General features: G+C 64.8%; 52 protein-coding genes and 1 pseudogene (1 of these 53 running past the window's edge). 32 read left to right on the forward strand and 21 right to left on the reverse strand.

All coding sequences use genetic code 11. The annotated features are described in order from the left end of the window. Nucleotides 1-428: 428 nt before the first annotated feature. The 4 genes from QMC96_08500 to QMC96_08515 all read right to left on the reverse strand — a co-directional run bounded on the left by QMC96_08500 (nt 429) and on the right by QMC96_08515 (nt 4762). Nucleotides 429-938: a DUF2124 domain-containing protein gene (locus QMC96_08500; protein MDI6876795.1), complete on the reverse strand. Its 510-nt coding sequence runs from the start codon at nt 936-938 to the stop codon at nt 429-431. 552 nt (nt 939-1490) lie between these two features. Continuing rightward, nucleotides 1491-3683 carry an elongation factor EF-2 gene (locus QMC96_08505; protein MDI6876796.1) on the reverse strand — a complete coding sequence of 731 codons (2193 nt, stop codon included), beginning with the start codon at nt 3681-3683 and terminating at the stop codon, nt 1491-1493. A gap of 27 nt (nt 3684-3710) precedes the next feature. Continuing rightward, the gene (locus tag QMC96_08510) at nt 3711-4328 is read right to left on the reverse strand and encodes a 30S ribosomal protein S7 (GenBank protein MDI6876797.1); all 618 of its coding nucleotides are present in this window, start codon (nt 4326-4328) and stop codon (nt 3711-3713) included. Nucleotides 4329-4333: 5 nt separating this feature from the next. Then, nucleotides 4334-4762 (reverse strand): 30S ribosomal protein S12, encoded by a 429-nt coding sequence (locus QMC96_08515; protein MDI6876798.1) that lies wholly within the window; start codon nt 4760-4762, stop codon nt 4334-4336. A 158-nt stretch (nt 4763-4920) separates the two neighbouring features. Between QMC96_08515 and QMC96_08520 the strand changes: the two genes are divergently transcribed. From QMC96_08520 to QMC96_08530, 3 genes are all read left to right on the forward strand, one after another. Beyond that, nucleotides 4921-5334, forward strand: coding sequence for a 6-carboxytetrahydropterin synthase (locus tag QMC96_08520; protein ID MDI6876799.1), 414 nt, complete (start codon nt 4921-4923; stop codon nt 5332-5334). Then, nucleotides 5321-5926, forward strand: coding sequence for a radical SAM protein (locus QMC96_08525; protein ID MDI6876800.1), 606 nt, complete (start codon nt 5321-5323; stop codon nt 5924-5926). The genes QMC96_08520 and QMC96_08525 overlap by 14 nt, the downstream gene beginning before the upstream one ends. A gap of 315 nt (nt 5927-6241) precedes the next feature. After that, a complete protein-coding gene (locus QMC96_08530; GenBank protein ID MDI6876801.1) occupies nt 6242-6481 on the forward strand; it encodes a hypothetical protein in 240 nt (79 codons plus the stop codon). A gap of 442 nt (nt 6482-6923) precedes the next feature. Here the strand turns inward: QMC96_08530 and QMC96_08535 are convergent. Then, nucleotides 6924-7883 (reverse strand): annotated as a pseudogene (locus tag QMC96_08535) (IS5 family transposase). 378 nt (nt 7884-8261) lie between these two features. Between QMC96_08535 and QMC96_08540 the strand changes: the two are divergent. From QMC96_08540 to sepS, 6 genes are all read left to right on the forward strand, one after another. Then, the gene (locus QMC96_08540; protein ID MDI6876802.1) at nt 8262-8756 is read left to right on the forward strand and encodes an NUDIX hydrolase; all 495 of its coding nucleotides are present in this window, start codon (nt 8262-8264) and stop codon (nt 8754-8756) included. Next, on the forward strand, nt 8716-9615 hold the full coding sequence (locus QMC96_08545) for an alpha/beta hydrolase (GenBank protein ID MDI6876803.1): 900 nt from the start codon (nt 8716-8718) through the stop codon (nt 9613-9615). The genes QMC96_08540 and QMC96_08545 overlap by 41 nt, the downstream gene beginning before the upstream one ends. A 150-nt stretch (nt 9616-9765) precedes the next feature. Beyond that, the gene (gene prf1, locus QMC96_08550) at nt 9766-11049 is read left to right on the forward strand and encodes a peptide chain release factor aRF-1 (GenBank protein ID MDI6876804.1); all 1284 of its coding nucleotides are present in this window, start codon (nt 9766-9768) and stop codon (nt 11047-11049) included. Next, entirely contained in the window at nt 11049-12710 is a 1662-nt protein-coding gene (argS, locus tag QMC96_08555; GenBank protein MDI6876805.1) for an arginine--tRNA ligase, read from the forward strand. Before prf1 ends, argS begins: the two co-directional genes overlap by 1 nt. Next, entirely contained in the window at nt 12691-13584 is an 894-nt protein-coding gene (gene twy1 / locus QMC96_08560; GenBank protein MDI6876806.1) for a 4-demethylwyosine synthase TYW1, read from the forward strand. The genes argS and twy1 overlap by 20 nt, the downstream gene beginning before the upstream one ends. After that, complete coding sequence (gene sepS, locus QMC96_08565) at nt 13581-15188, forward strand: O-phosphoserine--tRNA ligase (GenBank protein MDI6876807.1); 1608 nt, start codon at nt 13581-13583, stop codon at nt 15186-15188. Before twy1 ends, sepS begins: the two co-directional genes overlap by 4 nt. A gap of 488 nt (nt 15189-15676) precedes the next feature. Here sepS and QMC96_08570 read toward each other — a convergent pair whose 3' ends face one another. Beyond that, nucleotides 15677-16075 (reverse strand): hypothetical protein, encoded by a 399-nt coding sequence (locus tag QMC96_08570; protein MDI6876808.1) that lies wholly within the window; start codon nt 16073-16075, stop codon nt 15677-15679. Between the two features lie 375 nt (nt 16076-16450). Between QMC96_08570 and QMC96_08575 the strand changes: the two genes are divergently transcribed. Beyond that, nucleotides 16451-16627 carry a hypothetical protein gene (locus QMC96_08575; protein MDI6876809.1) on the forward strand — a complete coding sequence of 59 codons (177 nt, stop codon included), beginning with the start codon at nt 16451-16453 and terminating at the stop codon, nt 16625-16627. Nucleotides 16628-17034: 407 nt separating this feature from the next. Then, entirely contained in the window at nt 17035-18813 is a 1779-nt protein-coding gene (locus QMC96_08580; protein MDI6876810.1) for a KUP/HAK/KT family potassium transporter, read from the forward strand. A gap of 478 nt (nt 18814-19291) precedes the next feature. On the opposite strand, the gene QMC96_08585 is transcribed toward QMC96_08580, so the two are convergent. The 8 genes from QMC96_08585 to QMC96_08620 all read right to left on the reverse strand — a co-directional run bounded on the left by QMC96_08585 (nt 19292) and on the right by QMC96_08620 (nt 30374). Beyond that, nucleotides 19292-19831 (reverse strand): nucleoside-triphosphatase, encoded by a 540-nt coding sequence (locus QMC96_08585; GenBank protein MDI6876811.1) that lies wholly within the window; start codon nt 19829-19831, stop codon nt 19292-19294. Next, on the reverse strand, nt 19828-20361 hold the full coding sequence (locus tag QMC96_08590; GenBank protein MDI6876812.1) for an archaemetzincin family Zn-dependent metalloprotease: 534 nt from the start codon (nt 20359-20361) through the stop codon (nt 19828-19830). Before QMC96_08590 ends, QMC96_08585 begins: the two co-directional genes overlap by 4 nt. Before the next feature lie 66 nt (nt 20362-20427). Further along, nucleotides 20428-22959, reverse strand: coding sequence for an oligosaccharyl transferase, archaeosortase A system-associated (locus QMC96_08595; protein MDI6876813.1), 2532 nt, complete (start codon nt 22957-22959; stop codon nt 20428-20430). A gap of 1001 nt (nt 22960-23960) precedes the next feature. Next, a complete protein-coding gene (locus QMC96_08600; protein MDI6876814.1) occupies nt 23961-25103 on the reverse strand; it encodes a glycosyltransferase family 4 protein in 1143 nt (380 codons plus the stop codon). Continuing rightward, entirely contained in the window at nt 25103-26251 is a 1149-nt protein-coding gene (locus QMC96_08605) for a glycosyltransferase (GenBank protein MDI6876815.1), read from the reverse strand. The genes QMC96_08600 and QMC96_08605 overlap by 1 nt, the downstream gene beginning before the upstream one ends. A 162-nt stretch (nt 26252-26413) precedes the next feature. Beyond that, complete coding sequence (locus QMC96_08610) at nt 26414-28678, reverse strand: DEAD/DEAH box helicase (GenBank protein MDI6876816.1); 2265 nt, start codon at nt 28676-28678, stop codon at nt 26414-26416. After that, nucleotides 28668-29744 (reverse strand): ribonuclease H-like domain-containing protein, encoded by a 1077-nt coding sequence (locus QMC96_08615; protein ID MDI6876817.1) that lies wholly within the window; start codon nt 29742-29744, stop codon nt 28668-28670. Before QMC96_08615 ends, QMC96_08610 begins: the two co-directional genes overlap by 11 nt. Nucleotides 29745-29876: 132 nt before the next feature. Continuing rightward, complete coding sequence (locus QMC96_08620; GenBank protein ID MDI6876818.1) at nt 29877-30374, reverse strand: hypothetical protein; 498 nt, start codon at nt 30372-30374, stop codon at nt 29877-29879. A 336-nt stretch (nt 30375-30710) separates the two neighbouring features. Here QMC96_08620 and QMC96_08625 point away from each other — a divergent pair, with 336 nt between their 5' ends. Further along, nucleotides 30711-31712, forward strand: a complete 1002-nt coding sequence (locus QMC96_08625) for a hypothetical protein (protein ID MDI6876819.1) — start codon at nt 30711-30713, stop codon at nt 31710-31712. A 102-nt stretch (nt 31713-31814) separates the two neighbouring features. On the opposite strand, the gene QMC96_08630 is transcribed toward QMC96_08625, so the two are convergent. Then, entirely contained in the window at nt 31815-32717 is a 903-nt protein-coding gene (locus QMC96_08630; GenBank protein MDI6876820.1) for a UbiA family prenyltransferase, read from the reverse strand. A gap of 206 nt (nt 32718-32923) precedes the next feature. On the opposite strand from QMC96_08630, the gene QMC96_08635 reads away from it, so the two are divergent. Then, nucleotides 32924-33433 carry a hypothetical protein gene (locus tag QMC96_08635; GenBank protein ID MDI6876821.1) on the forward strand — a complete coding sequence of 170 codons (510 nt, stop codon included), beginning with the start codon at nt 32924-32926 and terminating at the stop codon, nt 33431-33433. Here QMC96_08635 and QMC96_08640 read toward each other — a convergent pair. Continuing rightward, on the reverse strand, nt 33430-33657 hold the full coding sequence (locus tag QMC96_08640) for a DUF1724 domain-containing protein (GenBank protein ID MDI6876822.1): 228 nt from the start codon (nt 33655-33657) through the stop codon (nt 33430-33432). The genes QMC96_08635 and QMC96_08640 overlap by 4 nt on opposite strands. Nucleotides 33658-33675: 18 nt before the next feature. Beyond that, on the reverse strand, nt 33676-34242 hold the full coding sequence (locus QMC96_08645; GenBank protein MDI6876823.1) for a winged helix-turn-helix transcriptional regulator: 567 nt from the start codon (nt 34240-34242) through the stop codon (nt 33676-33678). 178 nt (nt 34243-34420) lie between these two features. Between QMC96_08645 and QMC96_08650 the strand changes: the two genes are divergently transcribed. After that, nucleotides 34421-35068, forward strand: coding sequence for a type 1 glutamine amidotransferase (locus tag QMC96_08650; GenBank protein MDI6876824.1), 648 nt, complete (start codon nt 34421-34423; stop codon nt 35066-35068). Further along, nucleotides 35062-35838: a TIGR01458 family HAD-type hydrolase gene (locus QMC96_08655; protein MDI6876825.1), complete on the forward strand. Its 777-nt coding sequence runs from the start codon at nt 35062-35064 to the stop codon at nt 35836-35838. The genes QMC96_08650 and QMC96_08655 overlap by 7 nt, the downstream gene beginning before the upstream one ends. Here the strand turns inward: QMC96_08655 and QMC96_08660 are convergent. Both QMC96_08660 and QMC96_08665 read right to left on the reverse strand, forming a co-directional pair. After that, nucleotides 35807-36748, reverse strand: a complete 942-nt coding sequence (locus tag QMC96_08660) for a site-specific DNA-methyltransferase (GenBank protein MDI6876826.1) — start codon at nt 36746-36748, stop codon at nt 35807-35809. The genes QMC96_08655 and QMC96_08660 overlap by 32 nt on opposite strands. Before the next feature lie 38 nt (nt 36749-36786). Continuing rightward, complete coding sequence (locus QMC96_08665; protein MDI6876827.1) at nt 36787-36924, reverse strand: hypothetical protein; 138 nt, start codon at nt 36922-36924, stop codon at nt 36787-36789. Between the two features lie 154 nt (nt 36925-37078). Here QMC96_08665 and QMC96_08670 point away from each other — a divergent pair, with 154 nt between their 5' ends. The 16 genes from QMC96_08670 to QMC96_08745 all read left to right on the forward strand — a co-directional run bounded on the left by QMC96_08670 (nt 37079) and on the right by QMC96_08745 (nt 55343). Further along, nucleotides 37079-37813: an ABC transporter ATP-binding protein gene (locus QMC96_08670; GenBank protein ID MDI6876828.1), complete on the forward strand. Its 735-nt coding sequence runs from the start codon at nt 37079-37081 to the stop codon at nt 37811-37813. Beyond that, nucleotides 37795-38910 (forward strand): SufD family Fe-S cluster assembly protein, encoded by a 1116-nt coding sequence (locus QMC96_08675; protein MDI6876829.1) that lies wholly within the window; start codon nt 37795-37797, stop codon nt 38908-38910. Before QMC96_08670 ends, QMC96_08675 begins: the two co-directional genes overlap by 19 nt. A 16-nt stretch (nt 38911-38926) precedes the next feature. Beyond that, a complete protein-coding gene (locus QMC96_08680) occupies nt 38927-39589 on the forward strand; it encodes a protein-L-isoaspartate(D-aspartate) O-methyltransferase (GenBank protein ID MDI6876830.1) in 663 nt (220 codons plus the stop codon). After that, nucleotides 39586-40227, forward strand: coding sequence for a cyclase family protein (locus QMC96_08685; GenBank protein MDI6876831.1), 642 nt, complete (start codon nt 39586-39588; stop codon nt 40225-40227). The genes QMC96_08680 and QMC96_08685 overlap by 4 nt, the downstream gene beginning before the upstream one ends. Further along, nucleotides 40211-40816 carry a hypothetical protein gene (locus QMC96_08690; GenBank protein MDI6876832.1) on the forward strand — a complete coding sequence of 202 codons (606 nt, stop codon included), beginning with the start codon at nt 40211-40213 and terminating at the stop codon, nt 40814-40816. The genes QMC96_08685 and QMC96_08690 overlap by 17 nt, the downstream gene beginning before the upstream one ends. A 38-nt stretch (nt 40817-40854) precedes the next feature. Next, nucleotides 40855-42105 carry a phosphopentomutase/phosphoglucosamine mutase gene (locus tag QMC96_08695; GenBank protein MDI6876833.1) on the forward strand — a complete coding sequence of 417 codons (1251 nt, stop codon included), beginning with the start codon at nt 40855-40857 and terminating at the stop codon, nt 42103-42105. A gap of 46 nt (nt 42106-42151) precedes the next feature. After that, nucleotides 42152-43351 carry a sugar phosphate nucleotidyltransferase gene (locus QMC96_08700; protein MDI6876834.1) on the forward strand — a complete coding sequence of 400 codons (1200 nt, stop codon included), beginning with the start codon at nt 42152-42154 and terminating at the stop codon, nt 43349-43351. A 7-nt stretch (nt 43352-43358) separates the two neighbouring features. Further along, nucleotides 43359-44510 (forward strand): sugar phosphate nucleotidyltransferase, encoded by a 1152-nt coding sequence (locus QMC96_08705; GenBank protein MDI6876835.1) that lies wholly within the window; start codon nt 43359-43361, stop codon nt 44508-44510. Next, entirely contained in the window at nt 44511-46250 is a 1740-nt protein-coding gene (glmS, locus tag QMC96_08710; GenBank protein ID MDI6876836.1) for a glutamine--fructose-6-phosphate transaminase (isomerizing), read from the forward strand. It abuts the gene before it with no gap. After that, the gene (locus QMC96_08715; GenBank protein MDI6876837.1) at nt 46247-46837 is read left to right on the forward strand and encodes an acyltransferase; all 591 of its coding nucleotides are present in this window, start codon (nt 46247-46249) and stop codon (nt 46835-46837) included. Before glmS ends, QMC96_08715 begins: the two co-directional genes overlap by 4 nt. After that, nucleotides 46837-47928: a DegT/DnrJ/EryC1/StrS family aminotransferase gene (locus QMC96_08720; GenBank protein ID MDI6876838.1), complete on the forward strand. Its 1092-nt coding sequence runs from the start codon at nt 46837-46839 to the stop codon at nt 47926-47928. The genes QMC96_08715 and QMC96_08720 overlap by 1 nt, the downstream gene beginning before the upstream one ends. Before the next feature lie 2 nt (nt 47929-47930). Then, nucleotides 47931-48878, forward strand: coding sequence for a Gfo/Idh/MocA family oxidoreductase (locus QMC96_08725; protein MDI6876839.1), 948 nt, complete (start codon nt 47931-47933; stop codon nt 48876-48878). A 34-nt stretch (nt 48879-48912) separates the two neighbouring features. Continuing rightward, nucleotides 48913-50385: a nucleotide sugar dehydrogenase gene (locus QMC96_08730; protein ID MDI6876840.1), complete on the forward strand. Its 1473-nt coding sequence runs from the start codon at nt 48913-48915 to the stop codon at nt 50383-50385. Between the two features lie 25 nt (nt 50386-50410). Beyond that, the gene (locus QMC96_08735) at nt 50411-51526 is read left to right on the forward strand and encodes a glycosyltransferase (protein MDI6876841.1); all 1116 of its coding nucleotides are present in this window, start codon (nt 50411-50413) and stop codon (nt 51524-51526) included. A 241-nt stretch (nt 51527-51767) separates the two neighbouring features. Beyond that, on the forward strand, nt 51768-54368 hold the full coding sequence (locus QMC96_08740; protein ID MDI6876842.1) for an oligosaccharyl transferase, archaeosortase A system-associated: 2601 nt from the start codon (nt 51768-51770) through the stop codon (nt 54366-54368). 3 nt (nt 54369-54371) lie between these two features. Next, a complete protein-coding gene (locus QMC96_08745) occupies nt 54372-55343 on the forward strand; it encodes a histone deacetylase (GenBank protein MDI6876843.1) in 972 nt (323 codons plus the stop codon). Between the two features lie 628 nt (nt 55344-55971). Here the strand turns inward: QMC96_08745 and QMC96_08750 are convergent. Further along, nucleotides 55972-57144, reverse strand: coding sequence for a YcaO-like family protein (locus QMC96_08750; GenBank protein MDI6876844.1), 1173 nt, complete (start codon nt 57142-57144; stop codon nt 55972-55974). 56 nt (nt 57145-57200) lie between these two features. Here QMC96_08750 and QMC96_08755 point away from each other — a divergent pair, with 56 nt between their 5' ends. After that, nucleotides 57201-57485: a DUF2098 domain-containing protein gene (locus QMC96_08755; protein ID MDI6876845.1), complete on the forward strand. Its 285-nt coding sequence runs from the start codon at nt 57201-57203 to the stop codon at nt 57483-57485. Here QMC96_08755 and nikR read toward each other — a convergent pair. Continuing rightward, nucleotides 57482-57671, reverse strand: the final stretch of a protein-coding gene (gene nikR / locus QMC96_08760) for a nickel-responsive transcriptional regulator NikR (GenBank protein MDI6876846.1). Its footprint extends 233 nt past the window's final position; the window shows 190 of its 423 coding nt (coding positions 234-423); its start codon lies off the right edge, out of view — the gene reads right to left on this strand; it ends in the stop codon at nt 57482-57484. The genes QMC96_08755 and nikR overlap by 4 nt on opposite strands.

A 57671-nucleotide genomic window follows, 5' to 3' on the forward strand; every position in this document is an offset into this window, starting at 1 on the left:
CCCCCCCCCCCCCCCCCCCCCCCCCCCCCCCCCCCCCCCCCCCCCCCCCCCCCCCGTTCCCCCACCCCCACAGGTACGATAGCCTCGAAGGGAGGGATGCGGCGGATCTCTTCGGACCCCATGATCCTTCCTCAATGCGAGCTCAAATCCAGACAATACGAGCATAAGAACCCCTTATCCTGCCGCTCCCTCTTCCCGGTCTTGCCGTATCAGGAGTGTGGTAAGGGATGTCCCCCCTATAAATATTCAAACGGAATCGCCCCGGACAAGCGCTCGGTGCAACAGGGTCTGCAGGATCGCGGAAGGATGCCCCGCTGTCGCCGCCCGCACTCCGCGAGAGGCAGAGGGCCCATTGCGTGCGATTCGGCGGAGCGGATGCGCCCGGGGGGTCCACCGCCATCGAAAAGGATGCGGAGAGAGCCCCGCTGTCAGTACCTTCCGCCCGCGATCGGGTGTTCCTCCCTCCACACGTCCACGGGGGAGATGGTGGCGTCGATGAGCAGGTCGAAGTCGAACGTCTTCAGCCAGCCCGCCTTTTCGAACATCTTCATGAAGCAGACCCCGACGAGCGAGGCCCCGTACTTGGCGATCGTGTCCGCCACCTGGTCCGCGGAGACGCCGGAGTTGGGCATGGAGAGCCCGCCCATCAGCACGATCACCCTGGGTCCCAGGGTCACGGAGTTCCGGCAGACCTGCATTCCCACGTCGGGGACCAGCTCCAGCCGGAACGCCCTATCCTCCTTCGTCAGCGGCACGAAGACCTGCTCGACGGGGAGTGCGCGGATGGCGAACCCCAGGAGCTCCACGAACGGGGTGCACGTACCCGGCACCCCGTAGTAGACGATCTGATCCCCCTCTTTGAGCCCGAGCCCCTCGATGAACGCCTTGAACGGGCGGAGGATTCCCGGTACGCTCTCAAACACCTCGTGCTTCTTCATGGTCAGTCCCTTCCGGTATTCACGCTCGATGCCTGAGCAGACACCGCTGACAGGTAATATCTGCGGAGGAGAATTTTAAAATTGCGGGAAATGGAGGGCCGGGCCGTTCTCCCCGGCAGACCGCCGCCCGTGCGCGCACAACGGCGATCGAGCGGGTACAAATGGCGACGGTTCTGCCCTGCAAATTGGCAGATGGAGGTTCAGAAATGCATTTATGGCTTATAATTATTCAATAATGCTTTAAAACCCAAAAATATAATATAGAAAAGTTTTAATAATATGATGCTGTAAAGACCTCCTAGGGACACGCCGCAGCGGACAGAGATGGCCTGGGCATGCGACGACTGTCCCTTGGCAAGTGGGGCAAATTGCCATACAGCACCTCAACCGACGCACAACCCCCTCTCAGCACGCCTCCTCCTCCACACGTACCCTCCTGAGGGGGGAAGAATATTTTTTGCGGGAAGGGCTCTCTCGATACCGGAATTTTTCCGCGGACCGGAGCGGTCCGCGCCCGAAAAGGGGGGACAGGTCGCCTTACTGCCGGTGAGATCAGGCGAGATAATCGTCCGGGCGGGGCATCTCCGCCTTCAAACCCTTGCGCTTGCGGATGCTCATCACGACATCCTTCACCAGGCTGGAGGGGACCAGCTCGAATCCGCCGAACTCCGTGCTCCACATCGCTCTCCCCTCGGTCGCCGAGCGGATGTCGCCCGCAAAGCCGAAGAGTTCGGCAACCGGCGCCTTGCCGATGACCGCGATGGAGTCCCCTTCGCTGACGATATCGAAGATCTGGCCGCGGCGCCCCTGGATCTGGGACGTCGCGTTGCCCATCTGGTCGGCGGGCACGTTGATCTGGATCTTCTGCACCGGCTCCATCAGGGAGTCGTTTGCCATCAGCATCCCCGCCTTGATCGCGGCACGCACCGCCGGGATCACCTGGGCGGGGCCGCGGTGGATCGCGTCCTCGTGCAGCTTGACGTCGACGAGGCGCACCTTGAGGTTCTGGACCGGTTCGTCGGCGAGCGGCCCGCCCGCAATCGCCTCGTGGAACCCCTCCAGTACCAGCTCCATCGTCTCGTTCAGGTACTGGATACCCTTCGTCATGTCGATGAAGATGTTCGTGCCCTGGATGTCCTTGACGCCCTTGGCCTCCTCCTTGTCCATGCCGGCCTGGATCAGGGCATTCCTCCGCTCCAGCTCCGGCATGGTCATGGACACGGCGCCGCTCTTGATCAGGTCCACGATGGCGTCCTCGAGCGGGCTGATCTCCAGGTAGAAGCGGTTGTGGCGGTTCGGGGACTTCCCCTCCACCGGGCCGGCCTTCTCCGTCACCGTCTCGCGGTAGACGACGATCGGCTCGGAGGTGACGATCTCCACGCCCTTGTCGCGCTTGATCCGCCCGGTGATGATCTCCAGGTGGAGCTCGCCCATGCCGCTGATCAGGTGCTCGCCGGTCTCCTCGTTGATCGAGACCTTCACGGTGGGATCCTCTTTGCCGACCTGGCGGAGCACCTCCACGAGCTTGGGGAGATCCTTCATGTTCTTCGCCTCGACGGCGACCGTCATGACCGGTTCGCTGTAGTGCTTGAGCGACTCAAACGGCGTCATCTCCATCAGGCTGGTGACCGTCGAGCCCACGATCGCGTCCCGCAGCCCGATAACGGCCGCGATGTTGCCGGCGGGGAGCTCCTCCACCTCGACCCGCTCCGGACCCATGAAGATGCCCACCTGCTGGATACGGTTCGCCTTGCCGGCGGTCCCCATCACGTAGAGCTCCATGCCGCGCTTCAGCCTGCCGGAGAAGAGCCTGCCCGTGGCGACCTCGCCGGCGTGGGGGTCGAAGCTGATGTCCGTCACCATCAGGGCGACGGGCCCGTTGGGGTCGCAGGCGAGCATCGCCCTGCCCTCCGGTGTCTCCTTGTCGCCGTGCCAGATCACGTGGATACGCCGTTTCTGCGCCTCGATGGGGTTCGGGAGGTGTTTGACGACCATGTCCAGGATGACTGCGTAGAGCGGGCTCTGCTTGGCGAGCCATTTCATGTCGTTCGCGCGGCACTTCTGGTAGACGTCTTTGAAGGAGACGCCGCTCTTCTTCATGAAGGGGACCGAGACCGCCCACTTGTAGAGTGCGGAGCCGAAGGCGACGGAGCCGTTCGCGGCGTCCAGCTTCCAGCCCTGGTTGTAGCGCTCCTCGTTGATCCCCTTGATCAGCTTGTTGACCTTGTCGATTACGCGACCCAGGCGGATCTGCATCTCCTGCTCGTCCACCTTGAGTTCGTTGATCAGGCGGTCGACCTTGTTGATGAAGAGCACCGGCCGCACCTGCTCCTTCAGGGCCTGGCGCAGCACAGTCTCGGTCTGGGGCATCGTGCCCTCGACGGCATCGACCACGACGACGGCGCCGTCGACCGCCCGCATCGCGCGTGTCACGTCGCCCCCGAAGTCCACGTGGCCGGGGGTATCGATCATGTTGATCAGGTACTCCTGACCCCCGTACTCGTGCACCATCGAGACGTTGCTCGCGTCGATGGTGATCCCGCGCGCCTGCTCCTCCTCGTCCGAGTCCATGAAGAGCTGCCGTCCGGCGAGCTCCTCGCTGATCATCCCCGCACCGGCGAGGAGGTTATCCGAGAGCGTGGTCTTGCCGTGATCGATATGCGCTACGATCCCGATGTTCCTGATCCGTTCGGGCTGACCCATGAGCTGGGTTACCCGATCTACCATCTTCTTTCCTCGTGCCATGCTGTAACTCCGAAAAAAGTATCCGCATTATCGGGAGGCCTTGGCGATGCGCTCCCGCTCTTCCTTCTTGGCGACCGAGTACGCCCTCGAGTCGCCGCGCGCCGCTGCAATCAATTCGTCTGCGAGGACCTCTGCGACATCCTTCTTGCTGTTCCGGGACCCGCTGTAGACCGCATCGGATATGAACCGGAGCGCCGTGTTGACCCGGCGGGTCGGCGCGGTGTCCACGGACTTGGGGACGTTGATCCCCCCGTACTTCAGGCGCACCGTCTCCTCGCGGGGTCCGGCGTTGGCGATCGCGTCCACGAGCACCTGCACCGGGTTCTTCTTGGTCCTCTGGTGGATGATCTCGAACGCGTCTTTCGTGATGCGGAGCGCCCGCTCCTTGGCGCCGGTGTTCATCTCGCTCTGCATCAGGCGGTTGATGAGACGCTCGACGATGAGCATCTCGGCTTTTGCGAACTGCTGACGGGTCAGCTTGCCCCCGGAGTGGGGGACGATCATGGACTGCAGGTTGATGTAGCGCTTGAGGCCCGGGTCCTTGATCTCGACCTCGCTCATGTCCCAGCGGTTGAAGAGCAGCCGGGGCGGACCCTGCTGCTCACCCTCTCTCCTCTCTCCGACTGCTTCGATTGCCTCTGCCATGCCGATCACCTGCGCGGCTTCTCCTTCCTCCCGATCACCAGCTCGCGGAGGCTGACGTTGTTCACGCTCGTGACGACGTAGCGGACGCCGGGAATGTCGCCCATGGAGCGTCCCAGCCGCCCGCCGATTCCGGCGATCTCGACCTCGTCGTGCTCGTCGATGAAGTTGATGGCGCCGTCACCGACCGCAAATGCCGTCACCTGGCGCCCGTTCTTGATCAGCTGGACGCGCACCGCCTTGCGGATGGCGGAGTTCGGCTGCTTGGCCTCGATGCCGATCTTCTCGAGCACGATCCCCCGCGCCTGCGGAGCGCCCTCCAGGGGATCGGCCTTCTCGTCGAGATGGAGCATGCGCCGTGCGAAGTTCTTGTTGCTCCAGCGGAACTTCTTGGAGTCCCTCTTGAGTTTCCTCGCTGCGAATTTACCCTGTCCCATATGGATAACCCTCGTTATTTTCGCAAAATGCGGACCTCTCATCGTTGCGATGCAGTGCCACGCGCGGAATGAATGTTTTGTATTGCGACAATTCTTCCGGTTGCTTATATCAATGAGACGTTCCTAATTATAATATTATACCTTGCGGAGTTTCTAGCGTGAAGACCCGGATCTACAAGGAAGTATCCTTCGACGCGACCCACCGCCTCCTCCACTACGAGGGGAAGTGCTACAACCTGCACGGGCACCGCTGGAGGGTCGAGGTCTGGATCGAGGGGGATGTCGACGAGGAGACCATGATCCTGGTCGACTATAATACGATCAAGGGGATCATCGAACGGTTCGACCACCAGGTGATCCTGAACGAGGAGGACCCGATGGTCCCCTGCATCCGGGCGTTCCAGGAGGTGGTGACCACCCCGGGGGACCCGACGAGCGAGCTCCTGGCGGGTGTCATGGTCGACCTTCTCAACCGCGAGTGCCGGTTGAACGGGAGCACCGCACAGGTGGTGCGGATCCGCGTGTGGGAGTCCCCCACCTGCTACGCCGAGATCTCCTATGCAGATCAGTGAGATATTCCGGAGCATCCAGGGCGAGGGGAGGGAGCAGGGCAGAATAACCACATTTATCCGCTCCGCCGGCTGCAACCTCCGCTGCCGCTGGTGCGACACCCGCTACGCCTGGGACGGCGGCACCGAGATGGATATACCCGGGATCCTGGAGCGGGTCGAGGCGCTGGGGTGCCGGCGGATATGCGTAACCGGCGGGGAGCCCCTGCTCCAGGACGATCTGCCGCTGCTGGTGGAAACGCTCTTTAAAGGGGGCTACGCTGTCGGGATCGAGACGAACGGCACGCTGGATTTTGCGCACCTGCAGCCGTACGCCGCGATCTGCATGGACGTGAAGTGCCCGTCCTCCGGCGAGGAGAGCGATCTCTCCCTGCTCGCGCGGATCACGGCGCGGGACAGCGTGAAGTTCGTCGTCGGCGGACGGGCGGATCTGGCGTACGCGGAGGGTGTCATCGCCCGGTACCCCATCGCGGGGGAGGTGTTCGTCTCCCCGGTCTTCGGGTCCGACTATGCGGAGATCGCGGCGTACATCCTGGAGCACGACCTGCCGGTGCGGCTCCAGCTCCAGCTGCACCGCATCATCGGGGTGCGGTAACAGGTAAAGATTACATCGTACTGCTCTGCATCCCCTATGAGATCTCAGGGATAGGACCCGCAGTCTCTCGGGATCGAACACCCATCGCCACCCATGCCGGGGAGTTCTCTCTCCTCGAGGGAGGGGCCCTCCTCTCCTACGTCCTGGAGGTGAAGACAATCCAGGGCAGTTCTCCGGACGCCCTCAAGAACCACTATCACGACCTCTTCACCACCACGAAGGCCCTGCACGCCATCGGTGGGCGGCCGGACACCATGACCTTCCTGCAAAGCCTTCCGCACCCCGAAGAACGACCTCCAGGTGCTGCCGCTCCCGGTGAAGAAGGAGTCCGCCCTGAAGGGACTATTGTTCGTGACCTTCCTCTCCCTGATCGTGCGGATGCGGCCGCTCAAACGGATGCAGGAGACCGGGCTGCTGGAGGAGTACCCCTTGGAAGGGATGCTGCGGGAACTGGCGAAGATCAAGAAGGTCCGGCTGGCCACCGGTGAGATCCTCCCCACGGAAGTATCGAAGCGGCAGCGGATGATCCTGGATGCATCGGGATTATGTGCTTAAAGATCTGGAGATCAGGTACCGAGTGTAGGGGGTGAACGTGAATTTCACTGCCCGAGAACCGCTGAATCCATATGGTCCGGCGCCCTGTAGAACCGCCCACCCAGACCGCTGGCGGTCCAAATCCTGACCGATCCACTTACCTGGAGGGCAAGAGGGAGATCGGAACTTCTGATGGAGATCCGCCCAGGTCATTGGTTGATTGTAATACTGCTCTTTGCATTCCTCTGTCAGATTGTTAAAATAATCTGGGGAGACATTCTCCAAATATTCACCGAGGGATATGTTGTTGTTCCATAATATCGCGGCCATTTCTTCGTTCACCTCGCCCATCCCCCTCGGTTGGGAGGTTCTGCGGCATACTGCAGCCACATCCACTGTTGATGATATTAGCGCTGTAATAAGCCTGAACCTTTAAACGAATACGGATGCAATGATAACGAGCTTAATTGTAAAAAGGATGTGTATTTTTGGCCCTGTAGAAACTCCCGGGGATGACAATAATGAGAGTTTTCTCAATCCACCTATCCAGATTGTAGACAAGGATCTTGACCCTGATCTCCTTGAGCGGGTGCCCGTATTTCCGCGCCTTCGGGCTCTCTCCGAACCGCCTCTTCAGGACGGAGAGTGCAGTTTCCACGAGGTTTCTCCGATGATAGAGCGTTCCATCAAAGGACCGGGCGATCTCGCGTCGATACCTCCCGTAGATCCATTTCCGCTTTCTCGCACGGACGCGGATCCGGGAGTCAGCCTGCAACTGCTCCCGGATCAGAACATGGAGATCCTCGGCATCGTATCCCTCGTCCAGGACGTAGCAGGCCGATCGCCGTAGGCGGTGACAGGACTTCAGGAGGTTCTCGGCATGGAGCACATCGTGGACCGGCTGCTGCGAGAACGTGAACCCGGTGACGATCTGCCGCTCGGTATCCACGGCAATCGATGTCCTGATGAACCGTTTCCGCGTTTTTCCCGTCCTCCCGGAACAGTAGGAACTGGCATAAGAGGTGGTGAATCCGGAGGAATCGATGGCCGTGATGGGGATGATCTCTCCCCAACGGTACACGAGGTGAAGAATCCGTTTCAGGAGGATATTCAGGGACATGGACCGGATCCGAGCCATGAACTTCGGGAGCGTGGTGAAATGCGGAACCCGGGCAAGATCCAGGTGTTCCTGAAGGGGAGTCATCAATTCCAGGATCTCCGTCATATCCCGATAATCCTCTCCGGGATATTCCTTCAACAGGAGAAGGACGGGGAGTTGATGCTGGGTGTAGGTCCTTCGGGACTACTTGCCGGAGTACAGGGGAATGCGGGAGCTCTGTACGATGGGATAGGCTGCTTCAAGAAACCTGATATCCTCGTTGGATGCCCTGAATAGTGGCTCCTTGTGGCTTATTATTGGCATATACGGATAGGGGGGCCGCTCGTACTTAAGATCTTTCGGTCGAGAGGGGATACTCTATCGTTTGTGAATGAATTCTACAGAGCCGAAAAAATCAAGGAGGTCCTCGAGAGTTATGATTCATCTCAGGCAGTCTTGATCCCCTCATGGTTCGTAGAATACATTGCCCTCGATCTTTTCTTGAGCATCTGATCCACCTGAGGATAATAGACTCCGACCGGGAATGGAAAAGTCCAGGGCTGGGACTACGACTGACCAGGTTGAGGTCTTTACCCCGGACAGCCCCATCAACTTTAGGTATCTGCAGGCACCATCCTCTTCTATGTGTGTAGAGAGCCCCTCGACTATGATGCGCTTTTTAAACATCATCGGGGTGAGATGATGGAGATATTCCGATCGAACCGGCTTTCCATCGAGAAGAACCTCTACACCCTGCCCGACGGCACGGAGAAGGAGCGGGTGGTGGTGCGCCCCGGGGACGCCGTCGCCATTCTTCCCCGGGACGGGGCGTACTGCTACCTGATCCGACAGTACCGCTTTGCCATCGACCGCTACATCCTGGAGGCGCCCGCGGGAACGATGAATGCAGGGGAGAGACCGGAGGAGACGGCCCGCCGCGAACTGATCGAAGAGACCGGGTTCAGCGCTGGAGAGCTGCTGCCGCGGGGCTGCATCTACACCACCCCGGGCTACACGACGGAGAGGATCTACCTCTTCGAGGCGCGGGATCTCGCCGCCTCCCGCGAGTTCGAGAAGGACGAGGACGAGATCATCGAGGTGGTGCCGCTGCGGATGGATGCGGTGCACGCGATGATCCGCGAGGGGGCGATCTGCGATGCCAAGACGATCTGCCTGGCATACCAGTGCCTGCGGTAAGGCGGGAGCGGTTCTGGCCGCGGTCCTCTCCCTTGCCCTGCTCGCGTTCGTCCTTCTCCCGGGTTGCACCTCCCCGTCCGACCGCCCCTCCTATCAGGTGGACGCCGGCGGCAACCTCTCGCTGCACTGCACCGCTCCGCGGGCGACCGCAACGATTCTCGCAGAGAATGCATCCTACACGCTCGAAAAGTTACGATTCTGGAATATCGACGAAGAGATCTACGCCCTTCTCGCTGTGCCGCAGAACCCGAGAGCGGCAATCGTCTTTGCCGAAGGTGCCGGGGTGAAAAAAGAGGCCCACCGCGATCGGGCCGCATGGTATGCGGAGCGCGGCATCGCCTTCCTGGTCCTGGACATCCGCGGGAACGGCGGCGAGACCGCGGGCCGCCCGCTGGACTTCGAGGACGACTACCGCCGCTACGTCCGCGGAGAGTGGCCGGAGTACTACAAGATCGTCTGCGATCTCTGTAGCGCACGGATGCTGCTCGATGAACGGTTCCAGGTTCCCGTGTATGCGATGGGCTCCAGCAACGGCGGCCGGTACGCGGCGATTGCCGCCAGCCTCGACGAACGGTTTGCCGGCTACATCGGCGTCTCCACCTCCGGGTTCGGCCTGGCCGGTACCGGCTATAGCGGGGATGCCCGCTCGTTCCTGCTGTCCGTGGATCCGGACCACGCCATCCGCCGGATCTCCCCCCGCCCGGTCCGCCTCTACCATGACCCGGCGGACTCCATCATACCCATCGATGCGGCGCTGGCAACCTACCGGTATGCGGGAGATCCGAAGACCTTCTGCAACTTCAGCGGCGGGCACGGGCTCAACCTCGAGGTGGACAATCGCATCGCGGAGTCCATCTGAGTCCGCACCGGAGGAGTTGCCCCCCTGTTTGCGGCCGTACCTGCACCCGTTTTCACAATTACGGGAGCGTATGCGGTTTGCGACCACCGATTAGTTTTATGTTCTTGCTTCTCCAGTATATATGGGAATCTTACGGAGTAAGGAGGCCAGATGGCGGAGCAGGAACCCGAAGTCGTGGAGATGGACGAAGGACGGAGGCGTTACGAGTTCAAGAAGATGCTCGAGAGGCTGGAGGCGAAGGAGGGGAGCGGGACGGAGCTGATCACCCTCTACATCCCGCCGGACAAGCAGATATCCGACGTGACCGCCCAGCTGCGGGACGAGTACGGCCAGTGCTCGAACATCAAGAGCAAACAGACCCGCACCAACGTGCAGAGCGCGCTCTCCTCCATCCTGGCGCGGCTCAAGTACTACAAACGCCCTCCGGAGCACGGCATGGCGGTCTTCTGCGGCACCATACTCCTCGGCGGGGACCGCTCGGACCTGGAGTGCACCATCATCGAGCCCCCCGAGCCCCTCAACCTCTACATGTACCGCTGCAGCTCCAAGTTCGAGCTCGAACCCCTCAAGCAGATGCTGGAGGAGAAGGCGGTCTACGGGCTGATCGTCATCGATCGCCGCGAGGCCTACATCGGGTTCCTCCGGGGGAACCGCATCGAGCCGGTCTCCGGGGTCACCTCGACGGTGCCCGGCAAGCAGCGGAAGGGCGGCCAGTCCAGCGTGCGGTTCCAGCGGCTCCGCCTGATCGCGATCAACGAGTTCTACCAGAAGGTGGGGGAGCGGGCGAGCAACATCTTCCTGGCGGAGAAGGACTTCTTCGAGCGGTTCAAGGGGGTCCTGATCGGCGGGCCGAGCCCCACGAAGGAGGAGTTCGCGGACGGCGGATACCTCCACCACGAGCTCCAGAAGCGCATTCTGGGCCTCTTCGACGTCGCCTACACGAACGAGAGCGGCCTGGCAGAGCTGGTGGACGCCGCCCAGGACGTCCTGAAGGGGATGGCGGTGGTGAAGGAGAAGGAGCTCATGAACCGCTTCCTGCAGGAACTCGTCAAAGACGACGGGAACGCCGCCTACGGGGAGGAGAGCGTGCGGAAGAACCTGGAGCTGGGAGCGGTGGACGTCGTCCTCCTCTCCTCCAAGCTCCGCAGGAGCCGGCTCTCCATCCGCTGCGCCGCCTGCGACTACGCCGAGGAGAGGACGATCCGCACCGAGCCCGGGCGGACCGCCGCGGATATCGACCTCGGCGCCTGCCCGCGCTGCACCTCGCCGCTCGCCATCGGAAAGGAGGTGGACATCGTCGAGGAGCTGACGCAGCTCGCCGACCAGAGCGGGGCGACTGTCGAGATCATCTCGGACGACTTCGAGGAGGGGGCGATCCTTCTGAACGCTTTCGGCGGGATCGCCGCGATCCTCCGCTACAGGACGGGGATGTGATGTACCGGGAGACCCGCGAACGCATCCGGCGCGCCCTCCAGCTCGCGAGCGGCGAGAAGGACGTGGGGCTCGTGGAGGGCGGGGAGCACGCCGATCTCGCCTCCACCGTGGCGTTTTGCCTGGCGAAGAAGTGGCGCCGCCCCCCGCTGCAGATCGCAGCGGAGATTGCCGCGAAGGTGTCCGAAGCGCTGAAGGGCAGCGATATCCGGGTGGAGACGGTGGGGCCGTACATCAACTTCCACTTCGGGAAGGCGTACCTGGCCGGAGCGATCCGGGCGGCGCTCTCCCCGGACTTCGGCTCGGCGCCCCGCCGCGCGGAGCGGGTGGTGATCGAGCATACGAGCGCCAACCCGAACGGCCCCCTCCACGTCGGCCACATCCGCAACTCGATCATCGGGGACACGCTCGCCCGCGCCTTCCGGAAGGCGGGATATCCTCTCGACGTCCAGTACTATGTCAACGACATGGGGAGGCAGATCGCGATCGTGGTCTGGGGCATCGAGCACGAGTCCGCCGGCGGGGACGACGGGAAGCCCGACCACCGCATCGCCCGCCTCTACATCGCTGCGAACCGATCGCTCGAGAGGGATCCGGCGCTCACCGCCGAGATCGACGCCCTCATGCAGCGCGTGGAGGCGGGCGATCCCGATACGTCCAGGCGGTTCCGCGCGGCGGTGGAGGAGTGCCTCGCGGGGATCAGAGATACCCTCGCCGCCCTCAACGTCTCCCACAACCGCTTCGTCTGGGAAGGGGATTTCGTCCGCAACGGCGACGTCGACCGCACGCTGGGGAGAATCCGCCGCCTGCCGGAGGCGCACGAGGACGACATCCTCTACCTGGATCTCTCCCGCTGCGGGTTCGAGAACCGCTACGTCCTGCGCAGGAGCGACGGGACCACCGTGTACGCCGCGCGGGATCTGGCCTACCATACCTGGAAGGGGAGGAACTTCGACCGCGTGATCGACGTGCTCGGGGCCGACCACAAGCTGATCGGCGCCCAGCTGACCTGCACCCTGCAGCTCCTGGGCGAACGGCCCCCGGAGATCGTCTACTTCGAGTTCGTCTCCCTGCCGGAGGGATCCATGAGCACCCGCGCCGGCAAGTTCGTCTCGGCGGACGAGCTGATCGAGGAGGTGAGCCGGCGGGCGCTCGAGGAGGTGACCCGCCGCCGCCCGGACCTCTCGGAGGAGGAGCGGACGCGGATCGCCCGATCCGTGGCCGTAGGGGCGATCCGCTACGATATCGTGAAGGTATCGGCCGAGAAGAGCACGGTGTTCGACTGGAAGGAGGCGCTCGACTTCGAGCGGCAGAGCGGCCCCTACATCCAGTACGCCCACGCCCGGGCCTGCAGCATCCTGGACAAGGGCGGGGAGTTCACGGAGGCGTTCACCTTCGAGAGCGAGTTCGAGGTGAAGCTGGCCCGCCACATAGCCCGTTTCCCCGCCGTGCTGGATGAGGCGGTGACCCTCCTCCGCCCGAACATCCTGGCCGCCTACACCCGCGATCTCGCCGATCTCTTCAACGCCTTCTACCGGGACAATCCGGTGCTGAAGAGCGAGGGGGAGACCCGGGCGAGCCGCCTCACCCTGGTGCGGGCGGCGCAGAACACGCTCTCGCAGGCGCTCGGGGTGCTGGGGATCGATGCGCTCCGCTCCATGTGATCCGCTGCGGCGGCAGGGCTACCAGTTCCTCTCCCCCGGCTCGTCCGCTGCGGTCAAACCCTGCCTCTGGTGCAAGCGCGCCCTGAAAGGCGGGGACTTCTGCTACAAACACCAGTTCTACGGCATCGAGAGCCACCGCTGCATCCAGATGACGCCGACGCTCCGCTGCACGCAGCGGTGCCTCTTCTGCTGGCGCTCCTTCGAGCACGAGCCGCAGGAGGAGGTGGAGTGCCCGCCGCAGGCGATCGCGGACGGGGTGGTGCACCTCCAGCGGCGCGCCCTCTCGGGCTACAAACCCTCCCCCTACGTCACGGAGGAGCGGTTCCGCCAGGCGATGGAGCCCCGCCACGTGGCCATATCGCTGGCGGGGGAGCCCACCTGCTACTCCCGGCTGCCGGAGCTCGTCGACCTCTTCAACGCGCGGGGGTATACGACGTTCCTGGTCTCGAACGGCACCCGACCGCAGGTGCTGGCCGAGTGCAGACCGTTCCAGCTCTACGTCTCCCTGGACGCTCCCGACCGGGAGACCTACCTGCGGCTCTGCCGTCCGCGGGAGGACTGCTGGGACGCGGTGCAGGAGAGCCTCGGGCTGCTCTCCGGCCGCCGCTCGGCGGTTCGCATCACCCTGGTGCGGGGCTGGAACGACCGCCTGCCGGAGCGGTATGCGGCGATGCTGGATGAATCGGGCCCGACATACGCGGAAGTGAAAGGATATATGTATCTCGGATCCAGTAGAAATCGTCTGAACAGGGATACCATGCCGGATCACCACCATGTGCGTGCCTTCGCGGACGCGATCGCCGAGCACTCGGAGTACCAGGTGCAGGACGAGAACCCTCTCTCCCGGGTCGTCCTGATGGGGCGGTCGCGATGAGATTCGACGTGAACGCCTGGCGGAGCCGCTCGAGGGACAACTTCGAGGCGGCCTGGCACGAGGGCCCCTCGGTGATGACTCCGCCCGCCATGAACGAGCGCTACCCCCGCCGGAAGTACCGCCGCGGGATCGAGCACCCCGTCTTCGGGACGGTGCGGCGCCTGCGGGAGTGCTACCTCTCGATGGGGTTCGACGAGGCGGCGAATCCCGTCATGGTCGAGGAGCAGGACGTCTACCGCCAGTTCGGCCCGGAGGCGATGGCGGTGCTCGACCGGGTCTTCTACCTGGGCGGCCTGCCCCGCCCCAACGTCGGGATCTCGCGCGCCAGGCTGGATAGGATCGAGGCCATCCTGGAGCGGAAGGTCGGGGAGAGCGCCGAGAACGCGCTCCGCGAGACTCTGCATGCCTACAAGAAGGCGGAGATCGACGGGGACGATCTGGTCCATGCGATCGCGGGTGTCCTCGCGTCGGACGACGCCACCGTCGTGCGCATCCTGGACGAGGTCTTCCCCGAGTTCCGCGAGCTCGCGCCCGAACCTTCCCGCATGACGCTGCGCAGCCACATGACGAGCGGCTGGTTCATCACGCTCGGGCAGATCTGGGAGCGCCAGCCGCACCCGATCCGCCTCTTCTCGGTGGACCGCTGCTTCCGGCGGGAGCAGCAGGAGGGTCCGACCCGCCTCATGACCTACCACTCCGCCTCCTGCGTGGTCGCGGGGGAGGATGTGACGAACGAGGAGGGGAAAGCGGTCTCCGAGGCGCTCCTCTCGGCGTTCGGGTTCACCGGCTTCCGCTTCCGCCCCGACGAGAAGCGCTCCAAGTACTACATGCCGGACACCCAGACCGAGGTGTACGCACGCCACCCCGCCCTGGACTGGGTGGAGGTGGCGACGTTCGGGATGTACTCCCCCTCCGCGCTCGCGGAGTACGGCATCGGTGTCCCCGTGATGAACCTCGGTCTCGGGGTGGAGCGGCTCGCCATGATCATCCACGGCGCGAACGATATGCGGAAGCTCTCCTACCCCCAGTTCTTCCCGCCGGAACTCTCCGACCGCGATCTCGCCGAGGCGGTGCGGCTCCGCGAGGAGCCGCGGACGATCCCGGGGCGGGAACTCGCCGCCGCGATCGCGGCGGCGGCCGCCGCCCACGGTGCCGAACCGGGGCCCTGCAGCATCTCCGCCTGGAGCGGCATCCTGGGGGACCATCAGGTCGAGGTCTTCGTGGAGGAGCCGGAGTCCAACGCGAAGCTCTGCGGGCCGGCATGCCAGAACGAGATCTTCGTGCACCAGGGGAGCATCCTCGGTGTACCGGACACCGAGAAGTGGGCTGCCGTGCGGCGGGAGGGGACGCCGACGGGCATCACCTACCTGGACGCGGTGGCGTGGCTCGCCGCCGCCCGCATCGAGGCGATGGCCCGCTGCGGGGCGTCCACGACGGTGCAGGTGAAGATGGCCCGCACGCCGGCGGACATCAACCTGCTCGTCGCCGAGCACGCGGTGCGGTTCATCACCGACCACAAGAAGAAGATCGACGTGCGGGGCCCTGTCTTCCTGACGGTCCGCTCCAGCGTGCAGGACCTGGAGGTCGAGACCCGAGGAGCCTGAATTTTTTATCCTTGTTCAAGGATGCCTGCCCTCTTTCACGTCCATTGTACGGGCGACCGACAGCGCATCGGGGTATGAACTGCTCCGGTATCGCCGGAGCGGTCCATGGGCTGGACTTGAAACCCGGTGGGGGACTGCACGCATCTCCCGGGCGGGGCACTCATGGGAGGCATGGATTTTCCCGGGGCGACCATCGGGCCATTGCGCGAGAGCGGCGGAACCGCCGGGATACCCTGCCTCCTCCTGACGGTTCGCAGCCATGAGGCGTGGAGGGGGGCCAGCCCTCCCAGCGTGTTCTGGACCGGGCGGGAACGGGAAGTCGGGCCGGGCAGGCCTTTTCGGCCCCGGTCGAGATCCCTTCAATATTCCCGACAGAGCCCTATCGCAAGCGGGGTCGGGGAATAGGTGTAGTGCAAAGTGACATCATAACCTTATGACAATTAAATATCAAAGAAAAAAGGTGATCTTTAGTATAAGCAAAATAGAGATTATTCTTTCTTTTTTGGTCTGTGTTTTGCAGATCCTTCCTTTATATCCTCATGGATGGTTTTATAAAAAATCCCGTGCTCGTCCAATCCCTCAACTTTATGAGTAACCTTTGTTACATCTGGATCTCTTCTATCTACATTAATTGTAGTTTTTACAGGTCTTCCTGTCTTCTCAGATTTACTGCTTTTTGTTCGTTCTTCCTGTTTAACAAATCCTGAGGGATCTATGACTTTTGAAGATACATCTACAGAGAGGTGTAATTGGGCTTCAATAGTTGAGAAATGATTCTTTGTTCTTGATCCACAATCAGGGCAGGATGTCTTTGGGTTAACTTTAATCTCTTCTGATAAATCCCGCCCACATTCCGCGCATTTTACAGCATAAGATTCTGATGACATGTTATCCTTCTTATGCGTTGTTTATCGTAAAAATTAGTAATGTGAGGGTCTATCAATTGCATAGACCTTTAAGAGGAATAATCCAGCAATAATTAGCACAACCATAAACAAGCCGACTAGAAGTGAGTTCCCCAGTTGCGAAAAAAAGCCCCTAATTCGGAAAGAGGGGGCGGCATATTTAAAAATAAACCACATACTTCAAAAACCTTGTACTTGAATCGTTTGAGGTTAATGATTCCAAAATCTTCCCTCCTGATTACTTCTTTAAAAGTTAAATCTTCTCCCGCAGTGTGGGGGCGAAAGTGATTTTTTAGCTTCCCGCGCTGGCCAAAAAGGACACGATGTCATTTTACATCACATCCAACCCCCCCCTTGGTGCGATTCGCCCGGCCCGGCGGGCACGAGGCCGATGCGAAGGAGATCCTGGCCGAGACGGTCTACTCCGGCATCCCCGAATGGACTGGCATCGGATGCAGGAGCGGAGGCATTCCGGGAAGAGATCCCCTGCCCCCCAGCGGTAGCGATAGGACCTGTGCAGGGAAACAGGGGTAGGCGATCGATCCACGCGGTCTCTTCGGCGTGCATGCGGGAGGCGGTCGCATTCCAAGCCTCAATCGCATCGCCGGAACGGGACGGGCCTGGGCGCAAATGGCGAGGGCTTGTACGGGGATCCCCCGTCGTGCGATACACCCGGGCCTCGCCCCACAATTCTCCGTCGTCTGTTCGCAGCAGGGCCGGGGGCGGCACGGCCGGAACGGCCCTTCCGCCTCCCGGTGCGGGCTCTGCGAGGGGGCGCCAATAAGCGGATCCTTTATAAATCCTCGATAGAGGCCGATTTTCGATACGTTTTATACCATCGACAACGCCTTTTCTATTGATGCCTTCCCGGATTTTTGCGGCGTTGAAGGTGGACTGTAGCAATGCCCGCTAATTCCCCCTGGCGGGGTGTACTGAAATCGATGGGCCTCGTCTTCGGGGACATCGGCACGAGCCCCATCTACACGCTGGCCGTGATCTTCCTGCTGCTGGAGCCCACGCCCTCGAACGTGATGGGCATCCTCTCCCTTCTCATCTGGACGCTGATCGTGCTGATCACGGTCGAATACACCTGGCTGGCGATGAGCCTGGGGATGAAGGGCGAGGGCGGGACGATCGTGCTCCGCGAACTGCTGCTCTCCCACCTCAAGTCCCGCACGGCGATCGCCATCGTCTCTTCGATGAGCATCATCGGCGTCGCGCTCCTGATCGGCGACGGGGTGATCACGCCGGCGATCAGCATCCTCTCGGCGGTGGAGGGGATCGTGCTGATCCCGGGCTTCGAGACCACCGGCGAGACGATGCTCATCCTGATCGCCGCCATCATCGCGATCGCCCTCTTCTCCATCCAGCGGAGCGGCACCGAACGGGTGGCCTGGACGTTCGGCCCCATCGTGGCGGTCTGGTTCCTGGCGCTCGCCGTCTCGGGCGTGATCGCGATCCTGCAGGCGCCTGCGGTGATCCTGGCCATCAACCCCTACTACGCCATCCAGTTCCTGCTGAATGGCGGCTGGCCGGCGTTTTTCATTCTTTCCGCCGTCATCCTGGTCGCGACGGGGGGCGAGGCCCTCTACGCGGACATGGGACACCTGGGGCGGGCTCCGATCGTCCGCGCCTGGTACCTGGTCTTCTTCGCCCTGGTCCTGAACTACCTGGGGCAGGGGGCGTTCCTGCTCGCACATCCCGATGTCCACCTCGTCCTCTTCGAGATGATCTACAGCATCTCCCCCCTGATCTACGTGCCGTTCCTGATCCTCTCCATTGCCGCGACCGTGATCGCCTCGCAGGCGATGATCAGCGGCATCTTCTCCATCGTCTACCAGGGCATCACCACCCGCATGCTGCCCATGCTCAAGATCGACTACTTGTCCGCCGAACTCCGCTCCCAGATCTACATCGACTCGGTGAACTGGCTTCTCCTCTTCTCGGTGCTGATCGTCATGTTCCAGTTCCGCTCCTCGGCCAGCCTGGCCGCCGCCTACGGCCTGGCCGTCACGGGGACGATGACGATCACCGGCATCATGCTCACCTGCATCTTCTTCCTGCGGCGGCAGATCGTCCTCGGGCTCGTGGGCATCGGGGTGACCCTGGTGGACCTCGGCTTCTTCCTGGCCGCCACCTCCAAGATCCCGACGGGTGCGTACTTCGCCCTCATCATCGCCACGGTGCCCCTCGGGATCATCCTGATCTACCTCGCCGGTCAGAAGAGGATCTTCCGGGCGCTCCGCCCCATGGAACTGCCGCGGTTCCTGGAAACCTACTGCAAACTCTACCGCGACCCGGACGTCCCGAAGATCCGGGGCACCGCGCTCTTCTTCGCACGGAACACCCAGCAGCTGCCGCCCTACATCCCGCTGACGATGTTCACGAACAACATCATCTACGAGGACAACATCATCATCTCCGTCCGCATCCTGGACAATCCCTTCGGCCTGAAGAGCGGCTTTAGAGAGATCCTGGCCCCCGGGCTCCGCGTCTTCGAGATCCAGATAGGCTACATGGAAGTGGCGGAGATCATGCAGATACTGCACAAAGCGGGGATCCAGGAGAAGACCATCTTCTACGGGCTCGAGGATATCGTCACGAACAACCTGGTCTGGAAGATCTTCTCGGCCATCAAGCGGCTGACGCCCTCCTTCGTCCAGTTCTACAAGCTGCCGGCCGACAAGATCCATGGCGTGGTCACGCGGGTGGAGATGTGAGCGGGACGGGGAGACGCCTCCGGGTTCACGGAGGGCCGGACCCTGAGTCCGATACGCGGAGCTGAAGCCACCATCTCGCCTGCAACCCGATTCCGCCGATACGGTTGGCCTGATATCCGGGAGCAGCGGCGCAAGAGACCCGGTGGCAGGCAGGAACCCTTCTGATTGCGGTTCTGGATGAAAACCATTTCACACGGGGAGTGTGGAAATGCGGTCACGCACAGATGCCATACTCTGCAGGGTATCGCAACGATCGGGGGAGAGGGGTGCGCCCCCCACCAGGTGCGACAGGACCTGGTGGGCGGACCGGGGATCGGATGCATCTTGCAGCCGGGGATCCGACGTGAACTGCTCCGCTCCTGGCGTTGCAGGAGAGGTGTGGGATTTCCCTCTTCAACGCCCTGTGGTCGAACGTCGGAGATCTGTCGCGAAGGGGTTGTGCAAGGGCGGGCTCGCGGTTTCCCTCGCGATCGCAGCCCTATGCCGGGGGCTCGCCCAGCAGCGCGACGGCATCCGCGCGGATCTCGGCGAGGAGACGGCTGCGGTTCTCCCGGGTCATCTCATAGATGCGGACGTCGGGGCGCTGCTTGATCCCGTCGATGAAGCGGTCCCCGCGGTACGCCGCCGTCGCGATGCAGACGGGCGGCGCGTCGAGCACCTTCTCGACGGTCCGCCGGAACACCCAGGAGAGGATCTCCATCGGTCCGATCTCGTCGATGACGATCACCCGCACGTCCGGGTCGGAGAGGGGTATGCCGCCGACGAACTGCTCCAGCGCCAGGGTGTCCACCCGGTACTTCCCGACGTGGTAGCGGCTCTCGAGATCGGTATGGGCGAGGAGACCTCTCTCCCCCGAGAGGCTCACCAGCTCGAACCCCTTCCGCATCCCCCCTTCCCGGATCTCCTCGGTGTAGAACCCGATCGGGCGCCAGGGGCGCAGCTCCCCGGCGAGCCTGCGGATGAGTGTGGTCTTGCCGATGCCGGGCCTCCCCGTGACGAGCAGGTTCTTCCTCCTCATCGGATGACCCCCAGCCGCACCAGGCGCTTCCGATCCTCCTCGCAGAACTCCGCCCCCTTGCGGTCGGTATCCGCGATGGTGTTGGAGAAGTACATCACGCAGTGCAGATCCGGAGAGTGGGGGAGGCCGTAGGTGTGCCCGAGTTCGTGGACCGCCTCTGTGAGGGCTCTCCTGTGGAAGAGATCGCGGTCCTCCGCGCGGCCGTAGAAGGACTGGCGCAGGCGGTGGAGGGAGAAGAGCGCCGTTCTGCGGGCGGCGAGCCCGAACACGAAGTTGAGATCCGGCACGTACAGGTCGACGTCCGCGACCGCGAGGGTGCGGTCCAGGTCCGCGGCAGGGCTCCTCTCCGCTGCCGCGTTCAGGAGGATCCCGGCCGCGTACTGCCCTCTCCGGGGATCGAAGGCGCCGTCCGGGAGGGGGACGGGCGTTCCGATCGTCACCTCCTGGCCGAATCTCCTGCCCAGCTCCGCCTGCAGCATGCGGAGAACGCCGGGATCGACGGATCCGATCGGCACGATCCGGATAGCCACGTCTCCTCTCCTGCCGCCCCGTTACTTATACCTTTCCCGAATCGCTCCCCCGCGACCCGCTGCCGTCTAACCGGCGGCCTCCCCGCGCTGCACCTGCTCCTCGCTGACGTCGAACTCCCGATCCGTGCCGATGATCCGGTATCTGCCGTCCGCCTTCACGGGGTAGGGGTTGCCCAGCGTCGAGTAGGGGAGGACGAACTCACCGTTGCGGCTCTCCTGGCGGTAGGTGAAGGTCCGCCCCGCGGGGGTGGTGAGGTTGAGCTCCACGATCCCTTCCCCGGCGACGCGGGCGCCGGGCACGTACTCGAACACCTTCACCGCGGGCCCGCCGTCCGACGAAGACTCGTGAACCAGGCGGAAGTGCGCGAGTGCCGGAATCTCCGAGAGAGGTTTCACGAGCGAACTGCTGCGCACGGCCGCATGGTAGCCGGCGGGCGCATGGTCGTTGTAGCGCCGGGCCGCCTCTTCCGCTTCGCGCAGGGGCATGGAGGCGGATCGGACGATGACGGGGCGGTTCTCCGCCATCCCGTACTCGATGTAGAGGGCATCGGCGGGCTCCGCCATCGATCCGTCGAAGTTGTGGAGACGGGCGACCATGGTGGCGTAGTAGCGCTCCGTCCCGAGCGATGTCACCCTGTACGAGCCCGAGGGATCCTGCACCAGGAACTCCTGGACGTAGGGGGACATCCCGGCCGAGGGGTTGTACCAGGCGGCGATGGAGGCGAACCGCAGAGGGTTCGCCATCGACGTATCGGTGATCACGTACTTCGAGCCCAGGCGGTGCAGCACCTCCTCCGCCCGATCCTCGGATTCGGCCATGAGAAATCCGGCCACGCCCGACGGTCCTGCGGCGTTGTCCTGGAACGGATTCGTGTTGGGCATCCGCCGTGCGAGGAAGGTGATCCAGTGGCCGTAGTCCCACCAGGAGAGGATGCCGTAGGACCCTTCGGGATAGCGGAACGCGTCGCGGTCGTAGAGAGCGAGGTACTCGACGCCGGGGTCGGGTGTATGGTTCTGCACCCAGACGAGCGTCTCGTACCAGGGTTCGCTGATGGAGGTGGTGTGGGCGCGCGTCGCGCTCTGGAAGTCGTACTGGACGGCGTGCGCGCAGAAGAGGGCGAGCAGGACGATGGCGCCGCCCATCGCCAGCGCCTTTCCGGGGTCCGCTCTGCGGCTCGAAGATGGGTGAGCCTTTCTGCGCTTCTCCTTCCGATCCTTCGGTGCGGGATTCCGGGCCGCATCCTCCGCCCTGCGGGAGACGAGAATGTGCAGGTCCTCCCAGCAGTGCCTGGCGACCCCGCCCACCAGAACGGCCGAGAGGAGGGCGACGTTCACGCTCAGGTAGTACTCGTACCGCCAGTGCGCCCAGGTCGCGAGGAGGATCAGGAGCGACCAGACGATGACGAACAGCCCTTCTGCGCGCCGCTCCCTGTAGACCCGGACCGCGAGGAGCCCGAGCCCCCCCGCCATGAGGATCAGCCCCGTCTGGAAGCTGAACCACGCCTGCCCGATCGTCCACGGGCGCGCCTCGACGATGGTCAGGACCTCTGCCGTCGAGCTGAAGAAGGCGCCGCCGCCGGCAGCGAACGCCTCGAACACCGCGGGGGCGGCAAGAGCGATGACACCGGCGCCCGCCGCGCCGATGCCCCCCAGGGCGAGGATGTAGTGGACCGCCCGCCCCCGGAAATACCGCGAGAGGAGCACGACCGCAGCGGTTCCCAGGATGAGGAGCATATAGGCGATCGGGTGCCCCAGCGAGTACCGGGAGAGGGACAGCCCGTCGTGCGGGGTGCCGAAGGCGAGCAGCCCGGCGATCCCGATCCCGAACGCGATCCCGTTCAGCAGGAGGAGGTAGCCGCTGGATCGGCGGGAAGCCGCATCCATCGCGCCCTGGACGGGGGTGTACAGCATCACCAGCAGCCCGAAGAGGATCATGGTGGGCATGGTGAGGAGCCCGAGGAGGTAGAGGACACCGGTCGCCGCGGCGAGGAGCGCCGGCGTCCGCAGGGTCTCCACCCGCCGGAAGTCCACGGGGGACTGACGGGAGCAGCGCAGGGCCGCGATGTAGCCCAGACAGAACAGCGTCGAGAAGAACACCTCGGCGACGTGGTGATCCACGTAGCCGAACAGCGACTTGTAGAAGAACTGGCCGGGGACGATGGCGACCAGGGCGGCGGCGAGGAGACCGGTCTTCCCGTCGGCGAGGCTCTTCCCGAGAAGGTACATCGCCGGCACCAGGAGCGCGGCAAGAAGGGGGGGGATCCAGGAGGCGACCATCATGATCTCCGCCCGCGTGGCGGCGCCGCAGATCAGGCAGGCGGTGGCGGCGACGAAGGGGAAGAGCGGGCCCCAGTCCACCACTTTGCCGGAGGGATAGGCGGTCAGGGGATCGTACCAGGTGTAGCCGGGATAGTTCGCCACCACGATCTCGATCTGGCGGAGGGTGTACCAGGGATCGTTCTCGTACACCGCCACGCCCCAGGCGTGAACGATCGCGGGCATCGGGATGAGGCGGATGCCTGCGGAGACGGCAAAAAAGAGCAGAATGAGACCAATTATGACGTACTTCCTGTTTTTATCGAAAAATTCTCTATCCATACCTCAGAATGAACAATGTGAATCGGATGTGATAAACTGATTGATTTTTTTGCTTTGTTAGGATCCCTGGGCGGGGAGGAGGATCTCTGTTCGGGACGGGGTCGTCTTGCCCGGGAGGATTTCCCCCCTTCTTGCGATTCTGCCCGGTCCGAAAAGCCCTTCTCCGACGACGCGGGATGCAGCTGCGAGGAACGGTCAGGCATGCTGGCGATCTGGAACAGGAGGGCCAATGCATGAAAATACAGCCGCGGGATTCGAATGCCGTCGCCCTGCAGGAAATCCCGAGCACGTTGCGATAAGTGGGAAAGCCCGCCCTTTACGATCCGGTATTCCCACGAGCGATAAGGCTGCATCGGGATTTGGTGGGAGCGGATTGCTGACTCCCTCCTCTCAAGAACTGCAGGGTGATGGATTTCATACCGGGCATCGATTCCACAGAAGGCTTGAGCATGGCGATATTCTCCTTCTCCCGGCTATTGCGTTTGGAGATAGAGCGCGGTGTAGATATCGCAGACTCTCCCTCCCGTCTCTCGTGCTGCAGGGGGGGAATTGATGAATCCCCTCTTTCCGTTCGATAGTCCCGTGCATGGGGGTTAAGAGGGGAATACAGTCTGGCGATGCCGGACAGTCGGACTGAAATGGAACAGGGGGGGAGGTCATCTCCCCGGGGCCGGGAAGAAGGAGACCTCGAGGGGGTCCGGGGTGAGGCCCTATCGTACGGCAGGGGTGGGGGCGCGCCCCCTCAAGGTGCGATAGGCCTGGATTGGAGGGAGCCCGATATGGATGTTCCCCGGGTCCGAGCTCGGAATGCGCTGGCTTGGCATCTTGGAGTGTGTACCTGTCATGCGGGCAGGAATTGGTTGCCCCTCCCGCCACCTTGGTGCGATTGGGCCTGTTGGGAGAACAGGTGTCGGATCGTGGTTCTTTGCCATCGGACTTCGATCCCGCCCGCCCCCCTTCGCCCGGGACCGGCCGGATTCCCGCATAGAGAGGTGCAGGGACTATCGGTTCAGGTCCGCTGCGGCGATCCCGTTGTACACGGACTCCAGCTTCCCGACGATTGCGTCCCAGTCGTACTTCTGCGCCGTCTCCCGGCACGCTGCCCGGACGGCCGCGGGGGCATCCAGCGCCATGCGGATCTTCTCGCCCAGATCCTCCGGAGAGAGCGAGGAGAGCAGCCCGTTCCGTCCGTCGACGAGCATCCGCGCCGCATTCTGCGGATGATCGACCGTGACCACCGGAAGACCGCACGCCATCGCCTCCAGCGCGGACATGCCGAACCCCTCCCGCGTGGAGGGGAGCACGAAGACCTTCGAGGCCTTCATCGCCCCCATCACCGCGTCCGAACTGTCCAGGAAACCGCTGAAGCTGACGGATCCCGAGAGCCCCAGATCGCGGGAGAGCCGGATCAGGCGCTCCCTCTCCGGTCCGTCCCCCACGATCGCGCAGCGGATGTCCGGCAGCGCCTCGCGGAGGATGGCGAGGGCCTGCAGGAGCAGATCGACGTGCTTCTCCGGGATGAGCCTCCCCACGAAGATCACGTCCGAGGGGGAGTCGGCGGCGGGGATCCCCTGGATGCGGCGTACGTCGATGCCGTTGGGCACGACCTCGATCTTCCGCCGCACCCCCAGATCGTAGAGGTCCCACTGCGTCGCGGGGGAGACCGCGATGTGGTGCGTCGAGAGCGACGCCACCCACGACTCTATCCACCTTCCCAGGAAGCCCTTCCAGCCGAGGTACTCGTGCCAGTAGTCGCCCCAGACCTCGTGCCAGGTGATGACGAAGGGCGTCGCCCTGAGGAACGAGTGCGCCTTGACCGGAAAACTGGAGAAGTAGGGGAACGCCTGGCAGTCGACCAGGTCGAACCGATCGGAGAGCAGGGGTGGAAGGAGATGCGATCCGAAGAAGATCGCCCCGGAGATCGACCGCTTTCCCCGCGTGTAGAGGGGGCGCGGGGGGCAGACACCGTGCAGGCTCACACCTTCCCGCTCGATCCGCCGCGCCCCCTTCCAGTACTTCATTCCGTAGACGTGCACCTCGTGGCCCCGCTCCGCCAGCCGCCGAGAGACCTCCCAGATCCTCCGCTCGACGCCCCCCTTGACGTAGGGGTAGACGCAGTCGTAGACGTAGGCGATCTTCATCATCAGGGGTTCTCACGGTCGTTCAGCAGCATCATGCTCTGGAGCACGGCGAAGAAGAGCACCTGCACCCCGGAGAGGATCAGCACGAGGGCGATGATGGCGTTTGCCACCTCGTCGAGCGGGCCGAACCCCAGGGCAACCCAATGCTGCACGATGAGCATTCCGATGGCGATACCGGCGAGCATGAGGGCGGCGCTCAGGACCAGCAGCCATTCCAGGCTGTAGTAGTCCATGAACCGGGAAGCGAGGCGGCTCCGGTCCCCGTAGCCGTGGACGATCGAGTAGACCTTGATGTTGATGCCCATCAGGAGGGCCTGAAGTCCGCCCACGAGTGCGATCACGCCGAGGATGAAGGAGTGCAGGTGATGACTCTCCGCCTCTCCGCCCAGGTAGAACCGCAGCATGAGCAGCAGCCCGGCGAGGGCGAAGACCGCGCCCGGACCGGCCAGGAACGGGAGGGGGCGGTAGAGGAGGAGGAACCGCAGGTGCCTCCAGCCGTCCGTGAAGCTGCGCAGCTTGGAGGGCGTCCTGCGGGGGTAGTAGGCGATGGGAACCTCTGTTATGCGGATGCCCGCCCGCGCCGCCTCGATCAGCATCTCCGACGCGAACTCCATGCCGCCGGTCTTCAGGGGAAGCCGGTCCAGGGCGTCCTTTCGGATTGCGCGGAATCCCGTATGCACGTCGGTGAACTGTGTGCCGAACATCGCGTTCACCAGCCATACGAAGAGCGGATTCCCCACGTAGCGGTGGAGCGGGCGCATGGCCCCCGCCTTGATCTCGCCCGAGAATCGGGAGCCCAGCACGAGATCGTAGCCGTTGCGCAGCGGCTCGAGCAGCCGGGGGATCTCCAGGAAGTCGTAGGTGTTGTCGGCATCCCCGATCACGACGAAGCGCCCCCTCACCGCGCGGAACGCCTCCAGATAGGCGTTGCCGTAACCCCGCCTGTCCATGCGGACGATCCGTGCGCCCATGGCAGCGGCGATCTCGGTCGTGCGATCGCTGGAGGAGTCGGAGACGACGATCTCGCCGTCGATGCCGTTGTCCCGGAAGACCCGCCGGATCTTTCCGATGCACTCGCCGATCGTCTCCTCTTCGTTGAGGGCCGGCAGTACAACAGACACCTCCGGGCTGTCACGGGCGCTGTCGGGCATCTTCGAACTCTCCCGCAAACGGGGCTGCTGCAGGCGGAACTGTCCAGTAAAATGCGGAATTCCGCTTCTCCCCTGCGATACTATATGAATTGTCCCTAGATAAACCCGTGGGAATTCGTCGCGGGAATCGGCACCCGAACCGGAAACGGCGTCCGGGGAGGATCAGGTGCCGGCGGATCGCCCCTCCAGGCTCACGGTCAGCCCCTCGAGGAGCCGCACGGTCGCCGGTTTGTCAAGGGGCTGGTTGTCGTTGCCGCACTTGGGGGAGTAGATGCAGGACGGGCAGCCCCGTTCGCAGCGGCAGTCCAGCACGAGCTCCGCTGACATGCGGGCGATCTCGCCCAGGATCTCGTAGGCCTTCTCGGCGAGCCCGATGCCCCCCTCGACGCCGTCGTAGACGAAGACCGTCGGCTGACCCGTCCCGGGGTGGAACGTCGTCGAGACCCCGCCGATATCCCGGCGGTCGCACATCACGTGGAAGGGCAGCATCCCGATCAGGGCGTGCTCGATCCCGTGCAGTCCGCCCGCGAAGTCCATCCCCGCGGCGGCGAGTTCGAGACCTCTCTCCGCGGGGACGGTGAACCAGACCGCCGCCGTCTCGAAGCGCAGCGGCGGGAGGTCGAGCGGCTCCATCCCCACCACCTCGTCGTGGCGCATGATCTTGTAGCCCGTGTACTGCTCGGTGACTTCCACGAATCCGAACGAGAGGGAGGTGCCGTCCAGGTCCTCCCTCCTCTCCTCCCGCAGGATGACCAGATCGACCGACTTCATCGGACGCGTGTAGTAATCGGCATCCGTCTCCCGCACCTGGATGTTGCGCCCCTCCCGGTCGAACTCCCGCACGATGTAGGAGTCGCCCTGGTGCAGAAGGATCGCTCCCGGATGGGCCTCGCGGAACGCCTGCGCCGTCCCCAGCGTCTCGAGCAGCCGCCCGTCGCAGCTCACGCGGAAGGTGTCCGCCGACACGCTGTCCAGCTTCACCGCGTCGACCGCCCTCCCCCGCCCGGCGTACACCCATCCGCGGGGGGTCTTCCGAAGCAGCCCGCAGCCTTCGAGCGCGGCGAGCGTCTCCTCGCCGCAGCCCGGGAAGAACTCCGCGTCCCGCTCGGGGCGGAGAGGGAGCTCCGACGCGGCGCAGAGTAGATGCCCGGCGACGATGTGGGGGTTCTTATCGTCCACGATCGCATGTTCGTGCGGCCGCCCGAAGAAGGACGCCGGGTGCCGCATGAAGTACTGGTCGAGAGGGTTCTCGAAGGCGACGAGCATCGCGATCGAGTCGTCCTGTCGGCGCCCGCCCCGCCCCGCCTGCTGCCAGACCGACATCATCGTGCCCGGATACCCCGAGATGATCACCGCATCCAGCGAGCCGATATCGATCCCCAGCTCGAGTGCGTTGGTCGCCACCACCCCGCGGAGCTGGCCCGTCTTCAGGCGGTTCTCGATCTCCCGCCGCTCCGCGGGGAGGTAGCCCGCCCGGTACGCCGTCACCCAGCCGCTGCGGTCCCGGGGGAGCTCGTCCCGCGTCCACCGCGCGATCAGCTCCGCCATGCGGCGGGAGGTGGAGAAACAGAGCGTCTGGAGACCGGCGTGCATGCACGCCAGCAGGAGATCCCGCGTATGCAGGTGGGTGGAGCGCCCCCCGCCACCATCGCTGCAGGGGTTGTAGAGGATGAACCGCTTCCGTCCCCGGGGCGCCCCGTCCCCGGAGACGGGGGAGAAGCGGAGGCCCGTCAGCCTCCCGGCGAACTCGACCGCGTTGGCCAGGGTGGCGGTGGAGAGGACGAACTGGGGATTGGAGCCGTAGAAGCGGCAGATCCGGCGGAGGCGGCGGATGAGGAGTGCGATGTTGGACCCGAAGACCCCGCGGTAGCGGTGCGCCTCGTCAACCACGACGTACTGCAGGTTCGAGAGGAAGCGGCTCCACTTGTGGTGCCAGGGGAGGATCTGATGGAGCTCGTAGGGGTTGCTGATCACGATGCGGGCGATCTCCCGGATCCTCGGCCGCCGGGCGGCGGGGGTGTCCCCGTCGTAGACGGCAGCCCCCACGGGGATGCCCGAGAACTTCTCCAGCTCCTGGATCGCCTTGAGCTGGTCGTTTGCCAGCGCCTTGGTGGGGTAGAGGTAGAGGGCGGTCGCCTGCGGATCGGTGGCGAAGCGCTCCAGAATGGGCAGGCTGAAGGCCAGGGTCTTCCCCGAGGCGGTCGGCGTGGTGATGACGATGCTGGCCCCCTGGCGGATCAGGCGGATCGCCTGGCACTGGTGGCTGTAGAGGCGGATCCCCCGGCGGTCGAGGTAGGCCTGGAGCTCGGCGGGGAGATCAAGGGTTCCATACTCCCCCTCGCGCCCCGGCAGAACCTCGACGTGGGCGACGTGCCCCCGGAACCGCCGATCCCGCTGGAGCGTGCGGATGAGATCGTCAGTCGTCATGCATCGCCTCCAGGAGCCGCGCGTAGAGGCGGGCGAGGGTGACGACATCCTGGCGGTTGTGCTCGACGATCGGGATCAGCGGACCCGGGCTGCCCGTGCGGCGGTAGGCGTCGTAGAACTCCGGCACCATCTGGCTGGGCACGTCGTCTCCGCGCTGGTGGTTGAAGAGGTTCCGCTCCAGCGTCGCGAGGCGGCAGTCGGGCAGGCGGCCCTTCCACTGGCGGCGGGAGAAGTGGAGCATGTCGAAGTGCGGTCCGCAGGCGTCCATCGGGATCCCGTAGTACGCCGCCCGCTCCTGCAGGTAGGGGAGGTCGAAGGTCTTTCCGTTGAAGGTGACCAGCGCCCGGGCGCCGCCGTTCAGGTGGGCGAGCGCGGCGGCGAGGGCCGCCGGCTCCTCGGCGACGTCGCGGATCAGGTACTGGTGCACCGTCAGCCGCTCGCCCTCCAGCGCCCCCATCCCGATCAGGATGATCGGCCGCGAGAAGAGCCCGAGGGTCTCCAGGTCCAGGAAGACCATCTCCTCCGGGTCCAGCAGGCGGGACGTGTCCAGCATGCGGGGATGCGTGCGCCTCCGGGCCATCCACTGCACCAGGCCGCGCACGTCCCCGCCATCCAGCCGCTGCAGGAACGCCCGCGCGTCGCCGCGGAAGCGCGGGTGGCGCAGGAGATCCTCGATCGTGCGGTAGCCCCGCCCCTGCAACCGCCGGGCGGTGACGGGCCCGATGCCGTGGATGAGCGTGAGATCGGAGAGGAGGCGTCTCCTGGGATCGCCCCGCCCGGGGAGCGAAAGCGGCGCGGTGTCCCGGGTCTGCAGGTGGTAGCACCTCCCCGCCCCGTTCTCCACTTCATCCCCCGGCAGCGCATCCTCGAGTGATCCTCCGGCCCATTCCCGGATCAGGTCGTCCCTCAGGCGACGGGCCGCGTTGTAGCTGCTCTCGTAGAGGAACGAGTCCGAGAGACTGGTGCGGAATACGCTCCCGTCACGGACCACCGCGTACTCCTGCAGAGCTTCGATCCTCTCCTGCCACCGCCGGCTGATGCGATCGGGGGACGGGAAGCTCCGCATGGCCACAGGTTCCGGTGCTACCCGCTCCCTACTTGTAGGTGCGGGCTGTGGAGCGAAAGTATCGGATCGGTCACCGCGGATACTGCCGTGCGAGGGGCTGTGTCAGCGTGGAGGCGTGAGGATCCCGCGCGATCAGGCGCTCCTGCGCGCGATGTTCATCTGGCAGTGATCCTCGCCCAGGCACATCCCGCTCCGGAACTGGAGCGCATACGCCGGGTTCATGCCTTCCACCGCCGCCGAAGCGAAGGCCCTGCAGGACGTGCATGCCCGTTCCGGCTCCCCGCCCATCTCCCGCGTGCAGTTCAGGAGCGGGCACTCCAGCGTGTATACCACCGCCACGTCGTCGGACGACCGCATGAGCCGGGTCTCGAATTCCGGGCCGTAGACGACGCGGGATATGGCTCTCAGCGCCTCGGCGATCTCCCGCGCGTTCCTGACGGGCATGCCAAAGGCGCTGGCGTAGACTCCCGCGTCCGCCCCCCGCTCCCGCCATATCCGCTCCACGATGCCCGCGTACTGCTCGCCGAGCGCCGTCTCGAGGGCCATCTCGTAGCCCATGGTCAGCGCGGAGACGGATCTGGTCGCGATCCTCCAGCGGGCCTCGATCGGTATCCTTTCGGTATCTGCCATTCTCCTCCTCTCCAGAAGCGACGCAGTCTCCCTGCCCTTCCCGCAGATCCGGCGGCTCCCTGCTGCAGCCCGATGCGAGTCCTGCGGCAGAAGAGTCGCCCGGCCCCTCCTGTTCGGGGCAGAGGGGTCTGCACCGCAAGTACCTCCTCCATGGTTATATACATTCCCTATGCATTCCCCGCGGCGGGAACCCTCCGCGGACAGCAGCGTTTCCCCGTCGCTGCCGGGAACCCGTCCTGCCGCTGGCGACAGGGAACAGGGTCATGGAAAACACTCTTAAATGAGAAGTGCAATTGTGGCCTGACTCCGCCGCAGCAGTGCGGACGAGGGATGCGGATGGCAGAGAGCGTGCAGACACTCGCGGTACTGGCGTTTCTGGTCCTGATCGCCGCTGCTGGCTGCACCCTGGCTGTTCCGTATCCCGCGCAGCGGGTCGTCTACCCGGCGGTCGTTCCGCTCGAGACGGGCAGCATCCAGGTCCCGCCGTTCTCCTTCTCCTACGGCGATTCGATCGAGAGCATCGTCCTTCCCATCGACGCGTCCGTGTACTTCGGGGCGAAGTACACGGACAAGAATGCGACCCTCTACGGTTCGGTGGAGAAGCAGGACTGGCTGCCGGGCTACTACGCGGCGTTCATGTTCGATCCAGCCCAGGAGGAGTTCTTCTCGGGCATGATCGGCCAGATGCGCGGGATCCGGGATCGGAAGGCCCTGGACGGGGACGAGTACCTGGAGGTGATGACGGCGTTCGCCCAGTCGATACCCTACAGGACCGACAACCAGGACAGCCCGCCCCGCTACCCCATCGAGACGTTCGCGGACAGGGGCGGGGACTGCGACGACAAGAGCCTGCTGCTCGCCGGGCTGCTGGCCCGGGAGGGCTACAACGTCTCGCTCTTCTACTTCGAGCCTGAAGAGCATATGGCGGTGGGGGTCGCCGGGCCCGGCTGCAGCTACCGGGGCATCCCCTATGCCTACATCGAGACGACCCAGAGTTCTCCTGTCGGCGTCTCCCCGCGGACGCTGGCGGGAGGCATCCCGCTGGACTCGGAACCCCTCGTCATCCGCGTGGGGAACGGGAGCGCCGTCTACGGGAGGTGCGGGGAGATCCGGCATATCGAGGCCGGCCTTTCGGCATCCCGGGACCGTCTCGACGCGCTGGCATCGGAGATCGCACTCGCGGAGGCGGAGCTGCCCTCCCTCCTCGCGGGCGGCAACCTGAGCGGGTATCTCTCCGGCATCTCCCGGTACAACGCCCTCCTCGGCGAATACAGCGAACTCGTGAAGGGACAGGCGGGTATTTGGCGCCGCGGCACGGAGGGGGGCGCCCCTCGGTGAGACAAAGGCAGCCAGCCGCCTTCATGTCTCAGAGACCAGGTCCATCCTGGCGTTTCCGGGGGTGTGCAGCCCCCCCTCTCCGCCATCAGAGGGAGGATCCCCTCACCCCACCACCAGAAGGTTCGCGAGACATACCAGGCTGCCGAACCAGATGAACTGACCGTCGGCCATCAGGTCGCATACGACCTTGGTGAGGTTGATCCTCTCAAAGGAGAAGATGTAGACCTGGGCGTAGAGCATGGCGATGACCAGCAGGATGGTATGCATGATCGGCATGACAGCCAGACTGATCCAGAGGATGACGATGCCGAAGAGGGCATTCAGGAGCGTGAGCAGCAGCCGGGTCCTCTGCAACCCGAGCAGGACGGCGACTGTCCTGACACCGGATGCCGCATCGCCATCGATATCACGCATATCGAAGAGAGTTGTGTTGATGAACACGAGGGAGAAGAAGAACATGCCCACGACGAGGGTCACGAGCGTGGGTTCGGCGCCGAAGGCATAGACGGGCAGGAGTGTCGGCGGGGCTGACCAGGCGATCGCCACCGTGAGATTCTTGACAAGCGGTATCTCCTTCAGTCTCCGGTACGGCAGCGACTTCGGCAGGACAGGAACGCTGTAGAGAATGCCGCTCATCAGGGGGATGGCCGCAACCGCCGCCGTCAGCAGCCCGTGGAATCCGGCAAGAACGCAGGCGAGAAGGTATCCGAGCAGCGAGGTCCAGAAGAGGGGCTTCTCGTACTTCTTCGTGAAGGCATACCGCTGCAGGTGGTTGATCGAATCCTCCTGCTCGTCCGTTTTGCGGTTCATGTTGTAGACCGAAAACGTTATAATGAACCCGATGCCAAATAGGGTGAAACTGAACGGCATTCCCTGGAACATAGACGAGACGTATACCATCGCCCCGGCGGCGATGGACAGGTATACGGAGCTGTACATCAGAAGATCCAGGACATCCCAGAGAGCGAAGGAGGTCCTGGGTGTAGAGTACGCTTCGACAGGCATGCATGTATTTTAAACTATGGGAATAACATTCATTCCGATCAATAATATTCATCGGAGCGATGAATCTTCGTTATCGTGAAAAATTTACACCGAGACTCCGTACAATTCTTCTGTACGTTAAAAATTGCCTCCCGAGTGAAGATGCATCTGTCCGGTGGTGCGAAACCGAAAAATATCCAGTTCACATGATGCAGCGAGGATCGTGCATGGAAGAGTGCAGCCCGAGCCGCATGGGAGAACTCCTCATGGAGATGCTCCTGGTTCATATGGCCTGCAGTTCACGGGCAAACAGAAAGACAGGCATAGCACCGCTCTACAAGAGGTTGCTGGAAACCTATGGGATAACGGTGAACGTGCTGGAAGTGGACCTGCTGGAGCTCAGAAGGGAAGGGAACAAGATACAGCATCAGGGTACATTCAAAATCGATCTCGTCAGGAACGTCGGCGTAGAGGGGAGAGTTCGATCGGAAGGCCGTTTCACGGCGATATTCAACGAGGGCGGCGCAATCCGAATAGAATACGAGGGAGACAACTTCAGGATGGTATCCTCCATTGCGAACGTTGGTACAGAAACCGGCAATATCGTCTACCAGATCAGCGAAGTGACCTCCGCCTACGGAAAGTCGCCATTTGACTCGCTTGCGCTCGAGAGAGCGGATGCATGCCCGGAATGCGATGCCGGAGGGGACAGCGTCCTCCATCCGGATCGTGCCTAGGCCGAGAACCGACGGGACCTCTCCTTGAAATAGTTGAACAGATCCTGTGCCCAGCGAATGGCATCCGGATCGAAGCTGAAGAGGTCCGTCGTCGTATCGTAGGCAATGCCATCCGGTTTGTAGAGACCCAGGGACAGCCCCTTATCCGTCACCGTAAGCCCCACCTTCAGGGGACTCTCCAGGATATAGAGTCTTCCGTTCGGATACTTCTGGAACTCCTGCATGCTTTCTGCATACGGTTCCTAGAGGAACTTGTTTGCCAGATCCGCACTGACGATGATCTCCACGGGGATGCCTGCCCTCACCTTGGCGGCGATCGCCTCGAAATGGCCCGCGCTCGTCACGGGGGAGAGGATCGATATGCGGCTGCCCTCCGTTACCAGCTGAATGAAATGTGCATAGACGTTGAACAGGTCCACGTTGGTATCTGCAATCACCTGTGCATTGTACAAGTCCCCGAGCCTCTGGAGAAACGGCAGGGGGATCCCCTCCAGGTGGTGGGAGGTCCAGAAGTCGCGGTGCCGTTTGATCGCCGCACCGGAAAGGATCAGGCTCTGCATCTTGCCCTCTACGATCCGCCCCAGAGGCGTCAGCCGGTACTCGTGCTCCACGGCTTCGATAAAGCGGCTGGACTCCAGTTTGCGGATCTTGGGAAGAAGAGCCTGCGACGTGCTCCCCGTTATGGTTCGGAGGTCGGCAAGGGTCTTGTTCCCCTCCCCGAGTGAGAGCATGATCTGGATCTGCAGACGAGAGCGGAATACCGACTGGATCTCGCTTCCTGTTCTGTTGTAGATCTCAACGGGGTTCATCGGACTCTCCCTGACCCTCTGGTCTTCAGTGTAGTATTGCTCAATAAGGTAATTAATATTAATCAATCCAGCGAATCGCAGCGGTTGCTCTGAACCGGTCAGGCTCTTTCGCGTTCTCCGTCCCGGTTCCTGCCGGCGACGATCAGGTTCATCCTCCCGGGCGGCCTAACTCTCCTGCATGATCGCCATCCTCCAGCACGGGCCGGAAGAGCCTCCCGCTCTCATCCAGGAGATCCTGCGGGAGCGGGGAGAACTGCATGCGTGCATCCCGCTCTACGATACGAACGAGGTTCCCGCCCTCGATGCCGGCGGCGTGATCGTCCTGGGCGGGCAGATGAGCGCGAACGACGAGCAGGATCATCCCTTCCTGAAGCCGGAGAAGGAGCTCATCCGGGACTGCGTCCGCAGCGGCAGGGCGGTGCTCGGGGTATGCCTGGGTGCCCAGCTGATTGCAGGCGCCGCGGGAGCACGGGTGTACGGCGGAACACGGGAGGCGGGGTGGAGAGCGGTGGAGCGGGTCGGGGCGGACGCCTTCGCCGTCCCGGAGCGCTGCATGGTCTTCGAATGGCATTGCGAGACCTTCGATCTTCCGCAGGGTGCACGCCTGCTCTACCGCGGCAGTGCCGTCGGGAACCAGGCGTTCACCCTTGGATCCGCGATCGGGGTTCAGTTCCACATGGAGGTGACGGGAGACCTCATCCGGCGGTGGATCCGTGATCTCAAGCCGGGCGAGCGCGATGCCATCCTGCGAGAGACGGAGCGGTACCTGCAGCAGAGCCAGGATCTCTGCAGGAAGTTCGTGGATGCGTTCATACGGAGGTGTTGAGTACGGGGATCCGGGCGTTGTTGATCGATCTCGATGGAGTGCTGTACGTGGGCCGGGATCCCGTGCCAGGGGCTCGGGAGGCCATCGGATTTTTGCAGGAGAACGGCTACCGCTATCGGTTCGTCTCCAACACCACGCGGAAGTGCCGGGCGGCCATCGCGAGGCACCTTCAGGGGATGGGTTTTCCCGTGGACGAGCGCCAGATTCTCACCCCGGCCGTGGCGGCCGCGGATCGCCTGCGGCGGCAGGGTGTTCGGGAGTGCTTCTTCCTCACCGCCGGCGACGTCGTCCGGGACTTCGAGAGTGCCGGGATCGCAGCCGGGGAGGGTGCGGACGTCGTGGTCGTCGGGGACGCAGGGGACAACTTCACCTACGGGAGCATGAACAGAGCGTTCCGCAGGATCCTGGACGGCGCAGAGATCCTCGCCCTCGAGAAGGACCGCTACTGGATGAGCCCGGAGGGGCTGGCGCTCTCCGCCGGGCCGTTTGTGGCCGCACTCGAGTACGCGAGCGGGAGAGAGGCAACCCTGATCGGGAAACCCTCGGAGGCGTTCTTCTCCGAGGCGCTGCGGCAGATCTCCGCCCGTGCGGAGGAGACCTCCATGATCGGGGACGACATCGTAACGGACGTGGGGGGAGCCCAGCGGTGCGGCATGCAGGGCATCCTGGTGCAGACCGGCAAGTACCGGCGGGAGGCGGCGGAGAAGTGCGGCATCGTGCCGGAGGCGGTCCTCCCCTCTATCGCGAGTCTTCCCGCGTATCTGCGGTGATCCCACCGCCGTCCTCCCAGCGGAACATCCGCGGCGGCGGGGCGGCGGTGTCCGCGGGATCGTCCGCAGCGTGCAGCCGCCGCAGCGCCGTCTCGCAGTACTCCGGAGAGAGATCGATGCCGATGAACCGCCGACCCAGGCGGCGGGCCACCGCCGTCGTGGTACCGGCTCCGTTGAAAGGATCCAGGACGATGTCGCCGCGGTAGGAGAAGAGCTTCATGAGCCGGCGGGGCAGCTCCTCCGGGAACATGGCCGGATGCCCGTAGTGCTTCATGCGGATCTCGGGAGGGAAGGACCAGCGGGCGATCACCCATTCCTTGAACTCGGCGTCCGTGATGTCGATATCCTCCCGGCGACCGCTCTTCTTGTGCGTCTCCTTGTCGAAGACCTCGATGAACTCCCAGGTGTACTTCAGGTAGGGCATGGAGGGGGACCTCCAGCTCCCCCAGGCGGTGTACTTGGCGTTGTAGTTGTGCTTCTCCCAGAGGATCTCGGCCTTCCAGAGAAAGCCCCGGTCGAGCAGCTGCCGTGAGAGGATATGGTGCGTCGGGATATAGTCGGAGAAGAGCGGCTGGACGTTGACCGCGAGCCGCCCGCCCGGTCTCAGGATGCGGTAGCACTCCGTCCATACGGCGCCCAGCTTCTCGAAGTACTCGTTCCACTCCCTCGTATCGCTGTGGGGATCCTGGGCGTAGGCGTGCCCGAAGTTGTAGGGCGGGGAGGTGATGATGAGGTCGACACATCCGCCGGGGAGGGCGGAGAGAACAGTTACTGCGTCCCCGCAGACGATGGCGTTGACGAAGGGCAGGATGTCGCGGGATTCCGGGCTCGGCACTGCCTGGTTGGCTCCCTTGGTGCCCTTCCGGATCCGCTCTTTGGCGGGTTTGTCCCTCACCTTCTCGGGCCGCATCCCGGTACTACCCCGGATCCGGTAGGGCGCGGAACCGTTTAAGAATAGCCATCGGGATTCCGGCAGGCGAGTTCGCGGCTTTTCAGGTAACTGATCTTGCTCATCTGGCTCCGGCGGCGGACCGGGCGGTACTGTGCGGCTCTCTCCTTCAGGTAGACAAATGTTGCTCCGTTCATGCCATACAGACGGGGGAAGGAAGGTATAAGTCCTTTCAGGGCGTGCGGCGCGAAAGTGTCGGGGTGCGGCTGCTCCGCGCGCCCCTCCGCCCCCTTTCGGGGAAAGGGATAAAACGTTTAATCTTTCAGGGGGCATGTACATCCAGAGTTCCATATGCTCGACATCGAAGACCTGCGGGTTCACGTGGGGGAGAGAGAGGTACTCCACGACATCGACCTGCATATCGGGAAGGGAGAGACCCACGTGCTGATGGGCCCCAACGGCTCCGGGAAGACCACGCTTCTGTTTGCCATCATGGGATTCTCCGGTCCCCGCGTGACCCGGGGACGGATCCTCTTCAAAGGCGAGGATATCACCCATATGCCCATCCACGAACGGGCGCAGCGGGGCCTCGGCATGCTCTTCCAGCGCCCGCCCACCATCGACGGCCTCAAGCTCGGCAAGCTCCTCTCCGTCACATCGCACATGCCCGCGGACGCGATCCAGGAGCACGCCCGCGAGCTCAACATGGAGAATTTCCTGGAGCGGGACATCAACAAGGGGTTCTCGGGGGGCGAGATCAAGCGGAGCGAGGTGCTGCAGCTGACGGTCCAGCACCCCGACTGCCTCCTCCTGGACGAGCCGGAGAGCGGGGTGGATCTCGAGAACATCTCCCTGATGGGGAGCGCCATCGCCCGCCTCCTGGACAAGGACAAGCACATCCTGCACCGCACCAAGAGCGGGCTCATCATCACCCACACCGGCTACATCCTGGACTACATCGAGGCCGACGTGGGGCACGTCCTCTGCGAGGGCGAGATCCGCTGCCACGGCAACCCCCGCGAGATCCTGAAGATGATAAAAGAGCACGGCTACAAGGAGTGTATGGTATGCCAGCAGATGCTGTAGGGGAGAGGCTGCCCCTCACGGAGGAGGACAGAAGACGGCTGGAGCAGACGGGGCTCGATATCTCGATGGAGAGCCGCTGCGGAAGTTACTTCCAGCTGGATCAGGAGATCCTGCAGACGACCTGCGAGAACGAGGGGATCGAGATGATCCCCCTTGCGGCGGCCCTGAAGAAGTACGACTGGCTGCAGGACTACTACTTCAGGGCGGTGCCGCGCGACAGGGACAAGTACACCGAACTCGTGGCAAAGCAGGAGACCCCGCAGGGTCTCGTGGTGATTGCCAGTGCCGGGGCGAAGACCATCCTCCCCCTCCAGGCCTGCCTGCTCCTCTCGAAGTCCCCGGTGCAGACCGTCCACAACATCGTCATCGCCCGCGAAGGGGCCGAGATCCACCTCATCTCAGGGTGTGCGAGCTCGACGCAGGCGGTGTACGGCTCCCACCTGGGTGTGACCGAGTTCTACGTGGGGAAGGGCGCCCGCGTGACCTCGACGATGATCCACAACTGGGCGAAGAACATCAGCGTCTTCCCGCGGAGTGCGGCGATCGTTCAGGAGAACGGCAGCTTCACCTCCAACTACGTCTGCATGCAGCCCGTGCGGACCATCCAGATGTACCCGGCCGCCTCCCTGGAGGGGGAGAATGCGAGCGGGCGGTTCAACAGCCTGGTCATCGCCGCTCCCGGCTCCCGGCTGGACCTGGGCTCGCGGGCAGTGCTCGCCGCGCGGGGGACGAGCGCGGACCTGATCACCCGGGCGATCACAACCGGGGGCACGATCATCTCCCGCGGGCACATCCTCGGATCCGTGGAAGGCTCCCGGGGCCACCTGGAGTGCAAGGGCCTGATCCTAAAAGACGGCCGCATCCACGCCATCCCCGAGATCGAGGGGCTGGTCGTCGGCACGGACCTCTCGCACGAGGCCTCGGTGGGCAAGATCGCGCAGGAGGACATCGAGTACCTGATGGCCCGCGGGCTGACCGAGGAGGAGGCCACGGCAACCATTATCCGGGGTTTCCTCGACGTGAAGATCTCCGGTCTCCCCGATCTGCTGCAGAAGCAGATCGACGCGGCCATCGATGCCGCGGAGGCGGGGTTCTAGGGGGGGAGGCGGTCCCGTGGCGGGAGACGATCCGTACCGGCAGGAGCGGGAGAGGATGGTGGCATCCCAGATCGAGGCGCGGGGGGTCAGGGACCCGCGGGTGCTCGAGGCGATGCGCACCGTCCCGCGCCACCTCTTCGTCCCCGCCGGCTTCGTGGATGCCGCCTACCAGGACAGGCCGCTCCCCATCGGGGAGGGCCAGACGATCTCCCAGCCCTACATCGTGGCGCGCATGACCGAGCTCCTGGAGGTGCAGCCCACGGATCGCGTCCTCGAGATCGGGGCGGGCAGCGGCTACCAGGCGGCGATCCTCGGCTGCCTCGTCGAGCGCGTGATCACGGTCGAGCGGATCGCGAAGGTGGCGGAGATGGCCCGCCGCAACCTCGAACGGCTCGGCATCCGCAACGCCGTCGTGGTCGTGGGCGACGGCACCCTGGGCTACCCCGCGGAGCAGCCGTACGACGCCATCATCGTCACCGCCGCCACGCCCGAGGTCCCGGGACCCCTCCTCGAGCAGCTGGCGGAGGGCGGGCGGCTGGTCGCGCCGGTGGGGGGGAGGGACTACCAGGAGCTCCTGAAGGTGGTGAAAAGGGACGGCAGGCTGCTGCGGGAGAGCCACGGTGCCGTGATGTTTGTCCCGCTGATCGGCGAGTTCGGCTGGGAGCGGGATTACCTATGAGGTTCTTCGACGCGACGCGCCCTCTCGCCGGGGATACGGCGGTCTTCCCCGGCGATCCGGAGATCCGCTTCGCGGTGCACGATTCGGGCGCCAGCCGGATCACGGAGCTGCACCTGTCCACGCACTCCGGCACCCACATCGACGCCCCGCTCCACTTCCTGGAGGGCGGGGCGCCCATCGACCGTGTGCCCTTCTCCTCGCTCGTCGGGCCCTGCCGGGTGCTCGATCTCCGCCACGTCGAACGCCGCATCGGCCCCGAAGATCTCGAGGGGCGGCTGGCGGGTGCGCGGAAGGTTCTCCTGAAGACATGGTACTCGGAACGGCGCTGGTTCACGCCGGAATACCCTCACCTCGCCCCGGCAGCCGCTTCCTGCGCGGTCCAGGCGGGCATCGACTGCCTGGGGATCGACTCGCCCTCCGTCGAGGGGATGGACGGCAGCGGACGGGTGCACCGCACGCTCCTCTCCCGCGGGGTCGCGATTATCGAGATGCTGGACCTGAGCGGGATCGCGGAGGGCGACTACTGGCTGATCGCCCTCCCCCTCCGCCTGACGGGCCTGGACGGCTCGCCCGCCCGCGTGGTGCTCGTTCAGGGGGCTCCGGGCGGGGAGGAGGCGCGGCATGCCGCTGCTGAATGACGCCGTGGAGCGCCTGCGGGAGTCTCTGGAGGGGACCGGTTTCGAGGATCAGTCCGTCACCCTGGCGCGGGCGCCGGATGCAGCCCGCTGCCAGTACAACCGCGGCGTCTGCATCCAGGCGACGTTCGGGGGAAAGACGGGGCACGTCACGACGGACGCCCCCGTGGAGGGCACGACCCGGGTGAGCTTCCTCTTCGGGGCGGCTCTCGCCGCCCCCCGCCAGCGGACCGCGGCCATCGCCGTCCTGAACGCGGTCAGCGGCTTCCTGATGCTGGCGCGGAGGCTCTCCGCCTGCCGCGAGGAGTGCCATGCGCCCTGCCTGGCCCGGCTGCGGGACGAGCTCGCGGGGAGTCCGCTCTACGCGGTCGGGCGTGTCGAGGCGCTCGATCGGGATCTGGCGGTGCAGCTTGTGCCGGATCCCGCACGGGCCGACGTTCTCCTGGTCGGCGCCGACGGCCTCCTCTCGGACGCGGGGCTCCGCGTCCTCGGGGAGCACCGGGAGCAGAAGCGCATCCTCTACCTGGGCCCCTCCACGGCCGGGCTGTCCGCGCTGCTCTCCGCGGAGCACTGGTGCCCCTACGGCAGATGAGAGAGCCTATTAATACGGGAACGTCTTACTCCCCTTCTATGCTCTTCGGCTCATCCGGAATCCGGCGGGAGTACGACTTCGGGCTGGCCGAATTGGCGGTCCGCGTGGGCTCGGCGCTAGCCCGGGGGCGGGAGCGGATCGTGGTGGGGCGGGATACGCGCACCAGCGGTCCGGTCCTCGCCAGCGCGGCGATCGGCGGCATCCTCTCCTCGGGGGCATCGGTGGGGGACGCCGGCATCGCGCCGACACCGGCGATCGCCTTCGCGGCGCGGAACGCGGATGCAGGCTGCATGATCACCGCCTCCCACAACCCGGAGCCCTACAACGGGCTGAAGCTCCTGAACCCGGACGGCTCCTCCTTCGGGCAGAGCCAGCAGGAGGAGATGGAGCGGCTGCTCTCCGGGCAGCACCTGCAGGGCTGGGACGGGCAGGGGAGCCTGCACCCCCTGGACGCGATCACGCCCTACCGGGACGCCATCCTCGGGGCCGCCTCCCTCGCGCGGGAGATCACGGCGGTGCTGGACTGCGGCAACGGGGCCGGCAGCGTGGTCACGCCGCATCTGCTGGGGGACGCCGGGGTCGCCGTCCGCAGCCTGAACTGCAACCCGAGCGGGCGGTTCGCCCGCCCCTCCGAACCCCTCGAGCAGCACCTGCCCTACCTAGGCGGCATGGTGCGGAGGCTGGGGGCCGACTGCGCCGTGGTGCACGACGGGGATGCCGACCGCATGATGGCCTTCGACAACCGCGGGCGCTACATCGACGGTGACCGCATGCTCATGCTCTTCGCGGGCTACCTGGAGTGCCGCCGCGTTGTGACCACGGTCGACGCCTCCATGGCGATCGAGGATCTCGCCGAGGTCCGCCGCACCCCGGTCGGCGACACCTACGTCTCCGAGGAGCTGCGGCGCTGGGGCGAGTTCGGCGGGGAGCCTTCGGGCGCCTGGATATTTCCCGGGCACTCCTACTGCCCCGACGGCCCCTACGCGGCGGCGCTCTTCTGCGAGATCGCATCCGAACGGGACGTCGCCGCGGAGATCGACAGCATGCCCCGCTACCCGATCCTCCGGGACTCCTTCCGCTGCCCCGCGCCGGCGGACGTGCTCCGCGCCCTGGGCGCCGAGAAGCCCACCGACGGCATCCGGCTGGAGGAGGAGGGGGGATGGCTCCTGATCCGGGCGAGCGGGACCGAACCGAAGGTGCGGCTGACCGCCGAGGGGACGACGGCGGAGAAGGCTAGAGACCTCCTCCAGAAGGGGAAGAAACTCCTCAAATCTGCGAAATCTTCTTAAAGTAATGATCATAGTATAGAGTTCTAGAGCACAGGAGCAATCGGGTATGGAGTGTATCGTGCTGGCGGCCGGGGAGGGTAAACGGATGCGGCCGCTCACCGCCAACCGCCCCAAAGTGATGCTGCCCATCGCCAACCGCCCCATGGTGGAGCACCTGGTGCTGGCAGCCCGGGATGCGGGGATCGCGGAGTTCGTCTTCGTGGTCGGCTACGGCGAACGGGAGATCCGGTCCTACTTCGGCGGCGGCGAGCGCCTGGGAATCCGAATCCGCTACGTGACGCAGCGACGCCAGCTGGGGACGGCAGACGCCCTGAAGGCGGCATCGGGGTTCGTCGACGACCGCTTCCTCATGCTGAACGGGGACATGATCCTGAAAAGCGAGGACATCGCCGCGCTCTCCCGATGCGAGCCGCCCTGCATCGCCGTCTGCCCCACGGATCACCCGCAGGACTACGGCGTGGTGACTCTCGAGGGGGATCGGATCGTCAGCCTGGAGGAGAAGTCCTCCGCACCGAAGAGCAATCTCGTCAATGCGGGTGCGTACCTCCTCGACCCGGACGTCTTCGAGCACCTCGAGCAGGTGCGGCTCTCCGGGCGGGGGGAGTTCGAGCTGACGGACGCGATGGAGATCTACATCCGGGAGGAGCGCCTCCGGGCACACCTCCTCTCGTTCTGGCTCGATGTCGGGCACCCCTGGGATCTGCTGGGCGCGAACGCCTCGCTCCTCGCCTCCCTGCCGGGCGATCGGGAGGGGACCGTCGAAGAGGGCGTGGTCCTGAAGGGGAACGTGAGCATCGGGAAGGGCAGCGTGATCGCCGCCGGGACCTACATAGAGGGCCCCTGCATCATCGGCGAGAACTGCCGCATCGGACCCCACGCCTACATCCGGGGGGCGACGTCCATCGGGGACGGCTGCCACATCGGCCACGCCACCGAGATCAAGAACTCAATCGTCATGGCCCGCACGAAGATCCCCCACTTCAACTACGTGGGCGACAGCATCGTGGGCAGCGGCTGCAACTTCGGGGCCGGCACCAAGATCGCCAACCTGCGGCACGACCGCCGCACGGTGCAGGTCTGCGGGACGGACAGCGGCAGGATCAAGTTCGGGGCGATCGTCGGCGACGACGTCCAGTTCGGCATCAACTGCTCGATCAACGTGGGGAGCGTGATCGGTTCCGGAGTGCTCGTCGCGCCGCACTCCCGGGTCGAGGGCTGCATCGAGAGCGGGACACAGATACGGTAGGGAAACGATGCAAGCGGTTATACTGGCTGCCGGGGAAGGAACCCGTCTGCGCCCCCTCACGGGCAGCAGACCCAAGGCGATGATCCCCATCGCCAACCGTCCGATCATCGGCTACGTGATCGACTCCCTGGTGAAAAACGGGATCCGGGACATCATCATCGTCATCGGATACAGGAAAGAGCAGGTGAGCACGTACCTGAACCAGCTGGACATCCCGGTGACGGTGGTGGTGCAGGACCGCCAGCTGGGCACCGCCCATGCCCTGAAGGCGGCGGAAAAGGAGATCCGCGAGGACTTCCTGCTGCTCCCCGGCGACAACTACATCGACCCGAAGTCCATCGCCCGCATCAAAGACGAGACGAACGCGATGCTGGTGAAGGAGCACCCGAACCCCTCGAACTTTGGAGTCGTCGTCATCAGCGGGGACCGGATCGTCGACATCGTGGAGAAGCCCGAACTCGCGCCCACGCATACGGTCAGCACCGGCATCTTCTCTCTCCAGAAAGATTTTATCCAGCACCTGAATAGAACGGAGATTCCGGATGTCGTCGGCTGCATGCTCAAAGAGGGGTTCCGCATGAAGGCGGTGTACGCCGAAGACTGGCAGGATGCGATCTATCCCTGGGACATCCTGAAGCTGAACGCGCAGCTGCTCAAAGGCGTGGCCTCCCGGCGGGGCGGCACCCTGCACGGGAGCGTCACCCTGCAGGGCCCGGTCAGCATCGGGAACGGCACGGTTATCGGCCCCAACACCGTCGTCTACGGTCCGGTCGTCATCGGCGATGACTGCCGCATCGGTCCGAACTGCTGCATCATGCCCCAGTCCAGCATCGGGTCGCGGGTGGAGATCGAGCCGTTCAGCCTTCTCGGCAACGCGCTCCTGATGGACGATACCCGGATCGGCTCCCATTCCCGCATCTGCGACATGGTCGTGGGCAGCGGCTGCGTGCTGTCGGACCACACCACGAGCCGCCAGGACGAGACGATCTTCAAGATCGACAGCGGACTGCACAGGGCCCGCTTCGGCGCCATCCTGGGCGACCGGGTGCGTGCCGCCCCCTTCACGGTCTTCCGGAACTGCATCGTGGGCAACAACGTCGCGATTCGGGAGGGGCGCACCATCACGGGGCAGGTCCCCGAGGGAGTCGTGGTGATCTAGGTGTGCGGGATCATCGGGTATATCGGGCGGCGGGACGCGGCTCCGGTGCTGATCCAGGGCCTCCGGAAGCTGGAGTACCGGGGCTACGACTCCTTCGGCATCGCCACGGTCGGGTCGAGTCTCGAGGTGGTGAAGCGCGCGGGCAAGATCTCCGATGCGGCGCTCTCCGGCAATCGCCTGCACGGCAGGGTGGGCATCGGGCACACCCGCTGGGCCACCCACGGCGAGCCGAACGACAGGAACGCCCATCCCCACGTGGACTGCACAGCCTCCATCGCCGTGGTCCATAACGGCATCATCGAGAACTTCATCGAACTGCGGAAGGAGCTCGCTGCCCGCGGCCACACCTTCCGCTCCGAGACCGACACCGAGGTGATCGCCCACCTCGTCGAGGAGAACTTCGAGGGCGACCTGCTCTCGGCCGTCGAGGCGGCGATCGGCAGGCTGCACGGTTCGTACGCGCTGCTCGCCATCGCCCGGGACGACCCCCGCATCGTCGCCGCCCGGGAGAAGAGCCCCCTCGTTCTCGGGATCGGCGACGGGGAGCTCCTCGCCGCCTCGGACATGACCCCGCTCCTGGAGTACACCGAGCGGGTGATCTTCCTCGAGGATGGCGATGTCGCCACGATCGAGGCGGAGAGAGTCGAGATCCGGAACCGGGGGAGGGTCGTCGAGCGGCCCCTGGAGACGGTGAACTGGGGCATGGAGGACGTCAAACTGGGCGCCTTCGAGCATTACATGCTGAAAGAGATCTACGAGCAGCCGCAGGTCTTCTACGAGACGTTCCGTTCCGCGGCGGACCCGGAGATCAGCGGGATGTTCCGGGGCAGCTCCTCCGTGACCGTGGTCGCCTGCGGGACGTCGCTCCACGCAGGGCTGATCTTCAAGTATCTTCTGGAGGGGCTCTGCGGCATCCCCGTGCGCGTGGAGTTCGCCTCCGAGTTCAAGTACTTCACCCCGCCGCTGCGGGAGCTGGTGATCGGCGTGACGCAGTCCGGCGAGACCGCGGATACGCTGGCGGCCCTGCGGAAGGCCAAGACATACAACTGCCCGACGCTCGCCATCACCAACGTGCAGGGCAGCACCGTGACCCGGATCGCCGACCGCACACTGCTCATGCGGGCCGGCCCGGAGATCGGGGTGGCGGCGACGAAGTCGTTCATCGCCCAGATCGCGGTGTTCATGCAGATAGCGAACGCGCTCTGCGACGGCGAGCTCACCGACGCGCTCTCCCGCGCGCACCTGGCGATCAGCGAGGCGCTGTCTCTCGACGTGACGGAGGGGGTCGAGCTCTGCAGGCGTGCCGATCATATCTTCTTCGTGGGGCGGGGCCCCTTCTACCCCGTCTCCCTGGAGGGCGCGCTGAAGATGAAGGAGATCTCCTACATCCCGGCCGAAGGTTACGCCGCCGGGGAGCTGAAGCACGGGCCGTTCGCCCTGCTGACGCCGAAGACGACGGTCGTCGCCGTCTGCCTTCCCGGGAACACCTACGGGGTGATGCTCTCGAACATCAAGGAGATGAAGGCGCGGGGGGCGCCGGTGATCGCGCTCGGCGAGCGGGGGGACACCCAGCTTGCCGAGGTGGTGGACATCTTCATCCCCCTGCCGAAGACCTCCTACCTGGTCGGGCTGCTCACGTCGAGCGTCGTCTTCCAGCTGCTCTCCTACCACACCGCACGAGCGCTCGACCGTGACATCGATAAACCGAGAAATCTTGCCAAGAGTGTGACTGTCGAATGATGGAGTACGGCACGAACCGCCTCGGAGAAGGGGCGACAATCTTCGAACCGGTAACGCTGGGGTTCCCCTCCCGCTCGCGGATGGGCAGCGAAGGGTATCCGGGCACTACCGTCGGCAGGAACGCGGTGCTGCGTTCCGGAACGATCCTCTACTGCGACGTGACGATCGGCGACGACTTCTCGACCGGCCACAACGTGCTGGTGCGGGAGATGACGCGCATCGGCGACCGGGTCGCTCTGGGGACCGCCACGATCGTGGAGGGCCACTGCACCATCGGATCCGACGTGCGGGTCCAGAGCATGGTGTTCATCCCGACGCACACCACGATCGGGGACCGGGTCTTCATCGGGCCGAACGTGGTGCTGACGAACGATCGATATCCCCCGCACGGGCGGCCGGAACTGCGGGGACCGACGCTGGAGGCCGGCGCGACCATCGGCGCGAACGCCACCATCCTGCCGGGGCTGACCGTCGGGGAAGGCGCGCTGGTCGCCGCCGGTGCCGTCGTGACACGGGACGTCCCGCCCCGCATGCTCGCGATAGGCGCTCCCGCCCGGATCCGCGCACTTCCCGAAGGGGTGCAGTGATGCAGATTCCTATCGCCCGCCCCGCCCTCGGGCAGGAGGAGGCGGAGGGGGTGCTGCAGGTGCTCCAGTCGGGCATGCTGGTGCAGGGGAAGCTGGTCGCCGAGTTCGAGCAGCGGTTCGCCGACTACTGCGGCACCCGCGGCGCGGTGGCCACGAACTCCGGCACCGCCGCCCTCCACGCGGCGCTCCACGCCGCGGGCATCGGCCCCGGGGACGAGGTGCTCGTGCCGTCGTTCACCTTCTTCGCCACCGCGAGCAGCGTCTCGATGTGCGGCGCGACGCCGGTCTTCGTGGACGTGGACCGCTCCACGTTCAACATCGATCCCGCGAGCCTGGCAGAGCACGTCACGCCCCGGACGAAGGCGGTCGTCGGGGTCCACCTCTTCGGTCAGCCCTTCGATCTGGCGGCGGTGCAGGAGATCTGCGAGGATCGCGCCCTCCTCCTCGTCGAGGATGCAGCGCAGGCGCACGGGGCGACGTACGGCGGCAGGAAGGTGGGGAGTTTCGGGATCGCCGGCTGCTTCTCCTTCTACGCGACGAAGAACATGATCACCGGCGAGGGGGGCATGGTCACCGCGGACGACCCCGCGTTCCTGGAGCGGGTCCGCCTCTTCATCAACCACGGGCAGAGCCAGAAGTACCTGCACACCACACTCGGCTACAACCTCCGCATGACGGACCTGGAGGCGGCGATCGGGCTGGTGCAGCTCCAGAAGCTGGAGGGGTTCAACGAGCGCCGCCGCCACAACGCCGATTACTACGATCGCCATATCCGCACACGGGGGCTATCCCTGCCGTTCTGCATGCCCGGCGTGCGGCACGTCTACCACCAGTACGTGGTGCGGGTGGAGGAGTCCTGCCCCCTGGCGCGCGATGCCCTGTCGCAGTACCTGAACGGGCGGGGCGTGGGGAACGCTGTCCACTACCCGATCCCCCTCCACATGCAGCCGCTCTACCGCTCTCCGTCCTCCAACGGGCTGTGTCCCGTCGCGGAGAGGCTGGCGGCGCAGGTGCTCTCCCTCCCCGTCCATCCCGGGGTGACGGACGAGCAGCTGGACTACGTCTGTTCGGTCCTGAACGAGGTCGGCTAGCCATGGATGTCGGTGTCATCGGCGTGGGGGCGATGGGGCGCAACCACGTGCGCGTCCTCTCCGAGCTCAAAGACGTGGACCGGCTCTACGTCCACGATCCGGACGCCCGGGCGGCAGAGTCCGCCGCAGCCGCCTGCGGGGCGATCCCCTGCAGATCGTCGGAAGAACTGCTCGAACGGGTGGACGCCGTGAGCATCTGCGTCCCCACGCCCCACCACCACACCGTGGCGCTGGAGGCGTTCCGGCGGGGGGTGCACACGCTCATCGAGAAGCCGCTCTGCGCCAGCACCGCGGACGGCGCCGATCTGATCGCGGCGATACCGGAGCACCTGGTCGTGGGCGTGGGCCACATCGAGCGGTTCAACCCGATCGTCGAGGAGATCCGGCGCATCAACCGCAACCCCCTCTACGTGGAGCTGAAACGGCACAATCCCGCATCCGCCCGCATGACGGGCACATCGGTCGTGGAGGACCTGATGATCCACGACATCGACATCGTGTTCCACCGCCTCTTCGGCGGGCCCTACCAGCTCTCGAGTGTCGGGAACGACGACTTCTGTTCGGCGCTGCTGAAGTTCGGCCCGACTCCCGTCTACCTGTCCGCGAGCCGGAAAGCCTCCAAGAAGATCCGCATGATCTACGTGGAGGACGAGGAGTGCTCGGTGGAGGGCGACTTCATGACCCAGGAGGTCTTCGTCTACCGCAAGCCCGAGAAGTACAGCCTGCGGGACGGGCGCTACATCCAGGAGAACATCATCGAGAAGGTGCTGGTGAACAAGGTGGAGCCCCTGAAGCTGGAGCTGGGAACGTTCGTCCAGTGCATCCGCCGGGGGAGCGAGTTCCCCGTGACGCCGCAGCAGGCGCTCCACAACCTGCGGATCTGCGAGGAGATCCGGGCGGGCAACTTCGGAATCCGCGATGCGGCCGCGACTGCCGCCGCATCCGGATAGCTTGAAATATTCACGGGATACAGGTCTTGGCAGAATGAGCGAGAGACTGGCTGCACTGCTCAGGGAGCGCGGTCCCATACGGAGGATCGGTGTCGTCGGCATGGGATACGTGGGGATCCCGGCCGCTGCGCTTTTTGCGGACTCGAAGGCATTCGATTTCGTGTACGGGTTCCAGCGGGCATCGTCCACCTCCGGGTACAAGGTGGAGATGCTGAACCGCGGGGAGAGTCCGCTCCGGGGAGAGGAGCCCGGCCTGGCGGATCTCATCGCGAAGGTGGTCCGCGCCGGGCGGTTCCGCTGCACCTCGGACTTCTCGAAGGTCGGCGATCTCGACGCGGTCACGCTCGCCATCCAGACGCCGTTTGCGAACCCGAAAGACCTGGAACCGGACTTCAGCGCGCTCTTCGAGGGGCTGAAGACGGTCGGGCGGCACATCACGCCCGGCACCCTGGTGGTGCTGGAGTCGACGGTCACCCCCGGCACCACGGCGGGGGCGGCGCGGGAGGTCCTGGAGTCGGAGTCCGGTCTCCGCGCCGGGGAGGAGTTCGCCCTCGCCCATGCGCCCGAGCGGGTGATGGTCGGGCGGCTGCTGCGCAACCTCCGCGAGCACGATCGCATCGTGGGAGGGATCGATCCGGTCAGCACGCAGAGGGCGGTCGAGCTCTACTCCCCCATCCTCACCGCGGGGAGGGTCATCCCCATGACGGCGACGGCCGCCGAGGTGACCAAGACCGCCGAGAACACGTTCCGCGACCTCCAGATCGCCGCCATCAACGAACTGGCCCTCTACTGCGAGGCGATGGGCATCAACGTCTACGACGTGCGGGCGGGCATCGACAGCCTGAAGGGCGACGGGATCACCCGCGCCGTCCTCCACCCGGGCGCGGGCGTGGGCGGGCACTGCCTGACCAAGGACACCTACCACCTGGAGCGGGGCGCCCGCACCAGCGGGGGCCCGCTGGACTACCCCGAGGGGCGGGAGTCCCTCTTCACCCTGGCGCGGGCGATCAACGACTTCATGCCCCGCCACATGTTCACCCTCACGGCGGAGGCTCTCGCACGGATTGGCAAGCGGCCTGCCACCTCCCGGGTCGCCCTCCTGGGCTGGGCCTTCATCCGCAACTCGGACGATGCACGGAACACGCCGGCCGAGCCGTACCGGGACCTGCTGCTCGATGCCGGTGCCGAGGTCCGTGTCCACGATCCCTACGTGGAGCACTACCCCGATGTTCCGATCCTCCGCGACATCCGCGAGGCGCTGGACGGCGCGGACGCCGTCGCCATCTTCACCGACCACCGTGAGTACGCCGCCCTCTCTCCGTCCGCTCTGCGGCAGGCGATGGGGACGGAGCACCCCGTCATCGTCGACGGGCGGAACGTCGTGGATCCGGATCTCTTCATCGGTGCGGGGTTCGTCTACAAGGGCATCGGGCGGGGCGACAAGAACAGCCATCCCCTCCCGCTTCGATCCCGTGCCGGAATCGAAGTGCGGCAGACCAACTGCTAAATAGCATCCCGATAGAGATCTAACCATGCTGCTGGAGCTGGGGGCATCGCTCCTGATCCTTGCCATTCTCCCCTATGCGGTGTATCTCCTGGGCGTCACGGCGGGCAGGAAGCTCCCGGCAGCCCCGATCCCGTCCTCCCTCCCTCCCGTCAGCATCGTCATCGCCGCCTACAACGAGGCGGCGGTTCTGGAGCGGCGTCTCGCAAACCTCTCGCGGTCCTCCTACCCGCGGGACCTCTACGAGGTGATCCTGGTGGACGACTGCTCCACCGATGGCACGCGGGATATCGCTGAGGCGACCCTGGAACGGCTCGGCATCCGCCACAGGGTCGTCGCCAATACCGAACGCCTGGGGCCCGCCCGCTCCTACAACCGTGCGATCTCGCTCGCCTCCCACGATATCGTCGTCACTACGGATGCCGACGTCTTCTTCGAACAGGATGCCCTCCTCCTCTTGATCGCGCGGCTCGTGAGCGACCATGCAATCGTCGCGGTGTGCGGGGACCTGCGCCCCCTCCCGGATCGGACCTCCACGCGGGCGATGGAGAGCGTCTACCGGGGGTACTATGGGCGGATGTGCGACTGGGAGAGCGCGATTGACGCCTGCTACACGTTCAACGGCGCTCTCGTGGCCTTCAAGCGCTCCGAGATCCAGCGGATCGAGGATCGGCGGGGTGCGGACGACGCCAACACGGCGTTCGAGGCGATACGCCGGGGCCGCCGGGCGGTGTACGAGATCCGTGCGGTGGTGTTCGAGGAGATCCCGGAGGGCATCCCGAAGCAGTACCGCCAGAAGGTGCGGCGGGCGACAGGGCTGATCGAGGCGACCCTGAACAACCTGGACCTGCTCCGGTCGGACCGCCCGTTCTCGCGGTTCGTCTACCCCCTCCGCATCTGGATGTTCCTGTTCACGCCGGCGATCTTCTCGGCGGGCAGTATCCTGGCGCTCCTGGGGCTGCTCCTGATCGCCCCGCTCTTCGCCGCCGTTCTGGTCGCGGGTCTCGCCGCGACCATGGCGCTCTTCCGGACTGCTTTCCTGAACGCCTTCGTCTTCAACCAGATCTGCCTGCTGATGGGTCTGCTGAAGCTCGGGACCGACGTGCGGGCATGGGAGAGCACCTCGAGAAAGAGCCCGAACTGACGCCAGCCCCTTCGCCCCCCGCGGATGCCCCGGGACGGAACGCCATGCCTCAAAAGGGCGGGTGCCGGGCGCGGGATCGGGAGTACCGTATGCGGCGTCTCCGCCGTGGCCGTTCGCCCGCACCCTTCTGTCGGATGGGTTGCGATGACCGGCATCGCAGCGGCAAATCGGCAGAATTCGCCGCTGCAATCCCAACCAAATTTATTAATATCTCCAATCGAGACATTAAAAGGAGACTCTAATGACGCGCGTTGAGCTGAGCAACTACAGGAGCTACATCATCGCGATCTCTCTCGTCCTGATCTCCCTTTTCACCTTCTGGATCCGGGTGCTGCCGTCGTTCGCGGTCGGGAATCAGGATATCCTGAATTTTGTCGCGATGGACGATCCCTTCTACAACCTCCGCCAGGTGGAGCACATGCTCCGGAATTTCCCGACATACTCCTGGTTCGATCCGATGTCCCAGTACCCCTACGGGTCGCCGGTGAACTGGGGGCCCGTGATGACGTATATCGCATCGTTCGTGGCGATTCTGCTGGGCGCCAGCACCCGCCCCGAGATCGCCTTCGCCGGGCTCATCACGCCACCCCTGCTGGCGGCGGCGATGGTGCCGGTGATGTACGCCATCGGCCGTATCGTCGCCGACTGGAAGACCGGTCTCATCGCGTCCCTGCTGATCGCGGTAGTCTCCGGCCAGTACTTCTACCGCTCCCTCTTCGGGTACTTCGACCACCACATCGCCGAAGCGCTCTTCTCCGCGCTCTTCGCCCTGGGATACATCTACACCCTGAACTACGTGCGGCGTCATCCGGTGGACTTCAAACGTCTCGACACCCTGAAGGTGCCGGCAGCCCTCTCCGTCGCGAGCGGCATCCTCTACCTCCTGGGGCTCTTCACGATGCCCACGATGATCCTCTTCGCCCTGATCGTCGCGGTGTTCACCGTCGTCCAGTTCGTCGTCGACTTCTGGAAGGGGAGGTCCGGCGACTATCTCCTCCTGACGAACCTGCTCGTGTTCTCGATCGCGTCTATCGGGCTCGCCGCCTATGGCTTCAGGGCGAGCGGACTCTCCCTCATCTCCTACTCCTTCGGGCACATCGTCGCCTATGGGGCCCTGATGGCGGCGACCGTCGTGCTGTATGCGCTGGCGCGGTTCCTGCAGGGGCGGCCGAAGATCTACTATCCCGCGGCGGTTGCCGCCATCGGCGTCATCGGGGCGGCGGGCATCGCCGTTCTGGCTCCGGCGATCTCCGCCACTCTGCTCGGCGGACTCTTCCAGTTCTTCGGCCAGCCGGCGACCGCCCTCACGGTGCAGGAGGCGCAGCCCTGGTCGTTTGCGGGCGCATGGTACGCGTTCAACTACGGGCTCATCCTGATGGTCGCCGGCATCGGCGCCCTGCTCTACTGGAACGTGAAAGAGGAGCGGTCCGATGCGATGTTCGCCCTGGTCTGGTCTCTTGTGATCCTCGTCTCCACCATCCAGCACGTCCGCTACGAGTACTACATGGCGGTGAACGTGGTGCTGCTCTCCGCGGTCGCGATCGGCTGGATTCTGGACATGGGATGGAAAGACACGCTCTCCTTCGTCCGCAGGGGTGTCTCCGCCGCCTCCCCCGAGGGGAAGGAGACGGAGACGACGCCCGCTGCACATGCGGCCAAACGGCGGAAGAAGGAGCCAAAGGAGGCGAAGAGCAGCCGGACCGCCCCCAGCGCGGTGAAGGTCGGGATGTTCTTCGGGGTGGCGGCCCTCGCGCTGCTCTTCATCTCCACCTCCTTTGCATCGGGCTACAGCGTGGCCTCCTCGGGCGGGATCCGCCTGAACCCGGAGTGGAAGGAGACACTGGAGTGGATGCATTCCAGCACGCCGGACCCCGGCGTGGACTACTACGGGGTATACGACAGGGATGGCTACCAGTATCCTCCCGGGTCCTACGGGGTCATGTCCTGGTGGGACTACGGGCACATCATCACCTACATCGCCAAACGCATACCGAATGCCAATCCGTTCCAGGCGGGGGTGGCGGGGCCCACCGGTGCTTCGACCTTCTTCATCACGCAGTCCGAGGATACGGCGACCGGTATCCTGGATACGCTCGGGACCCGCTACGTGATCACGGATATCGAGATGGACATCCAGAAGTTCTGGGCGATGGCGACCTGGTACAACAGCACGCTCGGGGACTCCCCCTACCGCACGAGTTTCCTCGCCACGAACCCGGAGAATCCCTCGACGTACCAGGTGGTGAGCTTCTACACCCCGGCTTACTACAGCACGATGATCTCCCGCCTCCACAACTTCGACGGCTCCCTGGTGAACGGCTCCCGGGCGTACTACGTCGAGTACCAGATTCGTGAAGGCATCGCGCTGCCGGTCCTGACGAACGCCCGGGAGATGCCCCAGGCGGAGGCGCAGGCGGCAGCCGACGCCTACAACCAGAAGGCCCCGGCCGGTTACCGCGCTGCGGTGCTGAACACCTACCCGTACACGATCTACGATCCGCTGGGCCAGGTGCCGGCGCTCCGCCACTTCCGCCTGGTGCACGAGTCCCCGACGAACATCTTCCGCGGGACCTCGCCGGACATCAAGTACGTCAAGGTATTCGAGTACGTTCCCGGGGCGCACATCAGAGGGGAAGGCATCATCGAGATCGATCTCGTCTCCAACACCGGGCGGAACTTCACCTACCGGCAGCAGAGCCAGAACGGGGAGTTCGTCGTCCCCTACTCCACCAGCGGCAGCCCCTACGACGTGAGAGCGGTGAGCAAGTACCGCCTGGCAGGTACGGGCGTGCAGTTCGACGTGCCGGAAGAGGCGGTGATGCAGGGGACCTACATCAACTGATCCATGACGCGGTGCTCGGCAATCTGCGGGGATGTCTTTGCAGAACACGATATCGAGACGCATACCGAGTCCGGCGCACGGATCCGCCAGGTGCTGGGCGGCGCACCCGCCGGGATCACCTGGCGGGAACCGAGAAAGGCGTCCCGCCGGGACCTGGAGCGGGTCCACCACCCCGGCTATCTCCGCTGGCTGCAGGAGATCTCCAGCGGTGCCCACTTCATCGATCCGAACACCTACGTCACGGCCCACTCGTTCGAAGTGGCTGCCTGCGCCGCAGGCTCGGCGATCGCGGCTGTTGAGCGGGCGATGGACGGCGAGCACTGCTTTGCGCTCGTCCGCCCGCCCGGGCACCACGCCGAGGCCGATCAGGCGATGGGATTCTGTCTCCTGAACAACGCCGCGATTGCCGCGGCAAACGCGCTCACATCCGTCGAGCGGGTGGCGATCGTCGACTGGGATCTGCACCACGGCAACGGCACGCAGAACATCTTTTACGGGTCCGACCGGGTGCTCTACTGCTCGGTCCACCAGGAGGGCGCCTTCCCGCGGACGGGATGGGTGGACGAGATCGGGAGCGGCAGCGGGCGGGGCTACTCGCTGAACGTCCCCCTCAAGAAGGGGGCGACGATCTCGGATTACCGCGCGGTCTTCACCGAACTGTTCGTGCCGGCGCTGGAGCGGTTCCGCCCCGATCTGCTGATCGTCTCGGCCGGCCAGGATCCGCTCGCCGACGACCGGCACGGCAGCATGTGCCTGCAACCCGCGGACTTCGGGGTGCTCACCCGCATCCTGATGGGGGCGAGCGATCTCCCCCTGGCGCTGGTGCTGGAGGGGGGCTACGGCCCCTCCCACGGGGCGGCGGTCTCCCATATCTTCCAGGCGCTCCAGGGAAAGCGGATCGCCGGGGGGGAGGCTGGCGAGCCCCGCAGGAGCACGCGGGCCCTGATAGGAACGCTGAAGAAAGTGTGGTTCTAGGGCACTGTCAGGGATCATTCCCATCACCTCAACAGCCTTTCCGCGGACCAGGCTGGCGGCGGGGACGAGGGGGGGACCCCGGTCCAGCAGGAGAGCACGGAAGACCTGCGCGATTTTGAGAGATTCCTCCTCTCCCTATCCGCTCGTCCCTGCGAACAACCGCCTGCACATGCCGAATTCTCTATCGACCCTGGCGAGATGGCAGGTCAAACCGGGTTGGAGTGGAAAAGAGATCCCTCCCGGAACAGGCCCTATCGCACCATGGGGGGGAGGGGGTGCGCCCCTTCCCCGCCGCTGCGATACCTCCCGAGATTGGTAGAGCCGATTGGCGTGAGTTCCCCTCTGTATCCTCCGGGCTGTCGCATTCGCCGGGGCGGGGCTCGGGGGAGGGGGCAAGAGAGCCCCCCAGCATGCTCTGGAACTGCGATACAGGGATACGTGTGGATCAGGCCCGATCCGCGTTCGCCTCCCTGAAATCGCACTGCGTCTGCCTGTTCTGTTGCATCTCCCCCCTCCGGTCGCAGACGGGAACATGCCCGGGAATGGGGGTGCACCTTCGCGAGAGTGCCGCACCTGCCCGGAGACGTATTCCGGTTATCCGGTCCTCGCCAGGTCCGATTGGCACATTTCAGACGGATCTGCCGCCCCGCTCCTGATCCGCATGGGAGAGCTCGAACCCCGGGACGACGATCCGCACGACCGGAACCGCCGTGCGGGTGAGGTCCACCATGCAGACACGGTCCGCATGCTCGCCGACCTGCCGAAGCGCCGCATCGATGTCCTCGTCGAACCAGGGAGTACTGACGTCCTCCACGTCCTCGATCCGCACCTCCTCGGCCGGGGCGAACCAGACCTTGTTGATGCGCTTCAGCCGCTCGTAGCCCGCCCGGCGGGCCATCTCGATGCGGTATTCCTCCTTCACCATCCCGTGCAGCATGAGCGAGCGGGTCTCCGCCACTTCCAGCAGGGCGTTCACCGCGGCGATCTCGGGACTGGTGTGGGTGCCGACGCCCATCACCAGCATGGCGGGATCCCGCGTCTGCGTATCGTCCGCCGCGGCAGCGACGGTGGGAAGGGCGGTGCGCCCTTCGACGAGCCAGAGGTGGATCTCGATCCCTGCCGCCTGGAAGCGGTCGAGAAGATTCCGCGCATCCCCTCCCCCGTCGATGCGCAGCCGCCGCCCCAGGGATTTCTTCCGCTCGGCGACGCTCAGGGCATCCCACTCCACCACCTCCATCAGGGCGTGCAGGATCGCCTCCTCCATGGCGCACCCGGCGGCGAGCCCGGTGGTATCGCTGCGGAAGAGACGTTCGGTCTCCCCCAGCGAGATGTAGGGGTGGAAGACGGCGTTGCTCGGCACCATCACCGCCTCGTCGTTCAGGATGTCCCAGCCCGGGCTCCAGTGGATCTTCTCGCCCACGCCCAGGGGGCGGGCGAGCATCAGATCCCGGGGATCCAGAGCCCGCGTCAGCCCGATCTCCTCGTAGCTGGCGAGCTCCATGCGGTCCCCGTGGTACTCCGCCGAGTAGCGTTCGATCGCCTCCATCCCCGCCGCCACCTCCGCCTGGCGGGGCTCGATCCCCTTTCCGGAGAAGAATCGGGTCGCCCCGACCGCCGTCCGGGGTCGGACCGCAGCAAAGACGGGGATGTCGAGCCGCTCGGTCTCGGTGATATCCACGACCTCCGCGACCCCGATGGCGGGCATCAGGGGCGCGATCGCGCCGTGTACATCCTCCGGGGGGCGTGCGCGGTGAGTGCCCCGAAAAAAACGCTTCTCCACACGCCGGATGGTATAACCCATACCTTAGCATGGCGCAAGGATATTTTTATACTTTGGCCGGACCATTCGTACGTGTCATGAACGCGGACGAAGTCGTTGTTGGCATGCAGGTGCGCTATCCCCGCACGGGAACCATCGGGCGGGTGGAGAGGCTGGAGCGGGTCGGGGCGGACACCTACGCCCAGCTGGACTGCACGCACCTCCTCTACCGGGTGGACTACCTGGTGAGCGCTGCCGGGGAGGAGCAGAAGCGGGAGACCATCACGGAGGACATCAAGAAAAGGCTCGAAGAGGAGAGGGACTTTGCCAGGATGCAGGACGCCTGGCAGCACACGGACCAGAGCTGCGAGGGCGGAGGCTAGTCCCGCAGGGGGATCGTGATCAGCTTCACCGACTCCACCCCTTTCTGCGACATCAGCCGCTCCGCGATGTTCTTCAAGTCCGAGCCTTCGCCCCGGAGCAGGATCACCTCGAGGCAGCGGTCGTGGGTCACGTGGGCGTGCATGGATGCCTGGATGACGTCCATGTACTCGTGCTGGATGTCGAGG

The organism is Methanomicrobiales archaeon (assembly GCA_030019205.1).
Taxonomy (GTDB): Archaea; Halobacteriota; Methanomicrobia; order Methanomicrobiales; family JACTUA01; genus JASEFH01.

Coding starts and splice junctions, on each gene's coding strand:
- QMC96_08705 (MDI6876835.1), top strand. CDS start 43,359: ATGCAAGCGGTTATACTGGCTGCCGGGGAAGGAACCCGTCTGCGCCCC.
- QMC96_08595 (MDI6876813.1), bottom strand. CDS start 22,959: ATGGATAGAGAATTTTTCGATAAAAACAGGAAGTACGTCATAATTGGT.
- QMC96_08625 (MDI6876819.1), top strand. CDS start 30,711: ATGGCAGAGAGCGTGCAGACACTCGCGGTACTGGCGTTTCTGGTCCTG.
- QMC96_08730 (MDI6876840.1), top strand. CDS start 48,913: ATGAGCGAGAGACTGGCTGCACTGCTCAGGGAGCGCGGTCCCATACGG.
- twy1 (MDI6876806.1), top strand. CDS start 12,691: ATGCGCTCCGCTCCATGTGATCCGCTGCGGCGGCAGGGCTACCAGTTC.
- QMC96_08695 (MDI6876833.1), top strand. CDS start 40,855: ATGCTCTTCGGCTCATCCGGAATCCGGCGGGAGTACGACTTCGGGCTG.
- QMC96_08745 (MDI6876843.1), top strand. CDS start 54,372: ATGACGCGGTGCTCGGCAATCTGCGGGGATGTCTTTGCAGAACACGAT.
- QMC96_08670 (MDI6876828.1), top strand. CDS start 37,079: ATGCTCGACATCGAAGACCTGCGGGTTCACGTGGGGGAGAGAGAGGTA.
- QMC96_08725 (MDI6876839.1), top strand. CDS start 47,931: ATGGATGTCGGTGTCATCGGCGTGGGGGCGATGGGGCGCAACCACGTG.
- QMC96_08660 (MDI6876826.1), bottom strand. CDS start 36,748: ATGCGGCCCGAGAAGGTGAGGGACAAACCCGCCAAAGAGCGGATCCGG.
- QMC96_08645 (MDI6876823.1), bottom strand. CDS start 34,242: ATGAACCCCGTTGAGATCTACAACAGAACAGGAAGCGAGATCCAGTCG.
- QMC96_08545 (MDI6876803.1), top strand. CDS start 8,716: ATGCCAAGACGATCTGCCTGGCATACCAGTGCCTGCGGTAAGGCGGGA.
- QMC96_08570 (MDI6876808.1), bottom strand. CDS start 16,075: ATGTCATCAGAATCTTATGCTGTAAAATGCGCGGAATGTGGGCGGGAT.
- QMC96_08640 (MDI6876822.1), bottom strand. CDS start 33,657: ATGCAGGAGTTCCAGAAGTATCCGAACGGAAGACTCTATATCCTGGAG.
- QMC96_08600 (MDI6876814.1), bottom strand. CDS start 25,103: ATGATGAAGATCGCCTACGTCTACGACTGCGTCTACCCCTACGTCAAG.
- sepS (MDI6876807.1), top strand. CDS start 13,581: ATGAGATTCGACGTGAACGCCTGGCGGAGCCGCTCGAGGGACAACTTC.
- QMC96_08515 (MDI6876798.1), bottom strand. CDS start 4,762: ATGGGACAGGGTAAATTCGCAGCGAGGAAACTCAAGAGGGACTCCAAG.
- QMC96_08510 (MDI6876797.1), bottom strand. CDS start 4,328: ATGGCAGAGGCAATCGAAGCAGTCGGAGAGAGGAGAGAGGGTGAGCAG.
- QMC96_08580 (MDI6876810.1), top strand. CDS start 17,035: ATGGGCCTCGTCTTCGGGGACATCGGCACGAGCCCCATCTACACGCTG.
- QMC96_08715 (MDI6876837.1), top strand. CDS start 46,247: ATGATGGAGTACGGCACGAACCGCCTCGGAGAAGGGGCGACAATCTTC.
- QMC96_08720 (MDI6876838.1), top strand. CDS start 46,837: ATGCAGATTCCTATCGCCCGCCCCGCCCTCGGGCAGGAGGAGGCGGAG.
- QMC96_08685 (MDI6876831.1), top strand. CDS start 39,586: ATGAGGTTCTTCGACGCGACGCGCCCTCTCGCCGGGGATACGGCGGTC.
- QMC96_08700 (MDI6876834.1), top strand. CDS start 42,152: ATGGAGTGTATCGTGCTGGCGGCCGGGGAGGGTAAACGGATGCGGCCG.
- QMC96_08525 (MDI6876800.1), top strand. CDS start 5,321: ATGCAGATCAGTGAGATATTCCGGAGCATCCAGGGCGAGGGGAGGGAG.
- QMC96_08500 (MDI6876795.1), bottom strand. CDS start 938: ATGAAGAAGCACGAGGTGTTTGAGAGCGTACCGGGAATCCTCCGCCCG.
- argS (MDI6876805.1), top strand. CDS start 11,049: ATGTACCGGGAGACCCGCGAACGCATCCGGCGCGCCCTCCAGCTCGCG.
- QMC96_08740 (MDI6876842.1), top strand. CDS start 51,768: ATGACGCGCGTTGAGCTGAGCAACTACAGGAGCTACATCATCGCGATC.
- QMC96_08605 (MDI6876815.1), bottom strand. CDS start 26,251: ATGCCCGACAGCGCCCGTGACAGCCCGGAGGTGTCTGTTGTACTGCCG.
- QMC96_08690 (MDI6876832.1), top strand. CDS start 40,211: ATGCCGCTGCTGAATGACGCCGTGGAGCGCCTGCGGGAGTCTCTGGAG.
- QMC96_08540 (MDI6876802.1), top strand. CDS start 8,262: ATGGAGATATTCCGATCGAACCGGCTTTCCATCGAGAAGAACCTCTAC.
- QMC96_08615 (MDI6876817.1), bottom strand. CDS start 29,744: ATGCGGAGCTTCCCGTCCCCCGATCGCATCAGCCGGCGGTGGCAGGAG.
- QMC96_08630 (MDI6876820.1), bottom strand. CDS start 32,717: ATGCCTGTCGAAGCGTACTCTACACCCAGGACCTCCTTCGCTCTCTGG.
- QMC96_08750 (MDI6876844.1), bottom strand. CDS start 57,144: ATGGGTTATACCATCCGGCGTGTGGAGAAGCGTTTTTTTCGGGGCACT.
- QMC96_08620 (MDI6876818.1), bottom strand. CDS start 30,374: ATGGCAGATACCGAAAGGATACCGATCGAGGCCCGCTGGAGGATCGCG.
- QMC96_08585 (MDI6876811.1), bottom strand. CDS start 19,831: ATGAGGAGGAAGAACCTGCTCGTCACGGGGAGGCCCGGCATCGGCAAG.
- QMC96_08610 (MDI6876816.1), bottom strand. CDS start 28,678: ATGACGACTGACGATCTCATCCGCACGCTCCAGCGGGATCGGCGGTTC.
- QMC96_08735 (MDI6876841.1), top strand. CDS start 50,411: ATGCTGCTGGAGCTGGGGGCATCGCTCCTGATCCTTGCCATTCTCCCC.
- QMC96_08665 (MDI6876827.1), bottom strand. CDS start 36,924: ATGAACGGAGCAACATTTGTCTACCTGAAGGAGAGAGCCGCACAGTAC.
- QMC96_08675 (MDI6876829.1), top strand. CDS start 37,795: ATGCCAGCAGATGCTGTAGGGGAGAGGCTGCCCCTCACGGAGGAGGAC.
- QMC96_08650 (MDI6876824.1), top strand. CDS start 34,421: ATGATCGCCATCCTCCAGCACGGGCCGGAAGAGCCTCCCGCTCTCATC.
- prf1 (MDI6876804.1), top strand. CDS start 9,766: ATGGCGGAGCAGGAACCCGAAGTCGTGGAGATGGACGAAGGACGGAGG.
- QMC96_08755 (MDI6876845.1), top strand. CDS start 57,201: ATGAACGCGGACGAAGTCGTTGTTGGCATGCAGGTGCGCTATCCCCGC.
- QMC96_08635 (MDI6876821.1), top strand. CDS start 32,924: ATGGAAGAGTGCAGCCCGAGCCGCATGGGAGAACTCCTCATGGAGATG.
- QMC96_08505 (MDI6876796.1), bottom strand. CDS start 3,683: ATGGCACGAGGAAAGAAGATGGTAGATCGGGTAACCCAGCTCATGGGT.